Origin of the sequence: Pseudoalteromonas ruthenica (assembly GCF_008808095.1) — a bacterium.
Lineage (GTDB): Bacteria > Pseudomonadota > Gammaproteobacteria > Enterobacterales > Alteromonadaceae > Pseudoalteromonas > Pseudoalteromonas ruthenica.
This window is the reverse complement of sequence record NZ_CP023397.1, coordinates 805483-848326: the sequence shown is the minus strand read 5'-3', so window position 1 is coordinate 848326 and position 42844 is coordinate 805483. Positions and strand designations below refer to the sequence as shown.

General features: G+C 44.6%; 44 protein-coding genes (1 of these 44 cut by a window edge). 22 read left to right on the top strand and 22 right to left on the bottom strand.

Annotated elements, in window-relative coordinates; genetic code table 11:
* Positions 1-623 precede the first annotated feature (623 nt).
* Positions 624-1841, top strand: a complete 1218-nt coding sequence (locus tag PRUTH_RS19085) for a replication protein A (protein ID WP_022946895.1) — start codon at positions 624-626, stop codon at positions 1839-1841.
* 49 nt (positions 1842-1890) lie between these two features.
* On the opposite strand, the gene PRUTH_RS19080 is transcribed toward PRUTH_RS19085, so the two are convergent.
* On the bottom strand, positions 1891-2763 hold the full coding sequence (locus PRUTH_RS19080; RefSeq protein ID WP_151174253.1) for a DNA replication terminus site-binding protein: 873 nt from the start codon (positions 2761-2763) through the stop codon (positions 1891-1893).
* A gap of 203 nt (positions 2764-2966) precedes the next feature.
* On the opposite strand from PRUTH_RS19080, the gene PRUTH_RS19075 reads away from it, so the two are divergent.
* Positions 2967-3431 (top strand): low molecular weight protein-tyrosine-phosphatase, encoded by a 465-nt coding sequence (locus tag PRUTH_RS19075; protein WP_151174251.1) that lies wholly within the window; start codon positions 2967-2969, stop codon positions 3429-3431.
* 163 nt (positions 3432-3594) lie between these two features.
* Entirely contained in the window at positions 3595-4944 is a 1350-nt protein-coding gene (locus PRUTH_RS19070) for a class II 3-deoxy-7-phosphoheptulonate synthase (protein ID WP_053909445.1), read from the top strand.
* Between the two features lie 27 nt (positions 4945-4971).
* Here the strand turns inward: PRUTH_RS19070 and ppsR are convergent, their stop codons facing one another.
* Positions 4972-5781 carry a posphoenolpyruvate synthetase regulatory kinase/phosphorylase PpsR gene (gene ppsR, locus PRUTH_RS19065; RefSeq protein ID WP_022946891.1) on the bottom strand — a complete coding sequence of 270 codons (810 nt, stop codon included), beginning with the start codon at positions 5779-5781 and terminating at the stop codon, positions 4972-4974.
* Between the two features lie 144 nt (positions 5782-5925).
* Between ppsR and ppsA the strand changes: the two genes are divergently transcribed.
* A complete protein-coding gene (ppsA, locus tag PRUTH_RS19060) occupies positions 5926-8301 on the top strand; it encodes a phosphoenolpyruvate synthase (protein ID WP_151174249.1) in 2376 nt (791 codons plus the stop codon).
* A 38-nt stretch (positions 8302-8339) separates the two neighbouring features.
* Here ppsA and PRUTH_RS19055 read toward each other — a convergent pair whose 3' ends face one another.
* Complete coding sequence (locus tag PRUTH_RS19055) at positions 8340-8552, bottom strand: PGPGW domain-containing protein (RefSeq protein WP_022946889.1); 213 nt, start codon at positions 8550-8552, stop codon at positions 8340-8342.
* A 151-nt stretch (positions 8553-8703) separates the two neighbouring features.
* On the opposite strand from PRUTH_RS19055, the gene ydiJ reads away from it, so the two are divergent.
* Entirely contained in the window at positions 8704-11745 is a 3042-nt protein-coding gene (gene ydiJ, locus PRUTH_RS19050) for a D-2-hydroxyglutarate dehydrogenase YdiJ (RefSeq protein ID WP_151174247.1), read from the top strand.
* Here the strand turns inward: ydiJ and PRUTH_RS19045 are convergent.
* Both PRUTH_RS19045 and PRUTH_RS19040 read right to left on the bottom strand, forming a co-directional pair.
* Entirely contained in the window at positions 11742-12929 is a 1188-nt protein-coding gene (locus PRUTH_RS19045; RefSeq protein WP_151174245.1) for a cation:proton antiporter, read from the bottom strand. The two genes, ydiJ and PRUTH_RS19045, sit on opposite strands and share 4 nt — an antisense overlap.
* Before the next feature lie 11 nt (positions 12930-12940).
* Positions 12941-14152, bottom strand: a complete 1212-nt coding sequence (locus tag PRUTH_RS19040) for a tyrosine-type recombinase/integrase (protein ID WP_151174243.1) — start codon at positions 14150-14152, stop codon at positions 12941-12943.
* An 87-nt stretch (positions 14153-14239) separates the two neighbouring features.
* Between PRUTH_RS19040 and PRUTH_RS19035 the strand changes: the two genes are divergently transcribed.
* Positions 14240-14809: a lipid-binding SYLF domain-containing protein gene (locus PRUTH_RS19035; protein ID WP_022946885.1), complete on the top strand. Its 570-nt coding sequence runs from the start codon at positions 14240-14242 to the stop codon at positions 14807-14809.
* Positions 14810-14960: 151 nt separating this feature from the next.
* Here the strand turns inward: PRUTH_RS19035 and PRUTH_RS19030 are convergent, their stop codons facing one another.
* Positions 14961-15326 carry a hypothetical protein gene (locus tag PRUTH_RS19030; RefSeq protein ID WP_151174241.1) on the bottom strand — a complete coding sequence of 122 codons (366 nt, stop codon included), beginning with the start codon at positions 15324-15326 and terminating at the stop codon, positions 14961-14963.
* 140 nt (positions 15327-15466) lie between these two features.
* Here PRUTH_RS19030 and PRUTH_RS19025 point away from each other — a divergent pair, with 140 nt between their 5' ends.
* From PRUTH_RS19025 to PRUTH_RS18965, 14 genes are all read left to right on the top strand, one after another.
* Entirely contained in the window at positions 15467-15868 is a 402-nt protein-coding gene (locus tag PRUTH_RS19025) for a hypothetical protein (protein WP_151174239.1), read from the top strand.
* On the top strand, positions 15865-16062 hold the full coding sequence (locus tag PRUTH_RS19020; protein WP_151174237.1) for a hypothetical protein: 198 nt from the start codon (positions 15865-15867) through the stop codon (positions 16060-16062). The genes PRUTH_RS19025 and PRUTH_RS19020 overlap by 4 nt, the downstream gene beginning before the upstream one ends.
* On the top strand, positions 16055-17191 hold the full coding sequence (locus PRUTH_RS19015; RefSeq protein WP_022946881.1) for a phage/plasmid replication protein, II/X family: 1137 nt from the start codon (positions 16055-16057) through the stop codon (positions 17189-17191). Before PRUTH_RS19020 ends, PRUTH_RS19015 begins: the two co-directional genes overlap by 8 nt.
* Positions 17192-17207: 16 nt before the next feature.
* A complete protein-coding gene (locus PRUTH_RS19010; RefSeq protein WP_151174235.1) occupies positions 17208-17549 on the top strand; it encodes a DNA-binding protein in 342 nt (113 codons plus the stop codon).
* A 3-nt stretch (positions 17550-17552) separates the two neighbouring features.
* On the top strand, positions 17553-17771 hold the full coding sequence (locus PRUTH_RS19005) for a hypothetical protein (RefSeq protein ID WP_151174233.1): 219 nt from the start codon (positions 17553-17555) through the stop codon (positions 17769-17771).
* Entirely contained in the window at positions 17771-17911 is a 141-nt protein-coding gene (locus tag PRUTH_RS19195) for a hypothetical protein (RefSeq protein WP_170269024.1), read from the top strand. Before PRUTH_RS19005 ends, PRUTH_RS19195 begins: the two co-directional genes overlap by 1 nt.
* A 127-nt stretch (positions 17912-18038) precedes the next feature.
* Positions 18039-18323, top strand: a complete 285-nt coding sequence (locus PRUTH_RS19000; RefSeq protein WP_151174231.1) for a major coat protein — start codon at positions 18039-18041, stop codon at positions 18321-18323.
* Between the two features lie 49 nt (positions 18324-18372).
* Positions 18373-19212 carry a hypothetical protein gene (locus PRUTH_RS18995; protein ID WP_151174229.1) on the top strand — a complete coding sequence of 280 codons (840 nt, stop codon included), beginning with the start codon at positions 18373-18375 and terminating at the stop codon, positions 19210-19212.
* The gene (locus tag PRUTH_RS18990) at positions 19145-19588 is read left to right on the top strand and encodes a hypothetical protein (protein ID WP_151174227.1); all 444 of its coding nucleotides are present in this window, start codon (positions 19145-19147) and stop codon (positions 19586-19588) included. The genes PRUTH_RS18995 and PRUTH_RS18990 overlap by 68 nt, the downstream gene beginning before the upstream one ends.
* A complete protein-coding gene (locus PRUTH_RS18985; protein WP_151174225.1) occupies positions 19588-19956 on the top strand; it encodes a hypothetical protein in 369 nt (122 codons plus the stop codon). The genes PRUTH_RS18990 and PRUTH_RS18985 overlap by 1 nt, the downstream gene beginning before the upstream one ends.
* Entirely contained in the window at positions 19956-21200 is a 1245-nt protein-coding gene (locus tag PRUTH_RS18980) for a zonular occludens toxin domain-containing protein (RefSeq protein WP_151174223.1), read from the top strand. Before PRUTH_RS18985 ends, PRUTH_RS18980 begins: the two co-directional genes overlap by 1 nt.
* 164 nt (positions 21201-21364) lie before the next feature.
* Entirely contained in the window at positions 21365-21700 is a 336-nt protein-coding gene (locus tag PRUTH_RS18975; RefSeq protein WP_151174222.1) for a hypothetical protein, read from the top strand.
* A gap of 12 nt (positions 21701-21712) precedes the next feature.
* Positions 21713-22069 (top strand): DUF3775 domain-containing protein, encoded by a 357-nt coding sequence (locus PRUTH_RS18970; protein WP_151174220.1) that lies wholly within the window; start codon positions 21713-21715, stop codon positions 22067-22069.
* Between the two features lie 35 nt (positions 22070-22104).
* Entirely contained in the window at positions 22105-22782 is a 678-nt protein-coding gene (locus PRUTH_RS18965; protein ID WP_151174218.1) for a hypothetical protein, read from the top strand.
* Positions 22783-22800: 18 nt separating this feature from the next.
* On the opposite strand, the gene PRUTH_RS18960 is transcribed toward PRUTH_RS18965, so the two are convergent.
* Positions 22801-22986 carry a hypothetical protein gene (locus tag PRUTH_RS18960; RefSeq protein WP_151174216.1) on the bottom strand — a complete coding sequence of 62 codons (186 nt, stop codon included), beginning with the start codon at positions 22984-22986 and terminating at the stop codon, positions 22801-22803.
* A gap of 561 nt (positions 22987-23547) precedes the next feature.
* On the opposite strand from PRUTH_RS18960, the gene PRUTH_RS18955 reads away from it, so the two are divergent.
* Positions 23548-23970 (top strand): hypothetical protein, encoded by a 423-nt coding sequence (locus PRUTH_RS18955; RefSeq protein ID WP_138508217.1) that lies wholly within the window; start codon positions 23548-23550, stop codon positions 23968-23970.
* 260 nt (positions 23971-24230) lie between these two features.
* Here PRUTH_RS18955 and PRUTH_RS18950 read toward each other — a convergent pair whose 3' ends face one another.
* From PRUTH_RS18950 to asd, 4 genes are all read right to left on the bottom strand, one after another.
* Entirely contained in the window at positions 24231-27386 is a 3156-nt protein-coding gene (locus tag PRUTH_RS18950) for an HD domain-containing phosphohydrolase (RefSeq protein WP_151174214.1), read from the bottom strand.
* 71 nt (positions 27387-27457) lie between these two features.
* Positions 27458-27661, bottom strand: a complete 204-nt coding sequence (locus PRUTH_RS18945) for a hypothetical protein (protein WP_045979997.1) — start codon at positions 27659-27661, stop codon at positions 27458-27460.
* Positions 27662-27842: 181 nt separating this feature from the next.
* Complete coding sequence (locus PRUTH_RS18940; protein WP_170269022.1) at positions 27843-28601, bottom strand: substrate-binding periplasmic protein; 759 nt, start codon at positions 28599-28601, stop codon at positions 27843-27845.
* A 104-nt stretch (positions 28602-28705) separates the two neighbouring features.
* Positions 28706-29821 (bottom strand): aspartate-semialdehyde dehydrogenase, encoded by a 1116-nt coding sequence (gene asd / locus PRUTH_RS18935; protein WP_151174211.1) that lies wholly within the window; start codon positions 29819-29821, stop codon positions 28706-28708.
* A 262-nt stretch (positions 29822-30083) separates the two neighbouring features.
* Here asd and PRUTH_RS18930 point away from each other — a divergent pair, with 262 nt between their 5' ends.
* On the top strand, positions 30084-30503 hold the full coding sequence (locus tag PRUTH_RS18930) for a hypothetical protein (RefSeq protein WP_151174209.1): 420 nt from the start codon (positions 30084-30086) through the stop codon (positions 30501-30503).
* Between the two features lie 54 nt (positions 30504-30557).
* On the opposite strand, the gene PRUTH_RS18925 is transcribed toward PRUTH_RS18930, so the two are convergent.
* The 11 genes from PRUTH_RS18925 to PRUTH_RS18875 form a co-directional block, all read right to left on the bottom strand.
* Positions 30558-33257 carry a TonB-dependent receptor domain-containing protein gene (locus PRUTH_RS18925; RefSeq protein WP_151174207.1) on the bottom strand — a complete coding sequence of 900 codons (2700 nt, stop codon included), beginning with the start codon at positions 33255-33257 and terminating at the stop codon, positions 30558-30560.
* Positions 33258-33352: 95 nt separating this feature from the next.
* The gene (locus PRUTH_RS18920; RefSeq protein WP_053909429.1) at positions 33353-34957 is read right to left on the bottom strand and encodes a beta-helix domain-containing protein; all 1605 of its coding nucleotides are present in this window, start codon (positions 34955-34957) and stop codon (positions 33353-33355) included.
* Positions 34958-35210: 253 nt separating this feature from the next.
* The gene (locus tag PRUTH_RS18915; RefSeq protein WP_045979993.1) at positions 35211-36515 is read right to left on the bottom strand and encodes a tetratricopeptide repeat protein; all 1305 of its coding nucleotides are present in this window, start codon (positions 36513-36515) and stop codon (positions 35211-35213) included.
* 46 nt (positions 36516-36561) lie between these two features.
* Positions 36562-37167 (bottom strand): energy transducer TonB, encoded by a 606-nt coding sequence (locus tag PRUTH_RS18910; RefSeq protein ID WP_151174205.1) that lies wholly within the window; start codon positions 37165-37167, stop codon positions 36562-36564.
* 12 nt (positions 37168-37179) lie between these two features.
* Positions 37180-37590 carry an ExbD/TolR family protein gene (locus PRUTH_RS18905; RefSeq protein WP_022946858.1) on the bottom strand — a complete coding sequence of 137 codons (411 nt, stop codon included), beginning with the start codon at positions 37588-37590 and terminating at the stop codon, positions 37180-37182.
* A gap of 42 nt (positions 37591-37632) precedes the next feature.
* A complete protein-coding gene (locus tag PRUTH_RS18900; protein WP_022946857.1) occupies positions 37633-38160 on the bottom strand; it encodes a MotA/TolQ/ExbB proton channel family protein in 528 nt (175 codons plus the stop codon).
* Positions 38161-38163: 3 nt separating this feature from the next.
* On the bottom strand, positions 38164-39531 hold the full coding sequence (locus PRUTH_RS18895; RefSeq protein ID WP_130146395.1) for a MotA/TolQ/ExbB proton channel family protein: 1368 nt from the start codon (positions 39529-39531) through the stop codon (positions 38164-38166).
* A 12-nt stretch (positions 39532-39543) separates the two neighbouring features.
* On the bottom strand, positions 39544-40299 hold the full coding sequence (locus tag PRUTH_RS18890) for a DUF3450 domain-containing protein (RefSeq protein WP_045979991.1): 756 nt from the start codon (positions 40297-40299) through the stop codon (positions 39544-39546).
* 382 nt (positions 40300-40681) lie between these two features.
* The gene (locus PRUTH_RS18885) at positions 40682-41953 is read right to left on the bottom strand and encodes a sugar MFS transporter (RefSeq protein ID WP_082079342.1); all 1272 of its coding nucleotides are present in this window, start codon (positions 41951-41953) and stop codon (positions 40682-40684) included.
* Positions 41954-42228: 275 nt separating this feature from the next.
* Positions 42229-42732, bottom strand: a complete 504-nt coding sequence (locus tag PRUTH_RS18880; protein WP_022946853.1) for a YcgN family cysteine cluster protein — start codon at positions 42730-42732, stop codon at positions 42229-42231.
* Between the two features lie 64 nt (positions 42733-42796).
* Positions 42797-42844, bottom strand: the 3' portion of a protein-coding gene (locus PRUTH_RS18875; protein ID WP_371741536.1) for a lytic murein transglycosylase. 903 nt of this gene lie beyond the right edge of the window; the window shows 48 of its 951 coding nt (coding positions 904-951); its start codon lies beyond the right edge, outside the window — the gene reads right to left on this strand; its stop codon occupies positions 42797-42799.

The following is a 42844-nucleotide window of genomic DNA, read 5'->3' as shown; positions in this document are numbered from 1 at the left end:
ATAGGTAGTAATAGGTTAAGGTTGCAAAATAGATAGGTAACTTACTGTTATATAATAATAAATTAAAAATTGTTAGATCATAATTTTACCTGGTAAAGATCTGATTCTTACTAGCTGCGAGATCATGTTTTTACTGACTTAAATTTAACCTGTCTAGTTATGCACATAATATTAAGTAGGTTATCCACAAAAAGCGCCCGTGAGATCATTATTTTACTATCTCTAATACGGAGCTTATGCACAATGAACAGTGGTTCTAAGCCTTGTCAGTCCTAAAAGATCGGATCTTTACTTGCTACAGATCAGATCCATACTAAGCGAAAACTTAGTTATACACAGTGCGTTGATGAAGAAGCGATTTTTGCTGTTTTTTTGTACCATAAACGGCGGTCCAAGAGCGAAAACCTAAATTTAGTTAGTAAAAATTCGATCTAACAGCGCTGAGCTAGTAAAATTGTGATCTGAAACAGAGAAAGTATGCCTACAGAAAGAGGCTGTTAGTAAAAAACTGATCTCAGGTAACTAACTTCAAGTTGGATCAGTTTTTTACTAACATAGACGATTAACTTTTGCAGCATTATGTGTTGATATTGCTGATAGCACCGAATAAACGGAAAATAACAATGAGCCGGAAGGTCAATATCTCGGTTGAAAACTTGCCTGATTCATTAAGAGGCCAAATTAATGGCGTCGAGAGCGCAACCGATAATGAAAATTTAGCCCTTTTTACGGACAACAAAGATGTTCGCATTTCTATTGAAAGTTCTGCGGCTCACGGATTAAGAGCTTATTCTAATACATTTAACCATTACGACTTGTGGGGACGCTTTGTTCGTTCAGGCCATAAGAAGCTTCCTTTAGAAGAAGCTCCCAAGAAAACCATTATTACTCGGAGAATATCTGAAAAACTAGACGGCATCCTTTATGAAGGGGAAATAAAAATTACCCCTGCTGTTGTTAGTACCCGACAAGATGGTGAAGAAGTAGAATGTTTAGTGTGGCCTTCTGACAGAGAAGAAAAAGTTGAACGCGCATTAATAAGATTGGCGTCGAAAGGTAAAATAGTAAAGATTAACTTCAAGTCTGGCATTCAATATGCGGTGATCTTTTCCATGAATGAATTGGCTCAAGAGTTAAAAGCTGTTGGTCAGTCAATGCCATATCCACAAATCAAAGAATCACTTGAAGCGTTACAAGGCTCGAAGTTGTCTTTTAAGTATTCGGCAACCGATACACGCAACTCTCATATTGATGATTCATTTTACGAGTCCAATATGAATTTTCTTTCTTCGCTGCATTTCAGCGGTAAGAAAGGGCAGGGCGGTAATGTTAAGTGCGTGGCATGTTTGAATGCATTCGTGCATAACATGATTGATAACTTGGAGTATAAGGGTTACTACTTTAACCGAGCTCAAGAATTAAAGCGCGGTCTGTCTCGATGGATGATGTTGCGTTTGTATCATTTGTGGCGTTACGCTGCGCCAGGAAAAACTTACCACTTTCGCTTAATTTCAATCATGGAGAAGTACGGCTCGATTTATGCCGACGATGAAATTACCGACAATAAACTCAAAGCCCTTCGCAGAGATATGACGACAACTATGAAAGATCTCATCGATAAGGGGGCAATATCAGATTACAGCATTTCCAATGTTAAAGATGACAACACCGGCAAGATAATTGACTACGTGTATGAAATGCATCCTTCAGATGAGTTCTGTGAAGAAATACTGACTCTGAATAAACAACATAAGCGCATTGAAATCCAAGGTGGAAAACGAATTGTTGAAAATGCCGAAGTTATTGACGAAGAACGCTTAGAGGAAATTGTCGAAAAGTAAATTCAGGCGCCAACCACCATCCCCCTCAAAAATAAGGGTGAGTGAGTGTTTACTCACCCTTTGCCAAGTAAAGACGCTCAACTAGGTACTCATACTCTCTTTTTCTAGGATCCTCTTTTAGTGTGTATGAAGTTAATTCGCCTAGTTTCAAATCCGGGTTGTCATCAAAGACAATAAACGGTAGTGCACCGCTGACATGATATCGACGTGCGTCACTGAATCTTACATTTACCTCAGGTGTCACTCGAATAGGCCGACGAATACGTAACTTTTCGTTATGACTGAGGCTGGCCACTTTTGCTTTCTCCTGTTCCACCAAACGTTGCCACTGAGTTTGGTCTATCATCCTCGGGTTTGAGTAAGCACTGCTACGCTCTAACATAGTAAGTGCTAACTTACGTGATAGAGACTTGGTGGAATGCTTTTTCATCCAAGTAAAACGCACGGAAGAAGGGGAATTGCCTTCGTAATGTATACGTCGATAAAACGACAACGTTTGTAGCCCTGGCACTGCGCTATGAACTGCATCAAAGCGGGCGTCATTGTTATCGTAAGTAAGCACTAACTTTTTAAATTCCATTTTTAGCTCATTTATCTTGTCTATATATGGAATCAGCTCAGACTCACTCTGTTTAGCTAAAACAATTAACCCTGGATGGCGGCGCGCCATTTTGCTACTTAAACCTTGTTGTCTATAAAAGTCAGTGTAGGAATTGCAGATGCTTAACAATGCTTGTTGGCCATCATGAGCGGTTACTGGAATAGAGCTCAACGCTTGACGTTCGTCATCCGTAGTCGGTGCGGGTAATTCAAAATATCGACTATGGTGTATGGGCTGCTTTTTAACCGTTTCGGTAAGCGCTTGTAAATAATCACCTGTTAAATCGAATATTGCTCTAAGCTGTGTTTTTACTGAACTCATAAGTCAAAACTATAACGAACACATCATACTATGGAGGATACCTGATAGATCACTTAAAGCAAATGTCCTTTGGTAAATTTGGTATAACAGTATACACCGATGCAAAGATATAATAGTTAGAACATAAAGTATGATGTGTTCATAAATTGAATTACATTAACCACTGTGGCTAAATGAATGAATCACATCCAAAGGAGTAACTAATGAAAATCATGTTTGTATGCTTAGGGAATATATGTCGCTCGCCAACCGCCCACGGTATTGCTATTAAATTAATTCGAGATTCACAGCTAAATCAGGTAACCGTAACCAGCTCGGGGACCGCAAGCTACCATGTGGGTTCACCCCCTGATAAAAGGGCAACTGAATATGCCTTATCTAAGGGCGTAGACCTAAGCGTTCTTAGGGCACAACAGCTGCAAACGGCAGACTTTTATGAGCAAGACCTAATTCTGGTGATGGATCAAAGTAATTATGAAAATGCGCTTGCTCTAAGACCAGCTGATGCTACAGCTAAGGTTGAAAAGCTACTGTGGTATTACCCGAACTGTCCTTTTGAGGATGTTCCAGATCCATATTATGGTGAAGATGAGGGATTTGCTCAGGTTTTCCATCTATGTGAGGTCGCAATTACCCATTTGTTAGAAGACATTTCAAAAACCCGTTGATGATGAGGTAAACTAATAAGCACATTATGTATGATGTGTTCATTATGCCATTTTCCTGATTCTTGTAATTTATTTAACGAACAGCGCCTTTACCCCTTGCGTCAGCGCCCGCCATTCGGTACTTTCGAGGGGAGGTAACAATAGGAATGAGGAAAGATAAAAAGTGAAACCTTGGAGTCCCAATAGTTGGAGAGATTTACCAATCGTCCAACAACCCACATACCCAGATGAAGCCCAACTGGGAAAAGTTGAGAGCGAATTAAATAATGCTCCGCCATTAGTGTTTGCTGAAGAAACAAGAAGTTTGTTCAAACAGCTAGAAGATGTATGCGAAGGCCGTGCGTTTTTGTTACAAGGCGGAGACTGCGCCGAATCATTTAACGATTTTAATGCAGCCAATATACGCGATACATTTAAAACCTTGCTGCAAATGGCAGTGGTGCTAACCTATGGCGGCAAGTGTCCGGTCGTAAAAATTGCTCGTATGGCGGGGCAGTTCGCTAAACCGCGCTCAGCAGACATCGAAACTAAAGACGGTACATCGCTGCCTTCATACCGTGGCGACATTATTAATAGCTACGAGTTCACCGAGCAAGCTCGAGTACCAGATCCGCAGCGGTTAATGAAGGCATACCACCACAGCGCCGCGACCTTGAACTTATTACGTGCTTTCGCTCAAGGTGGTCTAGCTGATTTACACCAGGTAAACCGCTGGAACATGAGCTTTGTCGCTGCTAACCCGTTGAAGGATAAATACCAACAGCTGGCTGACAGAATCCAGGATGCGTTAGAGTTTATGGAAGTCTGTGGTATCAACTCCACCAATGCTCCATCACTCACAGAAACAGCTTTGTACACGTCTCATGAAGCGCTGCTATTAGGCTATGAGCAAGCGCTGACCCGCCGTGACCACCTCAGTGGTGACTGGTATGATTGCTCGGCGCATTTCGTATGGATTGGCGAGCGCACACGCCAGTTAGATCATGCCCACATTGAATTTTTCCGTGGCATTAAAAACCCGATTGGCGTGAAGGTCGGCCCAGGCATGGACCCAGACGAGCTCATTCGCTTGATTGACGCCGTAAACCCGGAAAATATTCCTGGTAGGTTAACGCTTATCACACGCATGGGCGCTGACGTGCTTCCAGAAAAATTGCCCGCTTTGGTGCGTAAAGTTCAGCAAGAAGGGCGCAAGGTTATCTGGAGTTCAGACCCGATGCATGGCAACACGGAAAAGGCCAGCTCCGGTTATAAAACTCGAAGCTTTGACAATATTCTGCGCGAGATCAGTCAGTTTTTTGCTGTTCACAAAGCAGAAGGGTCTTATGCCGGCGGTGTTCATTTGGAAATGACCGGCCAGCACGTGACCGAGTGCACAGGTGGTGCATATGGGTTGTCTGATGCAGATCTAGCGCAGCGTTATCGCACCCAATGCGACCCTCGCCTTAATGCCGACCAGGTCCTCGAGCTTGGCTTCTTAGTGGCAGACTTATTAAAGGATGCCCGCAAGTAAAATGAAAAGCGCCAACGTGGCGCTTTTTTAATATTTACGACGTTGTAGGCCAGATTCTGCCATTATCTTGGCAGAGATTTCCTCCACTGAATGATGAGTAGAATTGAAGTGAGGAATTTTAAAACGCTTATAGAGCATTTCTACTTCGCGGATTTCAATCCGACATTGTCGCAATGATGCGTAACGAGAGTTCGCCATACGCTCATTACGTATAGCCGCTAGGCGTTGCGGCTCAATGGTTAATCCAAACAGCTTATCCTTATACGGCTGCAAACATCGCGGCAGCTCCCCAGATTCTAAGTCATCTGGAGTGAAAGGGTAATTCGCTGCCTTAATGCCGTACTGCAACGCTAAATAGAGGCTTGTTGGTGTCTTACCACTGCGGCTTACGCCCACAAGCACCACATCAGCCTGGTCATAATCTTTTATGTTCGCACCGTCATCATTTGCCAATGCATAATTAACTGCGGCAATACGATAGTCATAAGATTGCTCGTGAATACTGTGCGTGCGATGCACTTTGGGCACGGGCTCAACATTGAGCTCCCTCTGAATTTGCGCACTGAACGTGGAAATAAAGTCATAGCAAATGGCATTACTTGATTGAATAATCTCACTGAGTTCTGGGTTAACAAACGTCAAAAACACAATAGGTTTTTCATGGCTGAAACTGGCCGCTTGCTCGAGCTGAGATTTTACTTCCCGCGCTTTTTCGACGGTTTCAACAAACGGAATGGTGATGTGTTTAAATTCTACAGGAAATAGCGATAACGTGGCATGGCCGAACGTTTCAGCGGTTATAGCGGTGCCATCGGATATATAAAACGCGCTACGCATGAGAGTCCTTTTTTATTAGTATCTTGGTATAAACCGCCGGTACACGGTTTACGCATCAGTGGTTGCCAGTGTAGAATGATAGCGCCTCATTTAAAAGGTCGCGTTTGCGGCCAAACTTACAATTTGTTTTTTGGAGAAAGTTCCGTGCAAGAATACGTTCTCTGGTATCAAGAGCTTGGTATGCAAGATGTGCCAAGGGTTGGAGGCAAAAACGCCTCACTTGGTGAGATGATTTCCAACCTGGCGAACGCGGGCGTGCAAGTGCCTGGCGGTTTCGCAACAACCGCATCAGCATTTAACGAGTTTCTTGAGCAATCTGGATTGAATGCTCGCATCCACGACGCACTAGACAAACTAGACGTTGAAGATGTAAATGAATTAGCCAAAGTTGGCGCCGAAATCCGTCAGTGGATTATCGACACCCCTTTCCAAGCCTCCTTGGACCAAGCTATCCGTGACGCTTACGCGCAATTACACGGTGACCCAGCTCAAGACGTATCATTCGCAGTTCGCTCGTCAGCCACTGCAGAGGACATGCCCGACGCCTCCTTCGCGGGCCAGCAAGAAACTTTCCTTAACGTGCGCGGCATCGATTCAGTAATGACCGCTATCAAACACGTATTCGCTTCTTTATTTAACGACCGTGCTATTTCATATCGCGTGCACCAAGGCTACGACCACAAAGGTGTGGCGTTATCGGCCGGTATTCAACGTATGGCGCGCTCAGATAAAGCAGCGTCCGGCGTTATGTTCAGCATTGATACCGAATCAGGCTTTGAAGATGTGGTATTCGTGACTTCAAGTTATGGCTTGGGCGAAATGGTCGTACAAGGCGCGGTAAATCCAGATGAGTTTTATGTTCATAAGCCAACCTTAGCCAATGGTAAGCCTGCGGTCGTGCGCCGTAATATCGGCTCAAAAGCTATCCAGATGGTGTACTCAAGCGATGAAAGCCATGGCAAGCAAGTAGAAATCGTTGATATCGACCCGGCATTATCCAACACCTTCTCAATCACTGATGATGAAGTGATGGAACTTGCCAAGCAGGCTGTCATCATCGAGAAGCATTACGGTCGTCCTATGGATATTGAATGGGCGAAAGACGGCAACGACGGTAAGCTATACATCGTTCAAGCTCGTCCAGAAACTGTGCGCTCAAATGAAGATGCCAATGTCATGGAGCGCTTCCAATTGAAAGGCCAAGCGCCGGTGATCGCTGAAGGACGTGCAATTGGCCATAAAATTGGCGCCGGGGTAGTACGTGTTCTCAATTCAATTGATGAAATGGATAAAGTACAGCAAGGCGATATTCTTGTCACCGATATGACAGACCCTGATTGGGAACCTATCATGAAGCGCGCTGCGGCTATCGTTACCAACCGAGGTGGGCGTACTTGTCACGCAGCCATCATTGCGCGTGAACTTGGTATCCCGGCAGTAGTAGGCTGTGGTAACGCCACAGATCTTATTACGGCAAACCAAGAAGTAACGGTATCATGTGCTGAAGGCGATACAGGTTATATCTATCAAGGTCAACTTGAGTATGATGTACTCACATCTCGGGTAGACGAGATGCCTGAATTGCCAATGAAGATAATGATGAACGTGGGTAATCCAGACCGTGCGTTTGATTTTGCCCGCTTACCTCACGCTGGCGTCGGTCTCGCACGCTTAGAGTTTATTATTAACCGCATGATCGGTGTTCACCCTAAAGCGCTGTTGAATTTTGATGCTCAATCTAGCGAATTGCAGGCTGAAATTAACGATATCATTGCTGGTTATGAATCTCCTCGCGAGTTTTACATCGCCAAACTAGTAGAGGGTATCGCTACCTTGGGTTGTGCTTTTGCACCACAACGCGTCATCGTTCGTATGTCTGACTTTAAGTCTAACGAATATGCAAACCTAGTTGACGGCCAGCAATACGAGCCAGACGAAGAAAACCCAATGATTGGTTTCCGTGGTGCTTCACGTTACGTGAGTGAAGATTTCCGCGACTGCTTCGCTCTTGAGTGTGAAGCAATCAAGCGTGTTCGTAACGACATGGGTTTAACCAATGTTGAGATCATGATTCCTTTTGTTCGCACAGTGGACGAGGGCAAACGTGTTATCGAATTACTGGAGGAGCACGGCTTAAAACGCGGTGATAACGGCCTTAAAGTAATTATGATGTGTGAATTACCTTCAAATGCTCTGCTAGCTGAAGAATTCTTAGAGCACTTTGATGGTTTTTCAATTGGTTCTAATGACCTAACCCAACTCAGCCTCGGCCTTGATAGAGATTCAGGTTTAATCGCGCACTTGTTCGATGAACGTGACCCAGCTGTTAAAAAGCTACTTTCTATGGCGATAAAAACAGCCAAAGCAAAAGGCAAATATGTGGGTATTTGTGGTCAAGGCCCTTCAGATCATGAAGACTTTGCCGCATGGCTAGTGCAAGAGGGTATCGACTCTGTATCGTTAAACCCGGATACGGTGCTAGAAACCTGGCTATACCTTGCAGAAAAGCTTAAAGGCTAATCTGACAAGATAAAGGGCGAGTTTCTCGCCCTTTATTGTTATCGCTTCGCTAGTTTTCTATCTAATAGCTGACACCCTTTGCTCAGGGTGCTTTGGCAATAACGTAAATATTTTCGAGCCCCTGGGTAATGTACCGCAAGTAGCGTTAAGCCTATTAAGAAGAAAATGACTGACGGCCCTGGTACCACAGCAAACACTATCCCCAGTACAAAACAGAGCGCGGCAGCTAAGTTCATTATCACCTTTTTCATCTGTTTTTCCTAAATATAAAGTATTGATCTTACCTTAGCAGGAAAGCGTATGAACAGGCATTCCAATTTGTAACAATCTGTACATTCTTCAATTTAGAACTGGTCGCATCATGGTATAATGTGTGCGTCCGTCACCAAGAACAATTCCAGCATGATAGCAAAGTTAACTGTAGAGCAAGTCAGTTCCGAGCTGGTACTGCATTACCTAAAAACTATAAAAAAAGAAGGCTTCAGTGGTGAGGTCGATGCCACTTATGGCACGCGATTGCTTGCTGCAACCGACAACAGCGTGTATCAGCAAATACCGCAAGGCGTGATCTTTCCCAAAACAAACAAAGACATTCAACTAGCCCTCAATATTGCCTCGCATGATCCGTTCCTTGAGCTTACTTTTGGCCCGCGCGGCGGTGGCACTGGCACGAATGGTCAGTCGTTAACACCAGGCATCGTTATCGATTTATCTCGTCATATGCAGCAGATAATCGAAATCAATGAACAAGAAGGGTGGGTACGGGTGCAAGCCGGCGTCATTAAAGACCAACTTAATGACTTTTTGCGTCCTTATGGATACTTTTTTGCGCCAGATTTATCGACCAGTAATCGCGCCACTATAGGTGGGATGATCAATACTGATGCGTCAGGACAGGGCAGCTTAGTCTACGGTAAAACCTCTGACCATACTTTAGCAATAAAGGCCTTTTTAGCCGATGGCAGCGAGCTGGAAACACAGCGTATTAGTCGCGAAAAGGCCGAGGTGATTGCCGATCAAGACACCTCTGTTGGCAAGCTATATAAAACGGCCCTTGATGTAAGCGTTGGCAAGCGCGAGCAAATCCTTAAAAAATTCCCACGACTCAACCGCTTCTTAACCGGATACGATCTTGAACATGTGCTCAGCGATGACATGTCTGAGTTCGACCTCGGTCGGTTGATCACCGGCTCAGAAGGTTCATTGGCAATTGTCAGTGAAGCAAAACTCACTATTACTCCCATCGCTAAGTTCAAAACGCTGATTAATATTAAATACGATAGTTTTGACTCAGCACTGCGCAACTCCCCATTTTTGGTAGATGCCGAAGCGACGTCCGTAGAGACGGTCGACAGCAAAGTGCTTAACTTAGCGCGTGAAGACATTATTTGGCATTCAGTATCGGACTTAATTACAGATGTACCCGGCCAAGACATGCAAGGGCTGAACATGGTCGAGTTTAATGCCGAACGCAAAGAAGATATGCGCGATAAAATAGACGCCTTATGCGCTAAGCTCGATAAATTAATTGCCAACAAAGACGCTGGCGTTATCGGCTATCAGCTCACAGATGATGTCTCGGAGATTCAGAAAATTTACGCGATGCGTAAAAAATCAGTCGGCTTGTTAGGCAACACCAAAGGCAAGCAAAAGCCATTAGCCTTTGCTGAAGATACCGCCGTACCGCCAGAAAACCTAGCTGATTTTATCGCTGAATTTAGAGCATTACTTGATAGCCACAATTTGCACTACGGCATGTTTGGTCATGTCGATGCCGGTGTTTTACATGTTCGACCCGCGTTAGATATGTGTGACCCTGAACAAGAAAAAACATTGCGCACGATTTCAGACCAAGTCGTTGCATTAACCGCTAAGTATGGTGGATTGATGTGGGGAGAACACGGTAAAGGCTATCGCAGTGAATATGGCCCCGAGTTTTTTGGTGAACAGCTATTTAATGAATTACGACGTATCAAAGCGGCATTCGACCCTCACAATAAAATGAACCCAGGGAAAATTTGTACGCCCCTTGAGTCAAATGACCAATTAGTGAGTGTGGATGACAAAAAGCGCGGTTGGTTTGATAGACAAATTGATATCGCGGTGCGTGACAGTTTTGATACCAGCATGAACTGTAACGGTAACGGTTTATGCTTTAATTATGATGCAAGCTCACCGATGTGCCCATCTTATAAGGCCACGGGTGATCGACGCTTTTCGCCAAAAGGTCGCGCAGGATTAATGCGTGAATGGTTAAGGTTACAAAGCGAGCAGGACGTTGACTTATTGCAAGAAGAAAAAGCCATATCTAAAAAAGAAGGGCCCACATGGTGGGAACGCTTTTTAAATTCAAAAGCAAAGCGCAGTGGCGAGTATGACTTTTCCCATGAAGTGAAGCAGTCAATGGATGAGTGTTTAGCATGTAAAGCGTGTACAACTGCATGCCCAATCAAAGTCGATGTGCCTACATTCCGCGCGCGCTTTTTAAATTATTACTACAGCCTGTATAACCGGCCAGCAAAAGATTATTTAGTAGCAAGTATTGAGCAAACCGCGCCACTATTGGCTAAATTCTCGAGCGTAACAGCCCCTGTTATGCAATCGAACCTTGTTCAAAAAGCGATTAAAGCGACTTTAGGTTATGTAAACACGCCTACACCAAGTCACCCAAATTTAGCCAAACGTACGCAACAGTTACGCAAGTTTGATTTACAATACCTTAATTCGTTGGATGCGCAGCAAAAACGCGACTATGTGTTGATAGTACAAGACCCATTCACAAGCTTTTATGAAGCAGAACTTGTTGAAAGCTTTGTTAAAGTGGCACAAGCTTTAGGCAAACAGCCAATTTTGTTGCCGTTCAAGCCGAATGGTAAACCGCAACACGTAAAAGGTTTTTTAGCCAAATTCGCGAAAACCGCTAAAACCTCAGCCGACTTTTTAAATCAGGTCAGTGAACTCGGTATCCCAATGGTCGGGCTCGATGCCTCCCTTGTGTTATGTTACCGCGATGAATATGCCACTATCTTGGGTGACAACCGAGGTGATTTTGAAGTCCTCGTTGCCCATGAATGGCTGGAAGATCAACCGTTTAAGCAGACAGTGTTCGAACCAACACCTGCTTATACTTTGCTCAGTCATTGCAGTGAAACAACGTCTCTTCCACACAGCGCCAATGTTTGGCAGGGGATATTTTCTCGTGTTGGCTTACTACTTAAACCTCAGGCAACAGGGTGTTGTGGCATGGCAGGGACTTACGGCCATGAAGTACAAAACCAAGAGAACAGCCGTACTTTATATGAATTGAGTTGGCAACAACCCGTTCAGCACACTGATCCTTCGCGGTTATTAGCAACAGGATTCTCATGCCGTAGCCAAGTAAAACGGTACGCGCAATTTAAGCCCAAGCACCCAATAGAGGTGCTAGCGAATGTGCTTAGTTAATTTCTATTTTTATAGGAATTAGCAATCGGGCGAGTGGTGATCCCATGAATGAAGACACTCATCAAAATGGTGAGTGTCGCTAACTCGGCTAAGCCATTTTCAGTAGACTCTAACACCATTAGCGTAAATACAATGGATGCCAACCCCCTTGGACCAAACCAAGCAAGCGTAAATTTTTCTTTTAATGACAGTTTGTTAAAAGGAATTAAGCTCAACATCACCGGGACCACACGTACTAAGGTTGCAGCTAAGAATGCAAATAATACTTTATAGATATTTAGATCTATTGTTTGAAGTTGGATGAAGGCATATGCACCGAATAAACACCAGATAAGATAGGAAAAGAAGTCTGCGATATGCTCACTGTCTTCTATTAGTTTTTCATCATCGTCGGCACGATAAAATTTATCAAAAACCAAACCACCTACAAATGCCGCAACAAAGCCACTGCCGCCAAGGAGTTGGGCGAGAGTGAACACACTAACAGCGACCGACAAAACTAAAAATGGACTCGATGATTTCTCAAAGTAATGGCGAGTAGCGCTTAGCTGAGTAAGCTTTAATGCCCCATAGGTAACACTGACACCAACAATGAGTGCGACACCAATTTCTTCAATGAGAAATGTAAGCATCGTCGCCGCACCTTGAAACTCACCATGCTGCCAAGAAAGAAACAAGAATAAAAATATAGGAACGCACATCCCATCGTTAAGACCGCTTTCCACATTGATCGATTCACGTATTTTTTCTGGAACACTTTGCGATTCGAGCAAGCCTTTGCTAAGCGCAGCGTCTGTAGGTGTTAAGATGATGGCCAATAGGGCCAAGGCAATAATGTGCATGTGCGGAAAAAGTAAATACCCCAAAGCAAACGTAGCAAAAAAGGTTATTGGTAAAGCGACAAACAAAAGCACCAAAGGATACTTGAACTGCGACTTTAGTACATTAATACGCGTCTTGGCTGCATCAGTAAAAAGAAATACCGCAAGTGTCAATTCAACTAATGGTAATAGCGCGCTCAATGGCTGATCCACTTTCATTGCATCGCTAAATGCCCAGGCAAGCGCGGCACCGACAATGACAAAATACATTGGGCCAGTTAATTCAGCCCGAGCCAATCTACGAAAGCTAACTGAGTAAATAAAAAATGCTAAGCCCAGGGCTGCTGCCAATTGATATTCCATAAATGCAGTTCCTAAAGTTTACGTTTAACACCCGATTTAGCGCGCTCTTTTATATTCGTTTGAATATAAATTTGATCCGTGGTCGCAATTTTTGCATGACCTAAATCTTCGGACAGGTGCTTGAGCGGCCTTGAAGCAGCATCATGAGTTGCCCCCGTATGACGCAGCCAATGAGCAGTTGCTGCTTGTAGCTTTTCAGCTTCTTCAGTGAAGCCATCGGCCACCAGCGCTGAGCTGGCCAATTCAAAACTTTGCGCAACAAGGCGGCGAATTTGTCTAACCGTCATTCCGCCTTTCCCCCGTATTTTATGAATTAGTGGGTAGGGCTCATCAACACGGGGCAGGGCACTTAACCCTCTATACAAACGGTAGCGTTTTAAATACGCAATAAAATCTTGGCTTAACGTAACATCACGGAGTTTGTTACCTTTGCCCATAACACGCAAAAACCAAAAGCCATCAGCGTCTTGCCAAAAATGCGACATGACAGGAGACCAATTAGTACGCTCAGACAACTCAGAGATCCTTAAATACAGGCCTTTCAAACAGGCTAAAGTAAAAAGATTACGTTCTAGATCAGGGTCTTCCTGACATTGCTCTTCGGTTACACGCAGTACATATTCCCACTGCAAATCACTGAGAGTATCCGGTTGATTGATTTGCGACTGAACAACTAAATAAGGGCAGTTCTTTTTAACTACCGGGACAAAATTTGCGAACGCTTGCTCTTCTAAAATAGCAAACTTATAAAATACATTAAGTGCTGTAAAAGTCGCATTTAAACTTTGTTGCGATGGCTTTGTCTCGCGTGCTATAAACGGTCGCCATTTTTCATTGGCTTTACGTAAACCTTGATGCTGTTTAAAGCGCCATTGCACTGAGTTGGAACACCAGGCTTTATCTGGTTCAACAACAAAATCAATGTAGTGCTCAATATCTTCTCGTTTCAAAGAAAACAAAGAACATGTTTTATTAAACCAAGTCCACAAAGCAAAGCGTTCTATCTCATTACGAAACCGAGTAAAAGTGGCATCTGACTTTCGACCGTATACGTATAAAAACCGGTAGATAAATAGCAAATCTTGTTTAACTTCAGCGACGTTTAAGCTTTGTTGAGCTATAAATGCAGCAAGTTCAGGGTATTCGCTGTGCAACGTATCATCTTCAAGATGCGCTATTTGATAGCGAAGTTGTTTAAAGGTATCGACTAGTGGCGTAAGCATACTGACAACTGGACTACAATAATATAATGCATAGCTTACCATAAAGTCCGATACTGTCTAGTATTGGACATAAAGAAGGGGTTTTAAATGAAACTATCGAAATCGGTGCTAACGTATTCTTTTATTTTCACTTTGTTCGCGGTGCTGACTGGATGTGCAAGCACTGGCACGCCAGCGCAGAAGCGACAAGTAGTTCAAGATATGCGCAGTGATACTCTTAATCGCCTTTATGACCAGAAGCCGGATGTTCGTAATCAACTAACCTCTGCAGCAGGTTACGCCGTATTTGATAATGCCAATGTGAACGTAATCTTTGCAAGTTTTGGCGGTGGCTATGGTGTTGCAAAAAATAATCGCACCGGCGAATGGACCTATATGAAAATGGGTGAAGCTGGGCTAGGGTTAGGCTTAGGAGTTAAAGATTTTAATGTAGTGATGGTGTTTCATACCGAAGATGCACTCAATTATTTCATTAAGAATGGTTGGGCATTTGGTGGTAACGCCGATGCTGCTGCAAAGCATAAAACTGAAGGTGGAGCCGTTGCCGCTGAAGCCCAAGTTGGCGATGTGACTATTTATTCCATGACTGAAACAGGGTTAGCTCTGCAAGCAGTTCTAAAAGGAACCAAGTTTTGGAAAGATGACGAATTAAATTAAAATCAAGTTCTCTCGGCTCACGGAACCGTGAGCCATTCGCTTTCGAATTATGAAAACGCCCCTCAAATAACAGCTCTTCCTCTTTAATAAACAGGGTCTATCTTAAGGAACTTTATTAAAATAACATATTTAACATAACATAAATTATAGGCTATGGCGTACAGAGAGAGCCCTCAGGCTCATTTTGGGTTACACCCAATACCAACCCAGCAGCAAGCAACAACATCGCCGCAGAATGGCCTGCTGCTTTAATCTTTTTTGCCAAGGATTCGTAAACGCTTTTTTCTTCCTCAGACTTAGACTTTTCGATCCCTAAATTGATGATCACTTCCTCAACGTTCAGCCCAGATTCGTTCGCAATGAACAAAGCTTGTTCAGCCGTTAGGTGTCTAGTCCCCGCTTTGATGTTCGCTAACACTCCTTTAGATAGTTTAGGAATGTCCATAGCAGCTTGTTTATCTTGAGAATAGCCTTTTGTTTCTTTGTAGATCTCAACCAACTTATAGCTGTAGTTCATGGCTCTAGCCTTTGAATTTATTGATGAATCTATTTTAGTCCACAAATTTGATGATTGACATCTTGACGGTCATCACAGTTGATGACTAGAATATTTCAGACATCATTATTGATGTTTGGGAATCACAAGGAGTCACCACCATGACAATCGACCAAATTTTAAAGCAGTCAAAAAGCAGCTTTGGGAATATCTGGATCAACAACTCGATACTTGGCCAACACACCATAGGCACGAACGCTTATCACATGTTGGCACTGTCGATTAAACAAGAACGCGCGACCATCGAAAAATTGCGCGTCCTGTTTTTGCCCAACGTTAGCAACGCCGAACTGCAAAACGTCATTTTCAATTTGGACAAAGAAATTAATTCATTCACTCACGCTCACCCAAACCATTTAGATATGTCGGGCTATCACTCGCTTATTGGCACATTGGAATTTTTTGGGCAAGAATGGTTAAATCGAAACGATTCCAACCTTAAGCCCCCTGCTTGTGATTCCCGTCATTACTCAAACTTTGAGTATGCAGGGGGCGCTTTATGAACCGCCTTACTTTTCTAACTGACGAAGAAAAACTGCTTCTAGACAACATTCTTGTTAGTGCGGCAATTGATTTTGAAGAGCAATCAAACGATCCGTACAGCTCTGATCAACTTCGTAAACAAGCTACGAATCAAATGTCTACTCTGCGAAGCATCTTAAATAAAATCCATATCGACGGAGCTGGTCATGATTGATTGGCTGACCGCAGTTATTCCAGTTCGCCACCGATATATAAACAACGGTCACATTATTTCGGTTGACCGTTTTGGCGAAGAAGAATGGCACACCCATAAACGCAATACCTGTCGCGGCTCGTTCGAATCTGCAATTCAGATTTGCAGTAATGACATAACCGAATGCCACCAATTTGCGCAAAACCTGTTTATTGATGGGAACCCAACCAAGTTCCTCCAAGGCCACAACGTAGCAGGCACAGACGATGTTTGCCTGCTGGCCTTTCTTACTGTGAACGCCATTTTTCAGCAATTCGAACTGTACGACATTGCATATCAAGATGGTGAATATACGCCTGTTCGCTTTGCTCATGGCCATGCAATTGTAGTTAATGAGTTCACCGAACGCAGCATTAAAAACGGCAATTTTTCTATTAAGAAAATAGATATTAACTACATGTTTGAACTAGAAAATCAAAACGATGTTGACGCTTATATTGATGCCTGCGCAGAGAAAACAAGAACTCGTCATGGCCGTGCTTTAAATAGCAAAGGCACAGTATATTGGGGTAAACACTCTCGCCGATGGGCTATTAAACTTTACAGTAAATATAATGAATTATTACGCGGTGGTAAGGGCCATACACTTCCCCAAGAACTAATCAACAGCCCATTACTTGATTACTGCCGCGCCAAGCTTCGCTTTGAACTCCGACTCATGAAAACGGAACTACGTAAACTTGCCTTGGCGTTTTTCGATGCCGAAGAGTTCAAAGCATCCTTCTTTAACACCCCCGTCACTGATGACGAAGGCAATACATTTAACCTGACACCAGAGTCACTATTTAACCGCTACATAGCGAGAATCGACATGAATGCACAAGTTCCAATTACTGGACGAAAGTCCCTGCAACTACCAACTAAGGTACGTGGTACATACGAGTTATGGCGCACTGGCCACAACGTAAGAGACATTATTTCGCGCCCTACTTTCTATCGACACAGAAAAGAACTCGCTCAATTCGGTATCGATATTAGCTTACCTCCTGCCAACGCAGACGAGCATAAATCCGAGGTTGTGCCTCTGGTGCGCATCCTTGAAGCGCGCCCCGCTTCTACCTCAGAAATCCAAGAATACTTAATCAACTAAGACGGGAGTCAGAACCATGAATCAATTACGTTTCGGAACCAACTTCACAGGTATTTGTAAGGGCATTAAACAAGTGCCTAAGACCAATAAGAAAACAGGCGAAATGTATAACGAAATCTATGTTGGCATCGCTATTCCCAAGGCCAATGGCTTTGAGGGCGAAGAATCAATCTTTGATATTCAGATTGGTAAAAAGGCTCAGGAAGTCGGCATGCCAGGCATCTTGGCCGAAGCCCAGGGTAAAACCGTAACCGTGCCTATCTTTGAGCGTCACCGCTGTTGGAAAGACCGCGTTTATACAAACACCTACCTAGGCACCCAAGAGCCTAAAGATATTGTGATTAACGATAAGGCCTAACGCATGGACTTAACAAACCTAACGCAACAAGAGATAGATGCCATCGTTAATGCGCTGTTTCTAACTGTCATTGGCGGCGTGATGGTGGCCCTTGTTGCTTACGACTTGTTGTTCTCATTCTGTCGTTTTGTTGCTAGGTGCCTTGGCTTACGTTCTGAGCCTAAGAGCAACGTTCGCTTAGCCAATTCAAACGAACAAATGTTTGGCGACAAGGACGACTAATGGAAACCGTGAATATAAACCCTGAGCAAATACAGCAACTCATTGATGCGGTTTACTACCTTGGTCGCTGTATTTTCTATTCAACGATGTGTGTCTGTCTTTGCTTAGGATTCAACGCTTGGGAGTCATCAGCAAAATGATTGAGCTATCCGAGTTTATATCATTTTGCATTGGAGCTTATGCCATAGGCTGGAGCTGCACTGCAATTTTGTACGTCTTCCGCCGAATAGCGTGGATGGCAACTTAAACCAAAGAGGAGAAATCATCATGGGCAAACAAATCGAAACCATGAAAAACGAAAACGGGGTGTATCAGGCCACTGACGCACCCACGAAGAAACGCCGCACAGCTGTGCAAATTTTGGCTGGTCTAGGTGCATTAGCTTCGGGTAGTGCTATGGCCGCAGTACCGGAGGCAGCATCTAACGCCATGACTCAGGTGCAAACCGATGGCTTAGCAATGATTGATTTAGCATGGCCTGTCGCTGCATCGTTTCTAGGTGGTTTCATTCTGCTTCGTCTGTTCAAGCGTGCAGTTCGCGCAGCTACCTAACCAATAGGAGGCAACCCCAGTGCAAATATTCATTAACCTTTGCAGGCTAATGGCGATGTCATTAATCGCACTGGGGTTTGCCTACTCTACCCCAGCCCATTCTGCTAACGGTTATAAGTGGTCGAGCTGCTCTAAAATATCAGCAAAGCAAAATGGTCAAGGCGTCTATGCCGTTACTGTTGAGGGTGTCCCCGATATATTCTACCAAGACCAACTACCGGATGCTTTGAGTGGTGCGCGACTCACTTTCGGTCAAGAGCCTAACCAGAAAGAGTTTACCTATGAACATGCAAATGGCTCAGCTCGAATAAAATTTACCAATCCCGATACATCTTATTATTTTGAACTCAGCTGCACAGTCGACCTTCAAATGCCTATGGATAGCTGCGCTACATTCGAAGGTGAAGTCGTCGGGTCATATTACACAGACCAAAATTTGTGCCTTAGCTACAACGGTCGTAACTGCCAATCTACGTGCTTTCAAGGCGGTGTGTGCATATCGAACAACACACCGGACGGTGAAAACTTCCTTCATTACATCACACCACAGTCATGCGATGTGCCCAACGGCGATGACTTCATAGAGCCATGCCAAACCGATGATTGTACGGGCGGTGGTGACAATGGTGGCGGTGATGGTGATGGAGGTGGCGACTCCGGTGGTGACAATGGCGGCGGTGACGGTGATGGAGGTGGCGACTCTGGTGGAGACAATGGCGGCGGTGACGGAGGTGGTGACTCTGGTGGCGATAATGGCACCGGTGACAACTGGCCCGATAACTACGCAACCGAGCAAGGCCAAGGCGAAATAGTCACTGCTGTTGAGAAACCTACAAACCGAAACCGAAAAAATCACCGATTCCGTAGACGGTATCGAGGGCCAACTTGATGGAATTCGAGAGCAACTTGAATGGGGTGGCCCTGAAGAAGGTGAAGCCGCTGCCGAGGGTGTAGCTCTTCCAGATTTAAGCGAGTCAGGCGATATCGTCTCTGGCCATAACGACACACTAGAGCAAATCAATGAAGCCATCAGTGAGGACGCAATCCAAGGATTAAGCCCAACGGCTTACGACTCAATCCCTCAGCTGTTTGCCAAGGCCTCTGATAACTGCACCAGTACCAGCTTGCTGGGTATCGGTGAGTTCAATCCATGCGATGAGTTTGCACAGATACGAGCGTTTCTAGAATGGATCGTTGCTGTTCTATTTATCCTGTTCATCATCCATCGCCTTGACGAAGATATTAAGAAAGTGAGGTTAACCTAATGCCCGTTATTATCGCCTTTTTAGGCGCACTCGTTAGTCGTATTGGTATCTGGTTTATGACGTTGCTTATCACCGGTGTTATAAAGAACATCGCGATAGGCCTAGCTGCATTTGCTATCTATGCGGCGGCAATATCAACCTTTTTATTTTGGGTGAATGACATCCTTATTGGCGTCGTAAACGGCCTGAGTCCAATCACGCAAGGTTTGCTATCCCTGTTTATATCTTGGCTGCCCTCTACCCTCCCTTACTACATGGGTTTAGTACTAGCTTACTATGTCACTAGCGCCACCTTTATGATTGGCCTAGAGATTAAGAAATTCAGACAGCGCTTAGCTGAGAAATCAACGCGCAGGTTCCTAGCCTAATGGCGGTCTATGTTGTTACGGGCAAACTGGGAGGCGGCAAAACGTTAATGTCTGTCTCCCGCATCCGTGAATATCTGTTAGCGGGTCGCAAGGTTGCTACGAACCTCGATATCTACCCCGAAAAGATGCTTGGCAAATACATGAAGAACACCAAGCTATTTAGATTACCGGACATACCCGACATACAAAGTCTGAAAGCCCTGCCCCTTGGTTATGAAGGTGAGAAGATAGAAGAATCTCGAAACGGCCTACTGGTGCTAGATGAATGCGGGATATTCTTAAATTCGCGTAACTGGAAAGACCCAGAACGCGCACCCGTGAACGCGTTTTTTAAACTCCTTCGAAAACTGCGCTGGGATGCAATCTTAATCATTCAGGACATTGAGAACCTAGACTCTGATGCACGACGAACCATTGCCGAGCATGTAGTTTACTGTAAACGTACTGACCGAATGACCTTACCCCTTATTGGCCCCTTGGTGAAACTGGCTTGGGGTGACAGATTGCCCCTTCCTAAAATCCATGTTGGAACCGTGCGCTATGGCACTCATGCCAATGCGGCCAAGGTCGATACATGGGTGTGTCGTGGCACAGGTATATTCGATTGCTACGAAACCGAGCAATTGATTGCAGAAACAGGTGACTTTAACGACTACTACGGCCTAACGACCATGCTCCCCAGCTGGTACACACATGGCCGTTACACAAACAAATGGAGCGACTTTAAAGATGCAGTTAAAAACCTCAAAGTTAAGAGCTGGCACTTTTTTTGTGTTGGGGCGTTGATGGCGGCGACCGCTGTTAACGCCCTAGTGACGTTTGAACCTGAGTTGCCAAAAAAAGGCATGTTCACTTGCAACGAAGTATACAAAAGCCTTTATGGCTCATGTGACGCAGACCCTATTGCCCCTTACGAGTATTACTACCCTAAGCCAGAGAAAGAAAAAAAGGAGGATATCGAAGAAACGGGCCTACCATCCTATGGCAACCTCTTTGCAGGCAAACAACAACAAAAAGTCAAAGACGACACAATCTATATTGCTGGGTGGCACTTAACCACTAAAGGCATACAAATGAACTTCGCCGATAGCCAAGGCGATACGTACTACCCAATGAGCTACAAAGTTCGAAAACTTGGTGACTGTGTGGCCGAAGTAGAAATTGAAGGTAAAAGGCAACGTATAACGTGCATGCCAGATGAAATGGCTAACCCCAATTTAATCGACAATACAACAAGTGGCTAGTGTGTGCGCTCGCCCCTTTTGGGGCGCGTACACACTGACGCTTGCCCTAACCTTTCCCCAACTTCTAAAGCACTAAACAAATAAAACATTACATTTCATCTCAGTAGCTTGAAATATAAGCGGATATTAATCTATGCTGAACTTGTTGCTCAGGAGGATACCTTATGGACAAGGTCAGTTATTCAAAAATGTTCGCCGTGGTTTTTAGCGCCATCATTGCTGCGTTCGCAGTCATTCTTCTTCTCTATGTGTTTAGCCTTGAAGCCCAACAAGAAATTTATGAAGAACAATTAGAGCTTATCAATAAGAGTGTAACTATGGACGCTATTAAAATTCCAGTACGTGAGCTATCAACAAATAAACCTGAGAGAAATTCAGAGCAGTCTATAGCAAATAGTTTTCAACCGGATTCAATGTGTAGAGAGTATTTAGATATTTACGCAGAGAACCCTACACTAGAGAATAAAAGAATTGTTTCTCATGTATGTGACATATATTAAGAAGGATTAAATTTGAAACATTTAAGAAAAGACCAACTGGATGCCATCATAGAAACCCACAGTTCAAGTCAAACCCAACAAGGAGAAACCTCTGTCATTGATGGTAAAAGCTTAACATTAGAAGAAGTTGAGACAAGTTCATTGTTAGAGTGTCCCACGTTCTTGGCTATCAAAAGCCTATCCCCTGAAAGCTTTTCAGAGCTATATGCCATATACCAAATAGGGAGAGGTGACGAATGCAACCTATTTCAAGAAATATATTCATCATCATTAGCAATGTATAATGAACAAGCTGTTTTTCACTTGGCAGAGAAAAGCAACTTAAGCACCTGCCTTTCGGATGGTTATAAAAAGATAAACCAGCAATAAAAATAAAACTCTAAAAATTTAGGGGAAGAAAAAGCTTGGAAAGAGATAAGTTAGTAGCACTAATAAAATTCATGAAAGAAGAACACACAAAAGATTTTGTTGAACAAGGTCTTTTACACATGAATACTATCAAATATTTCAGAGAGCTTGAGGATATAGACCCTTGTTTAAGGGGGGATGAAAATGAAGGGTTAGAGGCAAGCTTGCGACCAGAACATATCACTATCGAGCTCAATGGTAGAGTTTTAAGGGATTTGAAAGACAAAGTTGACATTAGACCTGTGCACCAGGATGAAACAAAAATTTATTGTATGACCCTTATCACGATTGACGATATTAAGAAATCAGAAAACTCAACCATATACCTATCAGAGAAATTTTTAAATTTTGGAGATAAGGCAGCTATAATATATGGAAAAGACATAAACCTATTCTTCGAGCAGTTAAAAAAGGAAATAACAAGAAGAGAGGACTTGTTTACTATTGAGGACTCACTATCAAAAAAAGTTGATTACCTAGAAAGAAGTGAACACCACCGAAATTTAGGGGTGTTCACTAAGTTTATAGAATATTCATGGCAATATGAGTATAGAATTGCTTTGAAAAAAGAAAATGAACCTGACTATATTCAATTAAGAATAGGGGATTTATCTCAGATAGTAGAAGTTACCGATACAGCTAGTCTGATAAAGCATCCTATTAAGATTAACTAGCTAAGAAGTATCAAAACTCTAAACCGCCTTAGCCATACGGCCTGTTGTTAGGTTCCTAGCCATAAACGGTGTATGTTTTGGGTTCTCGCACACGAATTGGGCCATTAGCTTGAAATCAACTGCCGCTTCCTCCGGCACCCAAACAGTAATTTTCTTGAATCCCTGCTCTTTCTTGCGTGCTTCGTATTCGCTGTTTCTGCTCATAATCTAATCTCCAATATAAGGCCCCGTCACTGATGACGGGCTAAAAGGGCTTAAGTAAATCATCGATATGTGGGCCTCGCTTTAGCGAGGGCTGCCCGCATATTGATGATGGAGACACCAAGGTCAGGAACGGATAGACAGTCAATAAAAATCGCGGGGGAAGCCCGTAGGGGGTTCCGCTATTTTTGTTTACTTTCTAGCAGTGGATGACAAAGCCCTTTATGCACACTGGTAAATCAGTAGATGCTTTCTTTCCATCTTAACTGCTCTCACAAACAAAATCAGTTTTCAAAACTGGCGAACCCGAAGGGCAAAAAGGTGTAGTAATACTGCACTTTTGTCTCAAAATGAGACTCTGTACTTCTCTCAAAAACCCTCTATTTCATCGTAAAATCATGTACTTACAGCGTTATTTTTGATTTTATAATTATGATGACCGGACATAAATCATGGTTAGTGGATACTAACCATTTTTAAATCGCTGATATATATAGGCTTTTAAACTTTCCTTTGACTTTTGCCCCTTTCCCAACATTAAATGTTTTAAAGGAGTAAAAGAACATGTATGACCATCAATTCGTCAAAAATTTCCGGAAGGTTTACGGTTTTCAGGCTCGAAAAGCATCCAAAGAGCTGGGCGTCCATGAGGTGACTATTCACAAATACCTCAAGAAAGGGGACGCACCGAAACCTATTAAGATACTCCTAGATATCAAAGCGCGGGGTTATCTGCCTGATACTGGCGGCTGGAAAGATTGCTATATCGACTCGCAGACGTTTGAACTAGTAACGCCTTGGTACACAGTCAGCCCCGGCCAACTGTGTTTTTATCCCCGCTATAAGTGGTCGGCAGATCAAAACAAGCGCCTATACGACAACCTCAAGAAGGAGACACAGAGCCAACAAGAGTTCATGCAAACCCTTAACGACCAGCTAGTTAAGCTTGTGGGGGATATTGCCAGAAGAACAGGCACAAACGATTAGTCTCAATCTGAGATTAAAGTGCATAAAAAAACGGGGCTTCTAATATAGAAACCCCGTTACTAACTAACCATAAATTATAGGCTGCAATTCTCTATAACCTATAAAAACGAATATAAGAAGCTCACAACCTCGCGCAAAGTTTGATCACAAGTCTGTCAACGGCTTTCGTATTATGCTAGCGGAGTCTAAACCATACAGTGTGTACTTATGTAAATGTTTTGGTTCTTGCCACCTTCAGACAACAAACTGCACAATGACGACTACCCGATTATGTAATCTTTGATATCAACGTCATCAATCTGCGAATCGTTAAGATGTTGCCTTGCGTAATCCATGTAAGTGCCGCTCGTTAAGAATAAAGCAAATAGATCTTTATCTATATGCCTATCTTGCGCCATAAATTTCATAATTTTCAGTGATTGGGATAACGTTTTTGCTTCCTTATATGGTCTGTCATTTGCAGTCAGCGCTTCGAAAATATCTGCAATGGCCATGATCCGTGCAGGCACTGACATTTGCTCAGCAATTAAACCTCGCGGATATCCTCCGCCATCCAACTTTTCATGATGCCCACCAGCGTATTCGGGTACACGCTGTAAATCCTCTGGTAACGGCAGAGTTTCTAACATGCGAATGGTCGTAATAATATGCTCATTAATAATATACCTATCTTCATTCGTTAATGTACCCCGACCTATTTTCAAGTTATATAACTCGCCGAGATTTTGTTTATTTTCTGTTGGCTCCATATTAAAACCAAAGCCTGAATTGCGACTAAATTCCCTTTCATTACGTGCAAATATATGGCATTTTTTATCCGCAAGTAAATACTCTTCACCTTCAGTGGTATGCTCAAAATCTTTCATCCGACGCTGTTCGGCCGGGGATAACCCAAGGCAATCATCGAAATTTCGGTACCATGTTTGCTCAGCTATCGACTCCAATCTACTGCGGTCTTGTTCAGACATCATTTCCCCACCGACATTGCATTTGGCTACAAAAGCAAAATCTTCCTTTAGTTCCTTTTGCCGCTGTTGAAGCGTTGCATAAAACCTTAATTGCTCTTCAGGCTCTCTATTTACGGCTTCAAGATAATCGATACGAACATCTCGGTATAATACTTCAAAGCGCATACGTATTTCGTGAATCCGATTATATATACACTCTAACTTAGAGCCTTTATCAACAATATGCTCCGGCGTCGTAATTTTACCGCAATCGTGTAACCACGCAGCGACTTCAAATTCACGCCATTGCTCTTTGGAATTAAAACCAAAGTGCGCAAATGGCCCCTTCTGTTGATTGTTCGCTTCTTGCGCCAACATCATCGCCAGTTCTGGTACGCGAGCACAATGCCCCCCAGTGTATGGCGATTTTTCATCGATTGCCTGAGCAATAAGCTGAATAAATGCATCGAGCAATTCCTTTTGCCCGGCCTCAAAGTCACATATTGATTCAGACATATTAACCATGGCCGATGAAAGTTGGTGAATTTCCTCTATGTGAGAGTCGACATAATGAACATGGTCATAGTCTCGTTGGCCAATCTTCTGATTTTCTTCAATTAAGCGTTGAATGGGGTTGGCTAGATTACGCGCCATTTGGGAGATAATGATCAGTACTATAAATAACACAAATAAGGTTACTAACATGGCCTTTTTTACTTGCCATTGTAGTTGCGACAAGGCCTCATCCTCGCTGACTATGAGCGCGATGTATTCCTGATTCCCAGAACCAATGAGCCCCTCAACACGCGATATATAGGCATAATGTGTTTTGTTATCAATTTCTATTTCGTGCATGCGATCGCGAAGAGGTGCTTGTTGGGCAATATCCAGTAACTGCTTAGAGGGCAACTGTGAAAGCTCTGCACGCCGTCTGGGGCTGTCAAAGTCTAACCACTTTTGTTTTAGATCTACTTTCAAACTTGGTTTTAGTTCATTAATAGCCCGATTTATGAACGTCATCAGCGGCGCTAAATCCTTTCTTACCGTGTGATGAAAGTTGAAGTCACTTTGTGATTTTAGTTCACTAATTTGGGTTACTTTTTCAAGCCCTTCAATATAGAAGTAAGCTTGGATATAGTTAATAACCACCTCATCATCGAACACAACATCAACGTCCCCTCTGTTAAGCCCCTTCAGCGCATCGAGGGTATCGTTGTATTCAATAAAGTGGGCGTTGCCCATACGCGCTTTTAAAAACTTTGTCACAGCGTAGCCTTTTTGCGCGGCAATACGTAACTCTTTAAAGTCACTTAAACGTTGTTGCCCTTGTGCCTCCCCCTGGCGCATGGTGGCAATTATCCTTGTTTCATAGTGGCCATTTGCAAATACACAAAATTGCTCACGCTCTTCGTTTTTCATAAGTCCAAGTAACATATCTATTTTGCCGGACTTTAACTGCTCCACTAGTTCCGGAAACCGATAGCCATTGATAAACTGCAGCTCGACCCCCAGTTTCCTCGCCAATAAACGAATATGCTCAACACTGTAACCCCGAGGTTGCCCCGACACTGAGTACTCAAATGGAGGGTAATCATCCATAACCCCTACTCGCAAAGTACCGACCTTATCTAAATAAACACGCTGACGATCGTCTAAGGTGATAGGTGTCACGTTGAGTTCTGATGGCGCATCAACACGTTGCTCTATACTGACTTCCCCATTGTCATCAAATAAATAGCCATTGCCGGTTAAGGTATAATCAGGTATGTCCATGTATCGAGACAAAGAAGATAACAGCACGGTGGTCCCCGCTACCACGTTATTTTTGCCGGTAATCGCGTAACTCGTGCCAGGGCGACCTATAAAGCTAAACATATAGGGGGGCATTTTATTTACACTTTGATGTGATGCGTTCTTAAACCACGGCCTTTGCCGAGCATCGTAGTCTGTTGGCTCCTCAGTTTGTATTCGAACGTTAAGCTTGGAGTCGAGAAATTGGGTATACCTTTTCCTATCGCCGCCCTGACCATATATTTGTACAACAACCCAGCGGTCGTTAGGTGCTGCACCCCACACGCGCCTAATCCCGGGAGTGGACTCTAAATTAGATATTTCAAAGTAATCGCCATTACTAAAGCCGTAAAATAATGAAAACACCTCTTCTTGAGCACTTAATAAAGCACTAAAGCGAGCTAGTTGCTCGCCGCTAATGGATCTCGCACCGCGAATATTTTGCAGCTTAATTACATTTGCGAGGCTTACCGCAGCCTGCTCTTGACGTCGTGCTTGGCTGGCAACCTGAGTGGCGATTAATTCAAACTGCGTTGCCGCTGCGTTTTTTGCAAGACTACTACTAAAGTAATAGTGTAGTGATATAGCCGCAATAGCCGTGAAGGCACAAGCAAATATGAAGGTTGTTATTAGTGTAACGCGTATTGTAAAACGCTTTTTCTTGTTGTTAACTTCCATGCCAGCATAAATATTTTTAAAGCGGAAGTTAAAAGTATAGGTAGGTATTTCAACACTATGAAATATTTAGCTTAATTATTTTCTTGTTGACGCTGTTGTTGAAACCGCTGATAGTTCTGTTTTTGTTGCTCTAAGCACGCAAAATAGTCATCATCATTTTTATATGCACACTCGTCTAAGCGTTGAGATTGGGTTTCATGATAACGCTGGGTGCCCTTACAAGCACTCAGGGAGAGCATACACACCACGGGTAAAATATAGCTGAATTTAGTCATTAGGCAGTAGTTAGAAAACAATGAATGATAAATCAAAACAAGGTCCCTTCGCACGCTTACATCAAAAAAAGCAGTCAAAATTGGACCAGAGCAAGCGCCAAAAACAAGTTATCTCTTGCTATGCGCAGGACCATCATAAGGCAATTGCTGAACTTATTAAACAGTGGCTTAAATAAACCTATTACTGGGTATAGTTATTAACTATTTTTTCCAACTCGCCATTACGCCTTAACTTATCTAATAAGCGGTTAGTATAAAGCATATTGATACGCCCGTTATCAGTTTTTGGAAACTGAAACTGGTAAAGAGCTGTGTCTATGGGGCGGTTACTTTTAACTAATTCACCCACCAGCTCAGGTCTTGACCTTAACAGATAATCATAAACATGCTCTGCAATTACAACAGCACTGAGTTGCCCATGCTCTTTGTCTGCCAGGGCCTTTAGCATATTTATTTCAGAGTAAAAGTTATCACGGACCATGTTGCCGTTATTAAGCAGCGGCATTAAAGTTGGATAGTGGTAGTCGAAGCGGGTTCCAATTCGCAGCGGCTTTTGGCGGTCGTTTGCTAACCTTTGCAGTTGTTTTATATCATTGATTGCTGGGCCGCTTGCCGGATAAACCAACACATCATTCACTTCAACTATCGCGTCACTCCAATAATAGTGACTGGCGTTTGCAACCCAGCGCTCGGAATCAAAGCGGTAATGAATTTGCCCTTCATGTAACAACTTTAATGAGCGCCGTGAGGTATTTGGCTGCGCTTTATAGGCATGATCACTAAACGAGTTCAGCGCCACTAATAGGTCAGGAATAATGCCTTTAGTGGTATCACCCACGATACTATAAGGAGGGTAATGATCTGGTAAGCTGCCCTTCAACTCGTGAGCAGGCACACTGAGCGCACTAACAAGGACAAATAAGCCAACAATAAAACGCACAGGCAAGACTCCTACCAACACATTGCAGGTATACTAGGAAATGCGCTGGTAAAAGTCTAGCTAGGAATAATAAAAAGGCACAAAAGTGCCCTATTTACAGCAGCTTAGTACCCGTTACAGATAATTTTCAGCATTCTTCTAAGCGGTTCTGCCGCTCCCCATAGTAGCTGATCGCCCACCGTAAATGCACTAATATAACGAGGCCCCATACTGAGCTTGCGAATGCGGCCAACAGGAATTCGTAAAGTCCCTGTGACATTGACAGGGCTCAACTCTTCGCTCGATGCACCACGCTCGTTGGCAATGACATCGACCCATTCGTTGTGACTCGCAAGAATTTGCTCTATTTTGCTAACGCTAACATCCTCACGCAATTTGATGGTCAGTGCCTGAGCGTGGCAGCGCATCATGCCTACACGCACGCATAAGCCATCAACCGGGATAGGTTGCTTCGAGGAACCCAAAATTTTATTGGCTTCTACTTCAGCCTTCCACTCTTCTTTGCTTTGCCCCGACGGCATTGGCACATCAATCCACGGGATCAAGCTACCTGCTAGTGGCACACCGAACTGATCATAATCCAGTGAACCATCTTTCATTTTATTCGCAACTAGCTTGTCTATTTCTAAAATAGCGCTGGCAGGGTCGGCAAGTTGCGAGGCAACGACACCATGAATATCACCCATTTGCTTAAGTAATTCTTTCATATTGCGCGCACCGGCGCCGGAGGCCGCTTGATAGGTCATGGGGCTAACCCACTCAACTAAATCTTGTTCAAACAAGCCCCCCAATGCCAATAGCATCAACGATACCGTGCAATTACCACCGACGAAGGTTTTTACACCTTGTTCGAGACCTTGCTCGATAACATCATGATTCACCGGATCGAGTACAATAATGCTCTCGTCGCTCATACGCAGCGCCGAGGCGGCATCAATCCAATACCCGCGCCAACCACTGTCGCGCAATTTACCATAGACTTCATTGGTGTAATCGCCACCTTGACAGGTCACAACAACATCCATGCCCTTGAGCGCGTCAACATCGTAGGCGCTCAACAAAGGTTTAGCATCGCCGCCAATTGCCGGGCCCAACTGTCCTGTCTGTGAAGTGGTAAAAAAGGTCACATCAATATGAGTAAAATCACTTTCTTGTTGCATCCGCTCTAGCAGTACGGAGCCAACCATCCCCCGCCAGCCTACTAAGCCTACTTTTTTCATTACAGATTCCTCTTACTTACAAGTTTATTCATATTGCGTGAGACCCAGCGAGCACTGAGAATCTCTGACAATAGCACTGCAACGCCCCAGGCACTAGTGGGTTAGATACAACTTAAAATTATTTCATATAGCTAATATCACCCGATTCGTTAGTCACAATTTATTAACTATTCTGTCGCTATTTTGAAAACACTTGATGGTGTAGTAAGTAGGTACACAGGCAGTCGGAGGTGTGCATTAACAATTAAACAAGGAAATAGTCATGAATTTATTCGTAACCTCTATCGCGGCACTGACTGTCGCAGCACTATCATCAACAGCCTCAGCTCAAAGCTCAGCGGTCAATTTGGCAGCACCAGACCAAGAGCAAGTAAGCTTTACGCGCGCTGAAGTGAATATGCTCAACAAACAAGGTTCATTAGCCGCCTCAACAGTGACCTATTATGGCCCGAAAGTGTGGGTTAATGGGCGTTTAGAGTCCTTCTTTGTGGGCTCAACCAATGGCAACACCTTTTGTGAAGCACGCGGTCACAATCAGGAAGTTTCTGGAAGTACCGTTACCTATGGCGAAGATGAATCGTCTTATGCTGATTATGACTGGTATGGCAGTGCGTGGATTAAAAAAAGTACGGGCAGCAAAAACCAGTGTTATCCTCTTTATGCGACTATTAAATGCCGTTAATACCATATAAAAAAGCCCAGCACTGGCTGGGCTTTTCTTTGTTGTTACCTGAAACTAGAACTCATATGCATAACTTACGCTGAATTCTACACCTTCTTCACGTGAACGCACTACGATGTCTGACTGCGTCACTTCTTTTTGCTCGTCTAACAGGTTTTGGACTTTGAATTTCACTTTAGAGTTGAAATCTGGGTACCACGTGTACACTAAGTCTAACGAGTGAAATGGTTGCTCATAGGCATCATCACGCCCCGCTACGCCAGCTGCGAGAATACGCTCACCAAACACGTTATAGACCAATGACGCACTATGAACGCCATCAGCAGAGTCGTAATTTAGCTGCATATTGACGACGTATTCAGAGTGACCCGTCATACGCTTAGTTGGGTTAGTTAGGTTTCCGGCTAAAGCAGGATCTATCTTCGCTTCGGAATCACTTAAAGTAATATTACCGCTGGTAAATAGTCCATCGCTCAAGAACGTCAGATCTTGAAGCCATTCTGCTTCTATACCATACACCTCAGCAGTTTCACCATTGACGAAGGTCGCGGAGTAGTCTTCATCACCAATACGCAAAACGGTCTCAATGGGTGCTTCTATATCCTTATAAAAGGCAGCGACACTGTAGGAGTTCCCTGCTTCACCGTAGAATTCGTAGCGAAGGTCGTAATTCTTAATCGGACTGCTCTTAAGACCGACGCGACCAAAAGTACGAATATCGGTTAGCGGATCAAAATAGGTGACAGGGACCACTTCACGAAAGTCAGGGCGCACTACGGTTTCACCGTAACCGGCTCGAACTTGATATTGCTCTGCGCCAATATAAGTTAATGACAATGCGGGGAACCAATCATCTTCTAAGATAGTGCCATCTTCAATGTTCTCGGCAGACCAAATCGTTTGCAAATCTTCGCCATCAAAAATAAGGCTAGACGTACCAACTGAGGTTTGTTTGAATTCCTCATATCGTATACCGCCGCTAATGCGCAACCATTGGTCATACATTACATCGAATGAGCCATAGCCAGCATCAATCTTTTGACCAGCAATATAGTCATCAGCATCTGGTGGCGTTGGTTCGTTAAAATCGACCAAAATGGCGTTGCCATCGATAAATTGATCGCTTAAATAGCCGCTGTTAGTCAGCGGATCGCGACTGCCATCGTTGACATTGATCGCAGCACCAGCACTGTTGTTCACAGTGAAGCTAGAAGTGTTGTAGATTCTTGCTCGATCCGAAAAGTCATAACCTACCTTAAACTCGACATCGACACCATCAAACATCAAAGGCAAGTTAAAGTTACCACCATAGGAAGTTACACGTTCTTCCATATCGGTATATGACATGATCACGCGGTTGTCGTCTCCTGTGATCTCAGACCCCGCGTAACGACCGTTTTCGCCGTATTGATCGCGAAACTCAAAATCAACGTTGGTGGGAATATCTGTGGTTGCTTTCGAACGCGTATACTGCCAATCAAAGCCGACTCCCCATAAATCCAAGAAAGTATGCTGTCCAAGGAACTGGGATACATTGAGCTTACGCTCTTCAAGATTGAATTCGTGATTGCGATTAGCTAACCCGTCACCGGCAATGGTAAACGTTGAACTGCCCGCCGGGCTTTGTGAAATCGCTACTTCCGTTTCGTCTTCATTATCGACAATATAGAGTTGTTGAGCAGAAATACTATGTGTATCGAAGGTGTAACCAAGGCTTGCCGTGGCGTTATAACGCTCGTTCTCGGTCGTTACCGTCGAATTTTTCACGGTGTTATAGCACGAGTTTGCAACCTGCTCGGCAGAATCTAGGCTAGTCGCACAACTGCTATCGACATCTTGTGCAATCACAGATGAAAAGCGAGTTTGTGCATCCCATTCGTTAACATACGCACCTGATAGTAAAAAGCCAATACGACCGCCGAAGTAATCCTCTTCAAAGCTATTGCCAATGTGCGCTTTGACGCCCATTTCCGGGTCAAGTGACTCTTCTTTCAGGCCATAGTTTCGTGGCAATGACTTTAACAATTGGTTATTGATAGCGGTCGCTTGCTGAGCACGCGTTCCTTGCTCATTGTCCTGCAAATAGTCTCTGTTAACTATATTGTTGATGCTAAAGTTTCCTTGATAGCGAACAATCGCATCTTTCATTGCTTGTGGAACACCAGCATCATTACCATCATAGGTATAGCCTTCATCCGCTGTTGTGTTATAGCCAACGCCCAACTCCACTCCGGCAACAAAATCGTTGGGGATGGATTTGGTTCTGATGTCTATGTTACCGCCACCGAACGCCGCAGGCATATCGGGAGAGTAGGCTTTTTGCACCGCCATACTTTCTATGATGCTGGCTGGGAAAATATCCAGCGGCACGACGTTGCGAGTGAGGTCGGGGCTAGGGATATAGGCACCATTCAATCTAGCACTGGAATAACGCTCGCCCAGACCACGAACATAAATAAACTTACCATCAACTAATGTCAGGCCTGTCACACGACGAAGCGCTGAGGCAGCGTCACTGTCGCCAGTACGTGATAGTTGCTCGGCTCCAAGAATATCAGCAACGAATGCCTGATTTTTTCGTTCTTCAACCACAGCTGCAGCGCTTCCTTGAAGCCGAGTTCCTACAGCCACAACCTCTTCTATTTCATCGTTCGCTGCGAGCTCTGCTTCAGCTGCGATTAGGCCATTAGTGTGGACAAACAATCCCAGGCCAACCGCGAGGGTGAGTTTGCTCAGCCTATGTTGTTTAAACATGATATACATCCTAATCAGTTTGACAAAAAATAGGCGCCTACTGCTTTGCTCAAGCACCAAGGCGCCTCAATTTAACACTCTAAATAACTAGGCTTTTAGTCTTGAGCCGCTGCATTAACAGCAGTCTCAACCCACTTATACCAGCTAGAGCTTGTGTCCTGATCAGATACCGCGCCGATGTAATCTACGCTCTCAAAGAAGCTTGAGTCTAGGCCACTTAAATCGTTAGCATTAATTGAAACATCTGCTGAGGCAGTGTTTGTTGCAAAGCCATTTTCAGCCAATACCGATACATCATCAGTCAAAATTTCGCTACTGCCGCTATTTTCGAACCAAGACGCCTTGGTTTGCCCTGCTAATGGGCCCGCTGCGAATGTATCTGTATCGGTGAAGTTTGAAGAGCACGCCATCACTGAGTTATTAAACATGATGTTATCGGCTTGCTTTTCGCCATCTGAAGTCACTTGAATACAGCTGCTGTTTACCGCATTCTTCTTGACCAATAAGGCGTTGTAAATGCTGGCATTGAACTCATCGTCGAACTTGTAAGCTTGCGAAGGATCATCATCTCGCACAGAATTGCCATCTGTGGTCACGATGGTGATGTTAGCAAGGGTCGGGTTAGTTGGGCCCACTTGCGGTGAAGACTCGCCCTTAACACCATCAGATTCGAAACCGTTGTTGCCCATGTTCACCACAGTGCCGTCGTTCAAGGTCACAGTACCATGTTGTACATATAAGAATTGACCTGCACCCTGCCAACCCGCATCAAAGTCGAATGAATCATCCTGCGTGTCGGTAACAACAATGTGCTTAATCGTCGCTGCACCGCCAAAGAATTCAATACCATCATCGAAACCTTGGTGAATATGCAGGTATTCAAACTCTGAACCTGAACCCACTGCATTTAATGTAAGTGAATTAAGGTCATCGCCTTCACCCCCTACTTTAGGACCTGAACCTGCATACCAAATTTTGGCCCACTTGATACTACCGCTAGAATCAGTATTGTCGTCACCACCGAAGTAGCTAGTGATCCCCTCAGAGGCAACGTTACACGTGCTTGCATCACGCTCTGCATCAGTACATTGGTCAGTGATACCATTACCATTAATAATGATACCGCCCCAATCTGCATAGCGAGCACCTTCACCTGCGCTATCAAAACGGTCGAAGGCATTAGCTGAAGTGAACGTAATAGGTTTCTCTTCGGTGCCATTAGCTTGGATTTTTGCGCCACGAGCGATACGAATAATGGCTTCGCCAGATTGGAAGGCCAAGGTAGCACCAGGCTCAACTGTTAGCGTTGGGCCATTTGCTGGAATTTCAAAACCTTCTGTGGTGTTGCCATCTTCACCGATTAACAGTGCTTGCTCAAATAAGTGCACACCATTATCTGGGATTTCAGAGAACGTAATGTTACTGGTGATTTCAATAGTTTTACTGGCAAAGGAGTCATTGTAAATACAGTCACGACCATCAAATACACCTTGGACCGTACCAGAGTCAGACTCGTAGCTGGCACATTCAAAATCATCGGAGTTGTCACCACCAGATGTATTGTTTGAATTATTAACACTGTTATCTGTATTTGTGCTGTTGTCATTTACAGTTGGGGTGATTTCGATGTCGCCGCCACATGCTGCCAGTGTGACTGCTGAAGCCACTAGGCTGACCTTGAATAAGTCAGATAGTTTCATTGTTATACTCCGTTGAATGTCAATTATTGTTAACGCATTTAAAAGTTACGACATACAATACGGTGGCTTTATGACAATGAAGTGACACTTATTTAAACATATGATGACATGATTAAGTTATTAATATTGTTACTTAAAAAGATAAAAGCCACCCGAGGGCGGCTTTGGTGTTGCGATTATGGTTGTTAAAGACCAGGCACAGTTATTTAATATTTATATTAACTAACTCTATTATACCTAATCATAAAACACTTTATAAAAGCGCCTGCTTTAATGTCTCAGCATGCAGCTTTTCATTTTTTACATATTTTATCCATTGTTGCGCCAAGCGCTCAGAGCGCTTGTGTTTCTCCGCCTGTTCGAAGGCCAAAATAGAGGCGTCAAAGTTCTGTAAGTTAAACTGCGCCATCCCTAACGCCACATACGCATTAGACTCATGCTGTAGACCCCCTTTCTCCAGAGCTGCCCTGGCCGCATCCGCCGCCTCTGCATATTGCTCGAGATTCAAGTGCACCTCAGCAAGGCGTTGGTCATAAATACCTTCTTGGCTTTGCTTAGCCGCTTTTTCAAAGTAAGCAAGGGACTTGCGCTCTTCTTTGGCTTGTACAAAAGCTTCTGCTATGAAGGCATTGTTTTTAACATTATCTGCGACGACACCTTTGGCTTGCGCGGTTTTCATAACTTTTGCAGCCTTATAAGGTAAGCCGTTGAACATATAGACCTGGGCTAAGTTTCGTAAATCCGATTTGCTGGTTACAAAGCCTTGCTGATAAGCAGCCTCAATAGTAGCCAGTTGCTCTTTCTCTCGTCCAACCTCGCCATACATACCGCTTAATTGCAGCCAGTATTCGGGCTTGTTGTAAAGCGCAATCATTTTCTCAATCACCGCCACAACCTGCTCTGGTTGTTGTAATGAGTAATACAAAGCACGTTGCAATACCAGCCAGTTTTCCTTCGGTGTTTTCCCGTCTTTTTCCGCAAGTGCAATAGCTGTGTTTATCGCTGCCAACGCATCCTGATATTGGCTCATTTGGTAATAGGCTTGAGATTTCAGCACGTAATAACTGTCAGGCTGCGCTTTGGTATTGACCTTATCCCAACGGGTCAGGTAATCAATCACCCCTTGATAATCATCGTTGGCCATCGACAGCTGCGCCAATGAAAACAGCGTGCTGAGCGTTAAACTTTCAGGAATATCCGTCTGAGCAACAACATTTTCAAAAGCATCAATGGCTTCACCCAAGCGGTTTTCATTGTAGTAAATGAAGCCATAAAAATTGTACATCATGGCCTTTTCGTAGCTATTCATGCTTGAAGCACGCTCTTTAACAGAGTCAAGTGCCGCTAGCCCACCTTTTACATCCCCGTCATCAGCGAGCTTTTGTGCCCGCGCTAATTGGCTATAAACCTTATCGCGCAGCGCCGGCACGCGTTTGGTTTTTTGCTCTGCATGGGCGCTGGCGAGCGCCACCGATGGGATCATACTGGCCATGCTCGGCAACACTAACGTCGCCGATGTTAACCCTGCAAATAGCAGCAATGAGTTCAGTTTTGTCATGGTAAACCTCTTAATCGCAACAGGTGCCCACTGCGGGGCACACTCATTAACCGTTGATTTGGAAGGTGATGCGGTTTTGCACCCCTGCCACTTCTACCGCCTCGCCATTAACGATACGCGGCTTGTATTTGAATTTTTTAGCCGCATCCATTGCAGCTCTATCGAAAATACTCTCAGGCTCGGCTTTAAGTACCTTCGGGTCGCGTACGGTGCCTTGTTTAGTCACTGTAAATTCGACAATGACATAACCTTCAATACCGCCTGATAAAGCTCGGCGTGGATACACAGGCGAGACTTTAACAATGGGCAAATACTCACCGTCGCTGCTTTCTAGCGCCAAGCCTTTACCAATGTCGACATCAGCACTGACATCGGCAGCAAAGTCGAAATTACCGCTGCTGGCGTTAGGATCGCTGCTTTGTGTTTGCGGCGAGTCCATCGGTGGTGGCGGCTCTTTTGGCTTCGGTGGTTTCTGCGGTTTACGCTCTTTTTTCTCGACGGTTTCTTCTTGCTTAAGGCGCACAAAATCAAGTACGTTGCCTTTAGCTGGCTCAGTCATGGCTCCCTCGCCACCGGAGATTAATGCCTGCATGCCTAAAAACAGCATAAAGGTCACCACCGCAGCGACTATCAGGGCGATAAAATAACGCATGATGGCAGCTCCTTAGGCCTCTTGAGCCGCAATCGACACGTCAAATACGCCCGCAGCTCTGGCGGCATCCATCACCTTGATCAGGGTATCAGTAGTGGCTTTCTTATCCGCTTGAATCACCACGCTGCCTTGCGGGTTTTCGGCTTTTAAACGCTCGATATTCGCTTGCACCGCGCGCACGTCTACTTCCCGTTTATTGATCCACACCTCGCCCTTATCAGAGATAGCGACAAGAATATTGGCGCGCTCCTTTTTCACCGCCGTTGCCGCTTCTGGGCGGTTTACATCAATACCTGACTCTTTGACAAAAGACGCGGTAACGATAAAGAAAATAAGCATGATGAAGACCACATCCAGCATCGGCGTCATGTTAATTTCTTCTGCTTCTTCTTCTTGAAATATTTTACCTAAAGGGGCTCTCATTTTTTTCTCCTTGCCTGTGCTCAAGCACAGGCATCATCGCAACTAGTGGTCCAAGACCATTTTATCTTCTAACAATTCGACTTCTCGTTTGGCGCGGCGCTGTAAAAATGTTGAGGCAAACACCCCAGACAACGCGCCGACCATCCCGGCCATGGTAGGGATAGTCGCTTTCGACACCCCGGAGGCCATGGAACGGGCACTGCCGGTGCCAGTAATAGCCATAACGTCAAATACCTCGATCATGCCGGTTACCGTACCTAGCAGACCGAGCAGCGGACACAGTGCAACCATGACATTGATCAGAGCAAGATTAGCGTTAAGCTTCATTCCCGCCCGTGAGATCATTGCTTGGCGAATTTGCTCGGCATTCCAGCTGTTACGCTCACTGCGGTTTTGCCACTGCGTGCGCACCGATTTTTTGTACTTGCCATAGCCATGGAAGAAGTACATAAAGCGCTCCAAAATCAGCAACCACATAGCAAAGATGAGGATGCCGATGACCAGGAGCACCTGGCCACCCGTATCGAGAAAATCACGAATTGCATTGATCCAATCAATCAATAGCACCATGATTTACGCTCCCTTTTCGCTGCGCTCAGCAATAAGACCGGCACTTTGCTCTTGCAAAATGAGCAACAAGTTCTTTGAGCGTGTATTAAGCAGGGTATAAAGGAATACCGTCGGTATAGCGACGACCAAACCTAGTACCGTTGTCACCAAAGCTTGAGATATGCCCCCAGCCATTAATTTAGGGTCGCCGGTGCCAAATAAGGTAATCGCTTGGAAGGTATTAATCATACCAGTGACCGTACCGAGTAAGCCCAGCAGCGGCGCCACCACAGAGATGATTTTAATAAGCGTGAGGTTACGCGTTATTTTTGGCATCTCGCGTAAAATTGCTTCGGACAGTTTCAGCTCAAGAGTGTCGTGCGCCACGTGAGGGTATTGGTCTTTCACCTTCATCACACGTCCAAGCGGGTTATCGTCGCGGGCAACATCGTCTTTAAGCTGGCGACGAATTTTGCTGCCAATAATAAGCAAAGAAATGAATCGCTCAATGGCGATTAATAGCGCCAATGCGCCAACCGCGAGAATCACATAACCCACAGTGCCGCCTTGATGCACCCGCTCTTCAGTACCTGGAGCCTGTACTAGTAGGCCCAAAATAGAGCCGCCTGTTGGGTCCAGCGCGAACTGCACAAAGCCGTCAGTGGCTTGTTGTAAGTCTTGAGCACTGGCGGTGTAACGGTCTACGGGCTGGCGAGTCAATTCAGATAATGTATCGGTGACATTGTTGTACTCAAGGTACTTGCCATCGGCAATAAGGTTAAATGCGCCGACACGCAGCACTTCTTTGTTTTCTTTAGCGCCGCCGGCAACGATCACTTCAGTATTAAAGCGTGTGACTTTGCCCTGCTCGGTCATCTCTCGCTGCAGCTCAAACCACACCTTCTCGATGTCTTCGATAGAAGCAAGCTTCGAACTTGAACCCATTTTTTGCGCCATCTCTTCCATAAACTCATCACGCCCTGGAAGCTGTGCTGAGATAACAGAAGTAGCAAACTTATTGGCACTCTCGCCTGCTTCTTGCTGCAGCACACCAAACAATTCTTTGAGTGTGCCCATGCGGTTTTGCAAGGTATCGGATAGCTGCGCGAGTTTCACTTCGTTTTCTTCGAAACGCGTTTCTAATTGTTCAGACTCTTGAAGCTTGGCGTTGCGAGTTTGCTCAGCCTGACGCAACATCTGTAATTGTTCGTTTTCGCGGGCCATAAATGCCTGCTCACGCTCTTTATTTTCCGCAGACTGCGCAACTTTACCCTGCTCGAGTGTTTTTAATAGCGCATCTAGATCCATAGCATCTGCGGCTAAAGCAGAGTGCGATAACGCCAAAGTGGCAACTAAGGCTGCGCTTCGGGTAAACTGTTTCATTAATTTCATTGTCGGTACCTCTTATTCCGCAGCTTGGATAGGCAGGGTTAACATGTCTGGGGCTAGCTGTTTACGCGCAATACGCAGACCTTTGTTAATTTGGCTAATAGCCGAATCATCCAGTTTTACAAATGCTTTTTGTTCTTTATCCCAGGCGCCGGCTTGCTGGCCGTCACGGGTCAAATAAATAAGCTCTAAGCGACCAATGCGCAGGAAATCAACCTCGCGTTCTTTGCCATCTACATCCTGTAAAGCGGTATAGGCCTCGATGGTGCGACCATAGTCGACCTCAACCTGATAGGCTTCGAGCACACGGCGGAACTTTTCACTTGATGCCACGTCAGCGCGGTCCATCAACGCATGCAACTTAGCAATCCGCTCGCTGCGCTCTTGCTGTAAAAAAGGCACATCTAGGGCAACAAACTGCTCAAGGCCATTGATCATTCGCAACATCAGTGGCGTGATTTGTCGCTCGATCACCGATACTTGGTCCATCGATGCGTTAAGGTTGTCCATTTCTTCAACTTGATTGGCAATTTGCTTTTGCAACTGCGCGTTGTAGACGCTGAGGCCGTCTATTTCTTTGTTGAGTGCCTTAAACTTTTGCAAGCGGTTTTGCATTGAATCAGCGATGTTATCGATTTTATTTTGAGATTTTTTCGCTAACTCATTAATTTCACTGCTTTTGTTTTTAACAGTGTCCAGTTCATTAGCCATCAGCACGGGGCTGGTGGCCGCCACTACTGTGGCTAATATCAGGGGTTTAACGCCTTTCATCGCATACACCTTATGTTTAGCTCGAATGCTTAGCCGGAAATCCGACACGAATGTAAGATGTGCGAGAGTGTAGAGAAGGAAAGTGACAGTGGTGTTGCGCTATTAATACAGTTTAATTACAGCTGTAACAATTGTGCCATATAGGTGACGCTAACTGCCCGCACAGGCGCTCGTGCGCGAACTCATCTGTGTATACCCTTATTACAAAGGAGAACGTTTGGTAGCAAGCTTGTTGGGAGCCAAAAAATAGGTGAAAGACAAAATGGAACGTTCCAGCTCGTACTAGTAAATAGGGGTAATGAATACGTATTCACCGACCTTAAAACAAAACCGCCCTGACAAGCATCAGGGCGGTGTTTCAAAGCTTAAATATATCGTACTGCTATTTTTCGATTTTCTCTTGCCACTTTCCTTGTAACTTGGGTGTACTCATCGCATACCAAGCGATATATACGTAACACACAAGCGGCACGTAGAAGCTTAACTGCAAACTCACAGTGTCGGCTACATAACCTTGGACGAGAGGAATTAACGCACCACCAACAATGGCCAAGCATAACCACCCCGAGCCGCGACTGGTGAGTGAGCTAAGCGCCGCAATAGCAAGTGTGAAAATGGTGGGGAACATAATTGAATTAAACAAGCCGATAGCCAGTACAGACCACATGGCAACCATTCCTTGGCTATTAATAGTGACAAGCAGCAATACAATGGTGGCCACAGCATTAAAGAGTAGTGCTTTGTGCGGCGCAATTTTTTGTAATGCTGCCGAGCCAATAAAGCGCCCGACCATGGCACCGCCCCAGTAATAAGAAATGAGGTGGGCCGCCTCGTGCTCAGCTAGACCAGCAATGTGCGCTTCGCCAAAGTAATTAACAAGAAAACTACCAATGGCCACTTCGCCGCCTACATAACAAAAGATAGCGCCAACACCGAAAACCAAGTGAGGGGCTTCTAATAAAGAGTGGTTTTTGGCTTTGCAGTCGAATTCTTCAGTGTGTTCTTTGATCACGGGCAGCTTCAACACTGCAAAGACAACGGCAATCGTTAATAGCGCAGCGGCGAGCATTAAATAAGGAATTTTTACCGTGTCCGCCGTTGCAGCCTCGGTAACCAGCGCAGCACTGCCGCCAAACAATAAAATTTTGCCGATAATAGGCCCCACTGTGGTGCCTAACGAATTAAGAGCCTGCGCCAAATTGAGTCGACTAGAGGCGGTTTGCGCCGGGCCTAATGCGGCCACATAGGGGTTAGCAGACACTTGTAGAATGGTCACCCCAGAAGCTAACACAAATAGTGCGCCTAAAAACAACCAATACTCGTGTACGGCCACGGCTGGGTAAAACAGTAAGCAGCCGATAGAGGCAACGATTAAGCCACTGACAACACCGTTCTTATAGCCAAATCGCTTAACTAAGTAACCCGCTGGCAACGACATAATGAAATACGCGCCAAAGAAGCAGAACTGGATCAGCATGGCTTCGGTATAGGTTAAGTCAAAAACTGCTTTCAATCTGGGGATCAGTAAATCGTTTAAAACGGTGATAAAGCCCCACAGAAAAAACAAGGTGGTCATCGCTACAAGCGGCAAAGTATAGTTGCTTTGTTTATCTGCCGATGCAACGTAAGCCTGATTATTATTCATCTCACTCACGTGTTGTTCTCCTTCTACTTGTTGTCTCGGATTCTACACATCCACATAACAAGATCACAGAATATTTACTGGAACGTTCCAAACCATATGCAACTAACATTCGGCTTTTTGTATCGCTAACGGATGAATCTGCGACAGGAAAGTAACGGCTAAGCGAACATATCGGCCAATGAAATTAGCAATTCGACCTTGAGTAGACAGGGCCCGAGCCGGCGTTGTTACCACGAGGGTGAGCGCTTGCGCTCAGCTTTCATCACCGTTTTGAGTCTAAAGCGTTAATCGCAGTCGTTTTGTGGCCATTGAGCGATATGGTCCTCGAAGTACTCGAGATCAACATCACAGTCTTTTACTGTTTTGTTACGTACGCTGATCCCGGCGCTGTGCATCTTCGACTTTTTGCCCTTATTGAGTAGCGGGTGCCAACTGGCCAAGCCACGACCCTCTTGCAGTCGTCGGTAGCTGCAACTGTTAGGCATAAAGAAGATATCGTCGATGTTGTCTTTGGTGAGCTTCACACATGAGGGAACTAAGCGCTGGCGGTTTGCATACTCGGTGCAGTTGCAGGTTTTGTTATCCAAATACTGACACACAATGTTGGTATAGATAAGCTGCTCGCCGGGGCGCAGCTCGGTAGTGGCAGCAAAGTCTTCTTGTTGTTCTTCGTCGCTGTCAATAAAGGTATTTAAACAGCATTTACCACAGCCATCACAAATCGCTTCCCACTCTTGGTCACTCATTTGTGCCAACGACTTGGTCTGCCAAAACTTATCTTCTAACATAAAAACGCCCCTTTGAACCGGGGCGTAGTGTAGCAAATTAGCGTGTTGCCACGCCAGTGTGAAGTTACTCCACCGGCGGGTAACCGATGCGGTCGGATAAATAGCCGACACT

Coding starts and splice junctions, on each gene's coding strand:
- PRUTH_RS19085 (WP_022946895.1), top strand. CDS start 624: ATGAGCCGGAAGGTCAATATCTCGGTTGAAAACTTGCCTGATTCATTA.
- PRUTH_RS19080 (WP_151174253.1), bottom strand. CDS start 2,763: ATGAGTTCAGTAAAAACACAGCTTAGAGCAATATTCGATTTAACAGGT.
- PRUTH_RS19075 (WP_151174251.1), top strand. CDS start 2,967: ATGAAAATCATGTTTGTATGCTTAGGGAATATATGTCGCTCGCCAACC.
- ppsR (WP_022946891.1), bottom strand. CDS start 5,781: ATGCGTAGCGCGTTTTATATATCCGATGGCACCGCTATAACCGCTGAA.
- PRUTH_RS19055 (WP_022946889.1), bottom strand. CDS start 8,552: ATGAAAAAGGTGATAATGAACTTAGCTGCCGCGCTCTGTTTTGTACTG.
- ydiJ (WP_151174247.1), top strand. CDS start 8,704: ATGATAGCAAAGTTAACTGTAGAGCAAGTCAGTTCCGAGCTGGTACTG.
- PRUTH_RS19045 (WP_151174245.1), bottom strand. CDS start 12,929: ATGGAATATCAATTGGCAGCAGCCCTGGGCTTAGCATTTTTTATTTAC.
- PRUTH_RS19040 (WP_151174243.1), bottom strand. CDS start 14,152: ATGCTTACGCCACTAGTCGATACCTTTAAACAACTTCGCTATCAAATA.
- PRUTH_RS19035 (WP_022946885.1), top strand. CDS start 14,240: ATGAAACTATCGAAATCGGTGCTAACGTATTCTTTTATTTTCACTTTG.
- PRUTH_RS19030 (WP_151174241.1), bottom strand. CDS start 15,326: ATGAACTACAGCTATAAGTTGGTTGAGATCTACAAAGAAACAAAAGGC.
- PRUTH_RS19025 (WP_151174239.1), top strand. CDS start 15,467: ATGACAATCGACCAAATTTTAAAGCAGTCAAAAAGCAGCTTTGGGAAT.
- PRUTH_RS19020 (WP_151174237.1), top strand. CDS start 15,865: ATGAACCGCCTTACTTTTCTAACTGACGAAGAAAAACTGCTTCTAGAC.
- PRUTH_RS19015 (WP_022946881.1), top strand. CDS start 16,055: ATGATTGATTGGCTGACCGCAGTTATTCCAGTTCGCCACCGATATATA.
- PRUTH_RS19010 (WP_151174235.1), top strand. CDS start 17,208: ATGAATCAATTACGTTTCGGAACCAACTTCACAGGTATTTGTAAGGGC.
- PRUTH_RS19005 (WP_151174233.1), top strand. CDS start 17,553: ATGGACTTAACAAACCTAACGCAACAAGAGATAGATGCCATCGTTAAT.
- PRUTH_RS19195 (WP_170269024.1), top strand. CDS start 17,771: ATGGAAACCGTGAATATAAACCCTGAGCAAATACAGCAACTCATTGAT.
- PRUTH_RS19000 (WP_151174231.1), top strand. CDS start 18,039: ATGGGCAAACAAATCGAAACCATGAAAAACGAAAACGGGGTGTATCAG.
- PRUTH_RS18995 (WP_151174229.1), top strand. CDS start 18,373: ATGGCGATGTCATTAATCGCACTGGGGTTTGCCTACTCTACCCCAGCC.
- PRUTH_RS18985 (WP_151174225.1), top strand. CDS start 19,588: ATGCCCGTTATTATCGCCTTTTTAGGCGCACTCGTTAGTCGTATTGGT.
- PRUTH_RS18980 (WP_151174223.1), top strand. CDS start 19,956: ATGGCGGTCTATGTTGTTACGGGCAAACTGGGAGGCGGCAAAACGTTA.
- PRUTH_RS18975 (WP_151174222.1), top strand. CDS start 21,365: ATGGACAAGGTCAGTTATTCAAAAATGTTCGCCGTGGTTTTTAGCGCC.
- PRUTH_RS18960 (WP_151174216.1), bottom strand. CDS start 22,986: ATGAGCAGAAACAGCGAATACGAAGCACGCAAGAAAGAGCAGGGATTC.
- PRUTH_RS18955 (WP_138508217.1), top strand. CDS start 23,548: ATGTATGACCATCAATTCGTCAAAAATTTCCGGAAGGTTTACGGTTTT.
- PRUTH_RS18950 (WP_151174214.1), bottom strand. CDS start 27,386: ATGGAAGTTAACAACAAGAAAAAGCGTTTTACAATACGCGTTACACTA.
- PRUTH_RS18945 (WP_045979997.1), bottom strand. CDS start 27,661: ATGACTAAATTCAGCTATATTTTACCCGTGGTGTGTATGCTCTCCCTG.
- asd (WP_151174211.1), bottom strand. CDS start 29,821: ATGAAAAAAGTAGGCTTAGTAGGCTGGCGGGGGATGGTTGGCTCCGTA.
- PRUTH_RS18930 (WP_151174209.1), top strand. CDS start 30,084: ATGAATTTATTCGTAACCTCTATCGCGGCACTGACTGTCGCAGCACTA.
- PRUTH_RS18925 (WP_151174207.1), bottom strand. CDS start 33,257: ATGTTTAAACAACATAGGCTGAGCAAACTCACCCTCGCGGTTGGCCTG.
- PRUTH_RS18920 (WP_053909429.1), bottom strand. CDS start 34,957: ATGAAACTATCTGACTTATTCAAGGTCAGCCTAGTGGCTTCAGCAGTC.
- PRUTH_RS18915 (WP_045979993.1), bottom strand. CDS start 36,515: ATGACAAAACTGAACTCATTGCTGCTATTTGCAGGGTTAACATCGGCG.
- PRUTH_RS18910 (WP_151174205.1), bottom strand. CDS start 37,167: ATGCGTTATTTTATCGCCCTGATAGTCGCTGCGGTGGTGACCTTTATG.
- PRUTH_RS18905 (WP_022946858.1), bottom strand. CDS start 37,590: ATGAGAGCCCCTTTAGGTAAAATATTTCAAGAAGAAGAAGCAGAAGAA.
- PRUTH_RS18900 (WP_022946857.1), bottom strand. CDS start 38,160: ATGGTGCTATTGATTGATTGGATCAATGCAATTCGTGATTTTCTCGAT.
- PRUTH_RS18895 (WP_130146395.1), bottom strand. CDS start 39,531: ATGAAATTAATGAAACAGTTTACCCGAAGCGCAGCCTTAGTTGCCACT.
- PRUTH_RS18890 (WP_045979991.1), bottom strand. CDS start 40,299: ATGAAAGGCGTTAAACCCCTGATATTAGCCACAGTAGTGGCGGCCACC.
- PRUTH_RS18880 (WP_022946853.1), bottom strand. CDS start 42,732: ATGTTAGAAGATAAGTTTTGGCAGACCAAGTCGTTGGCACAAATGAGT.